We start from the raw sequence: 49,438 nt of genomic DNA, 5'->3' as shown, positions 1-49,438 counted from the left end.
TCGAAGGTGATCCGGCCCTTCCACATCGTGCCCAGCCAGTTGAAGAACTTCATGCCGGTCGGCACGGCGATCAGGAAGGTCATGAAGCTGAAGAACGGCAGCAGCACCGCACCGGTGACGAACATGTGGTGCGCCCACACCGCCAGCGACAGCGCCGCGATCGACAGCGTGGCGAACACCAGGCCGACGTAACCGAACATCGGCTTACGGGAGAACACCGGGAAGATCTCGGAGACGATGCCGAAGAACGGCAGGGCCAGGACGTAGACCTCGGGGTGGCCGAAGAACCAGAACAGGTGCTGCCACAGGATCGCGCCACCGTTGGCCGGGTCGTAGATATGGCCGCCGAGCAGGCGGTCGTAGAGCACACCGAGTGCGGCCGCGGTCAGCAGCGGGAAGATCAGCAGCACCAGCAGGGACATCACCAGGATGTTCCAGGTGAACACCGGCATGCGGAACATCGTCATACCGGGCGCACGCAGGCACAGGATCGTGGTGATCATGTTGACGCCGGCGAGGATGCTGCCGACGCCGCCGACACCGACACCGACGATCCACAACTGCGAGCCCACACCGGGCGAGTGGATGGCGTCCGCCAGCGGCATGTACATCGTCCAGCCGAAGTCCGCCGCGCCACCGGGGGTGAGGAAGCCGGTGAGCATGATGATGCCGCCCCAGGTGGTCAGCCAGAAGCCGAAGGCGTTCAGCCGGGGGAAGGCCACGTCCGGTGCACCGATCTGCAGCGGCATGATGTAGTTGGCGAAGCCCCAGACGATCGGGGTGCCGAACAACAGCAGCATGATGGTGCCGTGCATGGTGAACAGCTGGTTGAACTGTTCGTTGGACAGGAACTGCAGACCCGGGTGGAAGAGCTCCACACGGATCAGCAGGGCCATCAGACCGCCGATTCCGAAGAAGATGAAGGCGGTGATGATGTACATGATGCCGAGCTGTTTGTGGTCGGTCGTGGACAGGAGTGCCCACGCATGGCCACCCTTCTTCGACTTCCCACCTTGAGGAGCAGGCCGATCTGGGGAGACCGGCTGGTCTTCCCTGGGCGCTACTGCGGTCATTCAATCCTCCTGACTACGCGGTGTCGTTCGTCGGGACGACACCCAATGAATGAGCTGCACAGCGGGCACCTAGTGGCGTTGAGACGTCACCCGTCACGGGTCACCCGCACAGACTGGGACCAATACTAATCGGTCAGCGCCGGCATTAATAGCCGGAGGCCCCCGTCGCCCCCTCGTTGACGCGATCGGGGGTGCATCCCCGCCTCCGCTCCCCCGGTGCCCCGTGACGCGGACACCCCGCCCTCCCGGAAGGAGGACGGGGTGGACACCCTGGTGGCGGGGTCAGAAGTCCCAGTCGTCGTCACTGGTGTTCTCCGCCGTGCCGATCACGTAGCTCGACCCCGACCCGGAGAAGAAGTCGTGGTTCTCGTCACCACCGGGGTTCAGTGACGACAGGATCGAGGGTGAGACGTTGGTCTCGTCGACGGGGAAGAGACCTTCGTAGCCGAGGTTGTTGAGCGCCTTGTTCGCGTTGTACCGCAGGAACCTCTTGACGTCCTCGGTCCACCCGAGGTCGTCGTAGATGTCCTCCGTGTACTGGCACTCGTTGTCGTAGAGCTCGAACATCAGCTCGAAGGTGTGCTCCTTGAGCTCCTGCTGGCGCTCGGCGGACTCCTTCTCCAGCCCGCGCTGGTACTTGTAGCCGATGTAGTACCCGTGCACCGCCTCGTCCCGGATGATCAACCGGATCAGGTCGGCGGTGTTGGTGAGCTTGGCGTGGGACGACCAGTACATCGGCAGGTAGAAGCCCGAGTAGAAGAGGAAGGACTCCAGCAGCGTGGAGGCGATCTTCTTCTTCAGCGGGTCGTCGCCCCGGTAGAAGTCGAGGATGATGTCGGCCTTGTCCTGGAGGTTCCTGTTCTCCTCGGACCAGCGAAAGGCGTCGTTGATCTCCGGGGTGGAGGCCAGGGTCATGAAGATCGACGAATAGGACTTCGCGTGCACCGACTCCATGAAGGCGATGTTGGTGTAGACGGCCTCCTCGTGCGGGGTGATCGCGTCCGGGATCAGACTCGTCGCCCCGACCGTGCCCTGGATGGTGTCCAGCATCGTCAGACCGGTGAAGACACGCATCGTCGCCTGCTTCTCGGTCTCGGTCAGGGTCCCCCAGCTCTGGATGTCGTTGGAGAGCGGAACCTTCTCCGGCAGCCAGAAGTTCGCGGTCAGCCGGTCCCACACCTCGAGGTCCTTGTCGTCCGGAATGGTGTTCCAGTTGATGGCGGTGACGGGGCCGCCCTGGGTGTGGTGGACGGGCGAGTGAGGCTGCCGGGACATTGTCATGTACCTCTCCTGAGGAGCGAGTGATGGAGCGTAGAGCATCCGCCGACCCCGGGCCGGATGGCCGATCGACGGACACGGACGCCAGCCATACTAGCCCTGAAAAGACGGTCGCGCGAACATCCGCACCCGCCCCTCCCGACCCCCTGGGAGGCGTCACGGAAGACCGTCGACCACCCCCGAAAAGGGCTATCTGACATGAGCCGACACTAACCCGTTCACGGGCCCGACACGACCCCTCCCCCACCCCGGACGACGCCACCACCGGGCAAACACCGCGACAACCTGCACATATCCCGCCCCCACCGAAGGTAGCACAGGCAACGCACAATTAGGGCAGACACGCCTTTTTACCTGCACATATAACTGGTTGGTTAGCCTGAACTGGCTAGAGAAAGGTTTAGACGATCAGTACCGTTACCACCATGAGCATCAACGAGAAGTTCCAGGAAGCCGTCAACCAGCAGGTCGTCGCCGAACACCAGGCGTCCCTCATCTACACCCAGCTGTCCTACGAGATGGACCGACTCTCCTTCCTCGGCATGCGCGACTGGTTCCGCACACAGGCCGACGAGGAGCGCGAGCACGCCGCGAAGTTCGCCTCCCACCTCCTCGACCGCGACGCCCGCGTCGACCTCACCGACATCGACCTCCCGTCGCTGAAGATCGCCACCCCGCTCGACGCCTTCGAGGCCGCCCTCAACCACGAGCAGAAGGTCTCCGAGATGATCCGCAACCTCGCCCGCACCGCGGACGAGACCGGCGACATCGACTCCCGTCAGCTGATCAACTTCTTCCTCGCCGAGCAGATCGAGGAGGAGTCCACCATCAACGACATCATCGACTGGATCAAGACCGTCGGCAACGACGGCTCCGGCCTGCTGCGCATCGACGCCAAGCTCGCTGCACGCGACGGAGAGTAGTCTCTCTCCCCTCCACCCCCGCGTCCGCTTCCGGCTCACCTGACGCGAACACCCCGGAGTCCACGTCCTGGACTCCGGGGTGTTCGTGTCCCACCCGTCGGGCGGCGTCAGAGCATGCAGCTCACGCAGCCCTCGACCTCGGTGCCGGCCATGGCCGTCTGCCGCAGGCGGATGTAGTACAGGGTCTTGATGCCCTTGCGCCAGGCGTAGATCTGCGCCTTGTTGATGTCACGCGTGGTCACCGAGTCCTTGAAGAACAGGGTCAACGACAGCCCCTGGTCGACGTACTTCGTCGCCACCGCGTAGGTGTCGATGATCTTCTCGTAGCCGATCTCGTAGGCGTCCTCGAAGTACTCGAGGTTGTCGTTGTCCATGTGCGGCGCCGGGTAGTAGACGCGGCCGATCTTGCCTTCCTTGCGGATCTCGATCTTCGACGCGATCGGGTGGATCGACGACGTCGAGTTGTTGATGTAGGAGATCGAGCCGGTCGGCGGCACGGCCTGCAGGTTGCGGTTGTACAGGCCGTCGGCCATCACCGCCGCCTTCAGTTCCGCCCAGTCCTCGGCGGTCGGGACGTGGATCGAGGACGCCTCGATGATCGCGGCGACCTTCTCCGTGCGCGGCTGGAAGGTGGCCGGGTCGTAGGAGTCGAAGAAGGCACCGGAGGCGTAGTCGGAGTTCTCGAAGTTGCGGAACGCCGTCCCCCGCTCCCGGGCGATGGTGTTGGACGCCTTGAGGCACTCGTACATGACCGCGGCGAAGTAGGCGTTGGTGAAGTCCAGGCCTTCCTCCGATCCATAGTGGATGTGCTCGCGGCCGAGGAAACCGTGGAGGTTCATCTGCCCCAGGCCGATCGCGTGGGACCCGTCGTTGCCTTCACGGATCGACGGCACCGAGTCGATGGAGGTCTGGTCGGACACGGCGGTGAGACCACGGATGGCGGTCTCGATGGTCCGGGAGAAGTCGTCGGAGTCCACGGCGGCGGCGATGTTCAACGACCCCAGGTTGCAGGAGATGTCCTCACCGACGTGGGAGTAGGTCAGGTCGTCGTTGAACTCGCTGGGCGTGGAGACCTGGAGGATCTCGGAGCACAGGTTCGAGTGGGTGATGCGCCCCTCGATCGGGTTCGCCTTGTTCACCGTGTCCTCGAACATGATGTACGGGTAGCCGGACTCGAACTGGATCTCGGCGAGGGTCTGGAAGAACTGACGGGCGTTGATCTTCTTCTTCCGGATCCGCGGGTCCTCGACCATCTCCTCGTAGTGCTCGGTCACGGAGATGTCGGCGAACGGACGACCGTAGATGCGCTCCACGTCGTACGGGGAGAAGAGGTACATGTCGTCGTTACGCTTGGCGAGCTCGAAGGTGACGTCCGGGATCACCACGCCCAGCGACAGGGTCTTGATCCGGATCTTCTCGTCGGCGTTCTCCCGCTTGGTGTCGAGGAACTTCATGATGTCCGGGTGGTGTGCGTTGAGGTACACCGCGCCGGCGCCCTGACGCGCGCCGAGCTGGTTGGCGTACGAGAAGGAGTCCTCCAGCAGCTTCATCACCGGGATCACACCGGAGGACTGGTTCTCGATGTGCTTGATCGGGGCCCCGGTCTCACGCAGGTTGCTCAGCAGCAGCGCCACTCCGCCGCCGCGCTTCGACAGCTGCAGTGCGGAGTTGATGGAGCGGCCGATCGACTCCATGTTGTCCTCGATACGCAGCAGGAAGCAGGACACCGGCTCACCGCGCTGCGCCTTGCCGATGTTCAGGAAGGTCGGGGTCGCCGGCTGGAAACGGCCGCCGATGATCTCGTCGACCAGGTTCCCGGCCAGCTCGATGTCGCCGTCGGCCAGTCCCAGGGCGACCATGCACACACGGTCCTCGTAGCGCTCGAGGTACCGCCGGCCGTCGAAGGTCTTGAGCGTGTAGGAGGTGTAGTACTTGAACGCGCCGAGGAAGGTCTTGAAGCGGAACTTGTGGGAGTAGGCACGCTTGAACAGGGCCTTGACGTCGGCGAACTCGTACCGTTCGAGCACCTCCGGGTCGTAGTACTTGTTCTCCACCAGGTAGCCGATCTTCTCCTCCAGGTCGTGGAAGTAGACGGTGTTCTGGTTCACGTGCTGCAGGAAGTACTGGTTGGCGGCCTCGCGGTCCTTGTCGAACTGGATCCGGCCGTCGGCGTCGTACAGGTTGAGTAGTGCGTTGAGCTGGTGGTAGTCCAGCTGGTTGGCCTGCTGGACCGGCTCTGCGACGGTCTTCCCGAGTTCGGTGGTCATGACTCTCCCGTAATGAAAAAGATGGTGTGTATGTGACTGTGTGTTCTGTTGTCGGCCGTCTACGTCATGCCACGGCCTCCCAGCGTCCGTCCTGCCGGAGCGCGTCCTCGAACTCGGACAGCCCCTCGTTGACCCGGTCGACATCGGCCGGTGTGCCCATGAGTTCGAAGCGGTACAGGTAGGGCACGCCGCATTTCGCCGCGATGACGTCGCCCGCCCGGCAGAAGTCCTCACCGAAGTTGAGGTTGCCCGACGAGATGACGCCGCGCAAGAGGGCACGGTTGGACGGGTCGTTGAGGAACCGGATGACCTGTTTGGGCACCGGGCGCGAATCGGCACCCGTGATCGAGGCGCCGCCGCCGTACGTCGGGCAGATCAGGACGAAGGGCTCGTCCACCGTCAACGCCGGGTCCTGGCGGCGCAGCGGGATCCGTGCGGCGGGCCGTCCCAGCTTCCGGACGAAGCGGTCGGTGTTGCGGGTGGTGGAGGAAAAATAGACGATGAGCATGGATGACTGTCCTTTCTATTTCTCACTGCCGTCGGTGAACCGGGCAGGAACGTAGGCCAGGAAGGACGGGACAACCGCGACAGCGACAATGGTACCGACAATCACGAGGACCCCGCCGACGAGCGTCGCGGTCCCTGCACTGAACAGGGATCCGGCCCATCCGTGCAGCATGTCCGCCAGCCGGGGACCACCGGCGACGACTATCAGGAACACGCCCTGCAGGCGCCCGCGCATCCGGTCGTCCGCCGCCTCCTGGAGCATCGCCGACCGCTGGACCGAGGAGAACATGTCGGCGACACCGCCCACGACGAAGGCCACGACGGCCACCCACGCCCACAGACCGACCCGGCCGTCGGCGAGGTTCACCGCCAGGCCCATGACGATGATCGCGGCGCCCCAGCAGAGCACCGAGACCACGATGCCCGCGCCCTGGCGCCGCAACCTCGTCACCGTCCCGGAGAAGACCCCGCCGACGACCGCACCCAACGGCACGGCGGCGAAGAGGAGCGCGTAGAACAGTCCGCCGTCGCCGGTCTCCCCGAAGTCCACGGAGGAGATCTGGGGGATCAGCGCCCGCGGCATGCCGAACACCATGGCGATGAGGTCGATGACGAAGCTCATCAGCAGGATCGGCATCGCCGCGAGGTAGACGAACCCTTCGGCGATACTGCGGAACCCGGGGGTACGCCGGCGCCGGGCCGTCGCGTCCGGCGCGTCCCCCGGCTCCCCGCCGAGATCGGGTGGCAGTGCCGGCAACTTCACCACCGCCCACAGCGTCGCCGCCAGACAGACGGCGTCGAGCAGGTACAACAGGGCGAAACCGGTCACCGGGATCAGCAGACCGCCGAGAATCGGACCGACGATCGCGCCGGCCTGCTGCACGGTCATGTTCAATGACACCGCGGCCGCGACGGAACCCTCCGGCACGATACGGGCGGTGATGGCCGTCCGGGTCGGCTGGTTCACCGCGAAGAACGCCTGCTGCAGGGCGAAGATGCTGAGCAGCAGCCAGACGTTGTCGAGCCCCGAGGCCGCCTGCGCCCAGAAGGCGACCGCGGTGACGATCAGGCCGACGGTGGTGATCATCAGCAGGCGCCGGCGGTCCATCATGTCGGCCAACGCGCCGCCGTACAGGCCGAAGACGATCAGCGGGACAAGCCCGAAGGCGCCGGCCAACCCGACGTAGGCGGAACTGCCGGTGATCGCGTAGATCTGCGCCGGGACGACGATGATGTTGAGCTGGGCCCCCACCACCGTGATGATGTTGGCCGTCCACAGCCGACGGAAGTGCGGCGACTGCAGCGGCGTGGTGTCGGCCAGCATCGACCGGAAAGCCGCTCCGCCGGGACGGCGCTCAGAGCGCGAAGCCATGAATAACACCACTCCAGGGTTCGTTGACGATCAGACATGAAAAGAGGGAAGGACGCTGCACGTCGCAGCGTCCTTCCCGGTGGTGCCCGGCCCCGTGGGGCCCGGATCAGGCGGCTGCTGCGTCCAGTCCCTTGATGCGGTCCGGCCGGAACCCGGACCAGTGTGCGTCCTCCGTGACGACGACCGGGGCCTGGAGGTGGCCGAGCGCCATGACGTAGTCACGGGCCTCGTCGTCGAGGCTGATGTCGACCATCTCGTAGTCCAGCCCGGCCTTGTCGAGAGCCCTCTTGGTGGCGGTGCACTGGACGCAGGCGGGCTTGGTGTAGACGGTGATCATCGAGGCGCTCCCTGGAGAAAAAAACGGCGGACGGTTCTGCGGTGAGTGCCCGGTCCAGCAGTGCCACCGGGAAGTCCTGTGGCCCCGCCCCTGCCGGGCTGATGACGACGACACTACACCGGAATCGGAGCGGGGCACAACCCGTACTCCTACGAGATATTGGGGTAATAACATCCGCGAAATACAACATATAGTAGTTACAAGGCGCGTATTCGCAGGTGGCACAGCGGCGCCGACACTACATGTTGGGCCCCGAAGACCACGGTTGTAATTCCACCGGTGGCCCTCCCCTCCCCCAGACGCGAAGAACCCCTCCCGGCCGTCCCGTGAGGGACTGGCTGGGAGGGGTCCGACGACGCGGATCCGCGGATTCTAGCCCTGGCGAGCCTTGAAACGCGGGTCCTTCTTGTTGATCACGAAGACCTTGCCGTGGCGGCGGACAACCTGGGCGCCCGGCTTGTTCTTCAGCGACCGAAGGGACTTACGGACCTTCATCGGGCGCTCCTTTCTCGTCGTGCGCCCCGGGCTGCTCACACAGAACCTCGGCGCGGTGTTGATCGTGATTGATCGGATTTGATCAGGCTTCCCGGACCGAAGAGACCTGACCGGGGAAGCGACGTGCGAGCCCGGAAAGCCGGGTCGCGACACAGCACGACAGTTTAGCCGGAGACAGGGCCTCAGCCAAACCGGTCGGAAAACCAGCGAAGGAAGGGCTCACCCCACCGCTGTACCGCCGGCGTCTCAGAACACGAACTGCTGCAGGATCAGCGCGGTGAAACCGAGGTACCAGACGACCACCACAGCGGCCGGCATCCCGACAGCGGCCACACCGGAGGACTGCACCCCGCCGCGGTCCAGGCTGCGCGACCGCGCGACACGCACCACGGTGGACACGAACAGCGGAAGCACGACCGCCCACACGACCATGCAGTAGGGACACAGCGCCTCGATCTCGTAGACGGCCTGGTAGGCCAGCCAGTGGACGAAGCCCACCGCGAAGACCAGGCCGGCCAGGAAGCCGTACCAGAACCAGGCGCGGAACCTCGCCCCGGCGAACAGCGCCACCCCGATGGTCAGCACGACGGCGAAACCCACCAGGCCGATGAACGGGTTGGGGAAGCCGAAGGCGGCGGCTTGACTGGAGTTCATGACATCCGTACACGACACGACGTCGTTGAGGGTGCAGGCGGGAGTGAACCCCACGTCCTGCAGGAGCATGATCTTGTCGTGGAGGATCAGGCCGGACATGAAGATCCCGACGACGCCGAACAGGACGAGGCCCGCGGCATACAGCCTCGACGCACCCCACATGCCTGGGGTGCGTGCCTCGGGACGCGTCTCTACTGCTGTACTCACTGGGTCTCCCATCGGATGTGACGTGGGCACGGCGACTGCCGCGGCCCCACCTGCAACACCTGTAATTCTCGCACATCCCGGACGCAGAACCGCAACATCTGTAACCGACCTCTCACCACGTGTCACCTGCGGGTTTGCACGGTTCGCGGGCCCTGGGGTACGTTATATCTCGTCCGCAGCGAGGAAGACATCTTCTTCACTACAGCGTACGGGGCTATGGCGCAGCTGGTAGCGCACCACACTGGCAGTGTGGGGGTCAGGGGTTCGAGTCCCCTTAGCTCCACCAACGAGGTCCGGCCCCGCTCTCCACACGGAGAGCGGGGCCGGACCTTTTTCCGTATGCCCACCGGGGCGCGTACGCCCCTTACCCCACCTCTGTGGCAGCCAGGACAGCAGAACGCCCCCCACCATCGCCGTGGAGAGAATGCCGGCGATATGTGGGGGCGTGGCGGACGACGGCCCAGCAGACGACGCCGGGTCAGGTCCTGCCGGGCCTACTCGGCGTCGGACGACTCCGTCTCGGTGGCGGCGCCGGACTCCTTCGGGGCGTCGGCGTCGGCCTCGTCGCGGCCGATCACGTCCGGCACCCAGTCCTTCAGCTTCGACGGGTCCTCCGGGTCGCGCTGGACGGTGAGGTACTCACCGTCGATGTACAGTGCCGGCGTCCCCGCCTGGTCACCCATCAGCTCACGCAGGCGGTCACCGTTGGCCTGGAGGCTCGGCTTGTACTTCTCCATCACCGACTCGTCACGGATCGACTCGACGACGTCCGACTCCACCCCGAGTTGTTCGGCGGCGTCCGCGAGCTCGTCGAAGCGCCAGTCGCGGGCGACCTCCGCCTGGTCAGTGAAGGCCTTGTCGTGGAAGGCCCAGAACGCACCGGCGTCGCCGGTGTCGGCGATCGCCATCGCGACCGCACCCGTCCGGGACGACGACTCGTTGCCGTTGCTGTCCAGGAAATTGACGCTGTGCAGATTGGCGTTCAACTGACCCGCTTCGACGGCAGCCTGGATAGAGTCCCCGTCGACCTCCGAGAGGTCGGCACAGTGGGTGCAGCTGTAGTCCTCGTAAACGTCCGCCGTCGGAACGTCTCCGCCACCACCGTCGGTCGAACGGAGCTGGATGACACCGTCCTCCACCGCGACCGAGAAGGACACGTCAGCTGCGCTGAGCTCGATATCGGAACTCTTCCGGCCGTTGAAGACCATGAATCCGATGAACACCACACAGATGACGACGAGCGCCACGATCCCCCAGAGGAAGCTCCGGTTCTTGTCGTTCGGCGCCTTGATCTTCTGACTCACAAACCTCAACCTTTCACGGTGTTCTCTCTCCTCGTCCCGGCATTCACGCAGGACGTAACCGCGTCCACCCTAGTCGTCGGCGGCGGCGGAGAGCCACACGGCGATGCCCCCGGTAGCGCCATTCCCAGCAAACTGACATCCCCGGCTCCCCGACTCACAGTGGGTGCACAGCTGCAGGCCCGGCACCCCCGTACGGAAGTACCTCGGGGGTTCCTAACACGACGGAAACGTACGCGGGATATCTTTCTCTCATGGAAACCACCGAACAGTTGACCGCCTCGGGCTTCGAAGACGGGTTGAGCGCCACCGCCTCCTTCGTCTGGGGACCCTGGCTCCTCATCCCCCTCCTCTTCGCCACCGGTTTCGTGCTCACCATCCGGCTGCGCGGCGTCCAGTTCCGAAAACTCTTCCCCGCACTACGCCTCGGGCTCATCGACCGCTCGGACGAGGGCGGGAAGGGCGACATCTCCCAGTACCAGGCGCTGACCACCGCGCTCGCCGCCACGGTCGGCGTCGGCAATATCGTCGGAGTCGCGACCGCCATCTCCATCGGCGGGCCCGGCGCCCTGTTCTGGATGTGGATCACCGGCCTCCTCGGCATGGCGTCGAAGTACTCCGAGGCGTTCCTCGGCGTCCGGTTCCGTGTCACCGACGGTAAAGGCAATATGTCCGGCGGCCCCCAGCGCTACCTGGAGCGAGGCATCAAAGGTCCGGTGGGCAAGTTCCTCGCCTGGTTCTTCGCCATCGCCGCGGTGGTCGCCTCCTTCGGCATCGGCAACATGACCCAGGCGAACGCCGTCTCCGAGAACCTGGAGAAGTCCTTCAACGTCGACCCGACCGTGACCGGGATCGTGATGTTCATCCTCATCGGCGCCGTCCTGCTGGGCGGGATCAAGGCCATCGGCCAGGTGACCGCGGCGTTCGTCCCCCTGATGATCGCCATCTACATCATCGGCGGACTCGCCGTCCTCGCCATCAACGCCGAGGGCATCCCCGAGGCCATCACCCTGATCTTCACCGATGCATTCACCGGCACCTCCGCCGTCGGTGGTTTCGTCGGCTCCGGCATCATGCTGGCCCTGCAGCTGGGTGCGGCCCGCGGCATCTTCTCCAACGAGTCCGGCATGGGCTCGGCCGCAATCGCCGCCGCCGCCGCGAAGACCACCCACCCTGTCCGTCAGGGCCTGGTCTCGATGACCCAGACCTTCATCGACACCATCATCGTCGTGACGTTCACCGGACTGGTCATCATCTCCAGCGGGGTCTGGAGCGAAGGCGAGGACCGTGCAGGCACCATGACCGCCGACGCCTTCACCGCGGCACTGCCCGGCGACTGGGGTGGCCACATCGTGACGATCGCCATCGTGTTCTTCGCGTTCTCCACGGTCCTGGGCTGGTCGTACTACGGAGAGCGCTGTGCACAGCGCATCTTCGGCGACTACGCCACGGTCCCGTACCGCATGCTGTTCACGTGCGTGGTCGTCGTCGGCGCCACGATGGAGCTCAACGTGGCCTGGACCTTCTCCGACCTGGCGAACGGCCTGATGGCACTGCCCAACCTGGTCGGTCTGCTGCTGCTCTCCGGGCTCATCGCCCGCGAGACCAAGGCGTACCTGGACTTCGACCCGAAGCTCACCGCGTCGGCGACCGAGGTGGAGAAGTTCCTCATCGATCAGAAGTCGCCCTGGCGCTGACCTCTGTCAGCACCAGGGCGACCACCCCGGTCAGGCCCGGTCAGGCACAGCTGACCTCGGCCTCGAGGTCGGCGACCCCACCTGCGTTCGGGTCGTCGTCATCGATCTGGACCTGCCCGTTGACGCGGTAGGTGTCACCGTCGACCTCCACGGTGGCCTCGCGCTCCTGGGCGTCCGTGGACTCCCACTCCACGCGGTCGAGGTCCACGCTCAGCCCCTCGACCCGCGGCTCACCGCGGAGATCGAGGTCGATGTCGACGCCGTCGCCGCGGGTGTCACCGCGCAGCTCGATCTCCAGCTCGCCGTCGTCATCCTGCCGGCACTGCACGTTCGGGAACTGTGCGGCACTGTCGTTCCCGTTGAAGACCAGGGTCGACACGCTGCCGCTGCCGCTGCCCTGGGCCGGGGCGGCGCCGGTGGTCTGGGCGGGGTCGTTCTGCGACGTCATCTGGTCAGCGTCCTGGCCCGCGGTCACGGTTTCGGTCACGGTCTCCGGCGCGGCGGTGTCGTCGGAAGCGTCGTTGCTGTCGTCACTGCAGGCGGCGAGCGCGCCGACGACGGCGATGCCCATGGCGACGGCGACGGCACGGCGCCGGGTCTGTGCGATATTCACGACAGGTCCTTTCTCCGGTGAATGCTTTCCCCACGATCGTAGCGGGAACTCCCCTCCCCTGTCGGCACACGCGCTGACCGCAGCAGCCCCATCCTGGAGAGCACCTGCGGCACCACGCGGCCGAGAAGCGCCACGACCAGGGAAATCACGGCCCCGCCGAGAGCCAGGCCGGCGAGGACGTCGTGCACGTAGTGGACCCCGGCCGCGACACGGCTGAACGCCGCGGCGACGGCGAGCGGGACCGTGAACCACCCCAACCGGGGCACAGCGAAGGCACAGGTCACGGCGAACGCCGCCGCGAGCGTGGAATGGTTCGACGGCCACGACCAGCTCCCCGCCTCGGGACACGTCAGCACAGTGAGAACATCACCGGCCGCGCACGGCCGCGGCTCCCGGACGATGCTCTTCGTCACCTCGCTGACCAGGTAGGCGGTGATCACCCCCACCCCACCGGTCACCAGCCGCCCCAGCACCTCGTGGTCACGGAGGAGCGACCACACCGCGACGACGGCGGCCGTCGCGACGAGGACGAGGAGCCCCACCTCGGTGAACACCTCGACCGCACCGTCCAACGGTGACCGCGCGGTCCACTCCGCGACCGCCCGGAACATTCCGTCCCGCGCCGGATAGGTCACGAGGCCAGCCAGCGCCAGGAGCAGGACGACCGGCCCGGCGACCCGCGGGCACGCAATAGATCTCGCCATGGCGGAGAACGCTACCAAGCGCCGCCCTCCGATCCCAGACGGCAGCATTCGGCAGCATTCGGCAGCGTTCAGCGGCGTCACCCATGAAGTTTCGGTTGACAACCCATCGGGCCACATTTACACTTACCGAACGATCGGTCAGTAGCGGACCGAGACAGCAACCGGAGGGAACCATGACCGCCACCACCACACCGGACCAGGGGTTCACGGAGCTCATCGAGAATGACGCCCGCATCGAATCCACGGACTGGATGCCCGAGCAGTACCGCAAGACCCTGACCCGTCAGATCTCCCAGCACGCGCACTCGGAGATCATCGGGATGCAGCCCGAGGCGAACTGGATCTCCCGTGCCCCCAGCCTCCGGCGCAAGGCGATCCTGATGGCCAAGGTCCAGGACGAGGCCGGCCACGGGCTCTACCTCTACTCCGCCGCCGAGAGCCTGGGGACCGACCGCGACACCCTGGTCGCCCAGCTGCTGGACGGCACCGCGAAGTACTCGTCGATCTTCAACTACCCGGCACGCACCTGGGCCGACATCGGCGCGATCGGCTGGCTGGTCGACGGGGCCGCCATCGTCAACCAGGTGCCGCTGTGCCGCTGCTCCTACGGACCGTACGGACGGGCGATGGTGCGGGTGTGCAAGGAGGAGTCCTTCCACCAGCGCCAGGGGTGGGAGATCCTCCACTCGCTGGCCAACGGCACCCCGGCCCAGAAGCAGATGGCGCAGGAGGCGATCAACCGGTTCTACGGCCCCGCCCTGCAGATGTTCGGCCCGCCCGACGCCGACTCCCCCAACTCCGAGCAGTCGATGGCCTGGAAGATCAAGCGGTTCTCCAACGACGAACTCCGTCAGCGTTTCGTCGACACCATCGTCCCGCAGGCCGAGGCGCTCGGGCTCAGCTTCGACGACCCCGACCTCGTGTGGAACGAGGAGCGTGGCCACTACGACTACGGCGAGCTGGACTGGGACGAGTTCATGTCCGTCATCAAGGGCCACGGGCCGTGCAACACCCAGCGCATCGAGCACCGGCGTCGGGCGCACGACGACGGGGCGTGGGTCCGGGAGGCCGCCGCGGCGTACGCCGAGCGTCCCCGCTCCGTCGACACCGCCCTGGTCAGCGCCTGACGATCAGCCCCCAGACCAGCCCCCGAGCACACACCACAGAGAAGAGGAAACACCATGTCCACCAACTGGCCGCAGTGGGAAGTATTCGTCCGGTCGACCCGCGGGCTCTCCCACGTCCACGCGGGTTCCCTGCACGCACCGGACGAGACGATGGCGCTGCGTAACGCCCGTGACCTGTTCACCCGGCGCAACGAGGGCACCTCGGTGTGGGTCGTCCCGTCCGCGGCGATCACCGCGTCCGACCCGGACTCCAAGGGCGGGTACTTCCAGTCGTCGTCGGGAAAGAACTACCGGCACGCCACCTACTACACCGCCTCCGAAGGGGTGAAGCACCTGTGAGCATCGTGAGCACCGATTCCGCCACCCACATGTCCGTCGGCGACGCGATCACCGCCGAGCAGGTCACCGAGATGATCGCGGGCACCGGCCAGACCGCCGCCCCGGAGATCGCCGACTACACCCTCCAGCTCGCCGACGACTCCCTGATCCTCTCCCAGCGGCTGGGGTGGTGGATCTCGCGCGCCCCGGAGATGGAGGAGGACGTCGCGCTGGGGAACATCGCCCTCGACATCCTCGGCCACGCCCGTTTCCTCTACACCTACGCGGGCAGTGCCTGGGGGAAGACCGAGGACGACCTGGCCTACTTCCGTGAGGAGGAGGACTTCCGCTCCAGCCGGCTCGTCGAGCAGCCCAACGGCGACTTCGGGCACACGATCGCCCGGCAGCTGATCTTCAGCCTGTACGCCGGTGAGCTCTACACCCGGCTGTCGTCGTCCACCGACGCGATGCTCGCCGCGATCGCGGACAAGGCCGTCAAGGAGGTCAGCTACCACATCGACCACGCCGTCCAGTGGATGCTGCGCCTCGGCCTAGGCACCGGGGAGTCCCACCGTCGGGTACAGGCGGGCCTGGAGTCCATGTGGCCGTACAAGGACGAACTGTTCGTCGACACCGCGGCCGTCGACCGCGCGGAGGCGGCCTCGCCGGGCGCCGTCGTCCGGCCGTCGGAGCTCAGGGAGGCCGTGGACGCCCACCTGTCGACGGTGATCGAGAAGGCGGGGCTCTCGGTGCCCACGGTCCCGGCGGCCGCCGACCTGGGGTACGCCCGCACGGGACGGTTCAGTGAGCACCGTGGCTATCTCGTCACCGAGATGCAGTCGCTGGCCCGGCAGCACCCGGGGGCGACATGGTGACCGCGGACCCCGTCACCCGGACGGTGTGGGACGCCGCCGCGACGGTCACGGACCCGGAGATCCCCGTGCTCACCATCGCCGACCTGGGGATCCTGAGGAAGGTGACGGTCGAGGGGGACTCGGTGACGGTGACGGTCACACCGACCTACTCCGGCTGCCCCGCCATGTCCACGATCACCGCCGACATCACCGACGCCGTCGCGCGCACCGGTTACGACCCCTCCCGGATCCACGTCGAGACGGTGCTCAGCCCCGCGTGGACCACGGACTGGATGACCGAGGACGGCAAACGCAAGCTCCGGGAGTACGGCATCGCGCCGCCGACGCACCGGTCGGTCCCGGCCGGGCCGGTGACCCTCCAGCTCGGGCTCGGCCGTCCGGACGTCCCCTGCCCCAGGTGCGGGTCCCACGCCACCCGGGAGCTCACCCGCTTCGCCTCCACCTCCTGCAAGGCGCTGTACGTGTGCGGCGACTGCCACGAACCCTTCGACTACTTCAAGGTGCACTGATGACGACTACGAACCCCCGCACCCGTGCCCGGTTCAACCCGCTGACTGTCTCCGAGGTCCGGCCGTTGACGGAGAACGCCGTGGAGGTCTGCTTCGCGGTGCCGGACGACCTGGTCGCCGACTACAACTACGTCCCGGGCCAGTACGTGGCGCTCCGTGCGACCATCGACGGCACCGAGGTGCGCCGGTCCTACTCGATCTGCGCGGCACCGGTGCCCGGCGAGATCCGGGTGGCGATCAAGAAGACCCTCGGCGGTGTCTTCTCCACCTGGGCGAACGATACCCTGGCCCCCGGCGACGTCATCGAGGTGATGAACCCGCAGGGCGCCTTCACCCAGAAGGTGCGGACCACCGCGATGAACGACGCCGCCGGGCTGGTCTCCGAGCAGCTGGACCACAACCCGCGGGCGCGGCTCGTCGCGTTCGCCGCCGGCTCGGGGATCACCCCTGTCATGGCGATCGCCACGGCGACGCTGGCCGGGTCGCCGGACGCCACCTTCGAGCTGATCTACGCCAACCGGTCCACCGTGGACGTGATGTTCGCCGAGGAGATCGGTGACCTGAAGGACCGGTACCCCGACCGGTTCACCGTCCACCACATCCTGTCGCGCGAGAACCGGACCAGCCCGCTGCACACCGGGCGGGTCGACGACGAGAAGCTGTCGGTGATGCTGGACCGGATGCTGCGTGCCGGCGACGTGGAGGAGTGGTTCCTCTGCGGGCCGTTCGACATGGTGCAGCGGGCGCGCGACGAGCTGAAGGACCGCGGTGTGCCCGAGGAGCTCGTCCGGTTCGAACTGTTCACCACCGGGAAGCCGTCGAACCCGGACGGACAGCACGGACGCGTCGTGGAGGTCAAGGACAACGAACCCACCTACGAGATCGGGTTCACCCTGGACGGCTCGTCCTCCACGGTGGCCTCCCCCCGGTCCGCCCGCGAAACCGTCCTCAACGCCGCCCTACGTAAACGCCCGGACGTCCCGTTCGCCTGCGCCGGCGGGGTCTGCGGCACCTGCCGGGCGAAACTGGTGTCGGGAACCTGCGACATGGACGAGAACTTCGCGCTGGAGCCGGACGAGGTCGACGCCGGCTACATCCTCACCTGCCAGTCCCGTCCGACCAGCGACGAGGTGACGGTGAACTTCGATGCCTGACACACACGACCCACACGACACCACCGGACCCTCTGGACCCTCCGCCACCGTCTCCCTGTCTGTGGACGGTGCCGTCGCCGAGATCGTCCTCGACGCCCCGGAGAAACTCAACGCACTCACCGCCGCCGACCTCGACACGCTGCGTTCACTGCTGGACGAGGCCACCGCGCGGGCGCACCGCGGCGAGATCCGTGCCCTCCTCCTGCGGGGCGAGGGCCGCGGGTTCTGCGCGGGCCGCGACGTGACCGGTACCGACCCCGACAACGACGACGCCGCCGGGTACCTGGCCACCCTCGAACCGACGCTTCACGCCCTGTCGGACTTCCCCGCACCGACCTTCGCCGCGGTCCAGGGTGCCTGCCTCGGGGTGGGACTGGGGCTGGCCATCGCCTGCGACGTGGTCCACCTGTCGGAGACCGCGAAGATCGGCTCCCCGTTCGCCGCACTCGGGGCGACGCTGGATTCCGGGGGCCACGCCTACCTCCTCTCCCGCCTCGGACGGCACCGCACCCTCGACCTGATCTACAGCGGCGACCTCATCAGCGGGGAGCAGGCGGTCCGGGAGGGGCTGTTCTCCCGGGCCGTGCCGAAGGACGAACTCCTGGAGTTCACCCGTTCAGCGGCGCGGACGGCAGCGGCCGGGCCCACGGTGGCCTTCCGGGAATCCGCGCGGCTGCTGGCGGCCATCGACGCCGGTTCCCTCAGTGCCCGCGACGCCCTCGTCCTCGAGAACGCCGCCCAGGTGCGGCTGTCCCGCACCCCCGACTACGCCGAAGGTTTCCGTGCCTTCCAGGAGAAACGGACCCCTGTCTTCACCGGAAAGGCCCACCGATGACCCACCTTGACCCCCGCTCCGCCTACATCGTCGAGGCACGCCGCACCCCCGTCGGACGCTACGGCGGCGCCCTGGCGTCGGTGCGTCCCGACGACCTCGCCGCCGCCGTCGTCTCCGACGTCCTGGACCGCTCCGGCGCCGACCCGTCCGCCGTGGACGAGGTGGTCCTCGGCAACGCCAACGGTGCCGGCGAGGAGAACCGCAACGTCGCACGCATGGCGTGGCTGCTCGCCGGCGGGCCCGAGAGCGTGCCCGGCATGACGGTGAACCGTCTCTGCGCCTCCGGCATGAGCGCCGTCGCCGACGCCTGGCACAAGATCGCCGCCGGTGTCGCCGACATCGTCGTCGCCGGCGGGGTGGAGTCGATGACCCGCGCCCCGTGGGTCCAGGAGAAACCCGCCAGGGCCTGGGCATCGCCGGGGCCGGCCTTCGACACCTCCATCGGCTGGCGGTTCACCAACCCGCGGCACCTCGAGGTCGACAAGCGGACCCTGTCGATGCCGGAGACCGCCGAAGAGGTCGCCGAGGTCAGGAACGTCTCCCGCGCCGACGCGGACGCCTTCGCGCTGCGCTCGCACACCCGCGCGCTCGCCGCCGTCGAGGCCGGCCACTTCACCGCCGAGACCACCCCGGTCACCGTGCACGGGCGCAAGGGTGCCGTGACCGTGGTCGACACCGACGAAGGCCCCCGGGCCGACACCTCCCTGGACCGGCTGGCGGCACTGCGGCCGGTGGTGCGTCCCGACGGTGTCGTCACCGCGGGGAACTCGTCGTCCCTGAACGACGGCGCCTCCGCCCTGCTCATCGCCTCCGGTGAGGCCTGCCGGCGCCACGGTCTCACCCCGCGCGCCCGTATCGTCACCGACGCCACCGTCGGCCTGGCCCCCGAGATCATGGGCATGGGCCCGGTCCCGGCGACACGCAAGGCCCTCGACCGGGCAGGCTGGGACATCCACGGTCTCGACGCGGTGGAGCTCAACGAGGCGTTCGCCAGCCAGTCCCTGGCGTGCATGCGCGAGCTGGGCCTGGACAGGCACGACGACATCGTCAACGCCTCCGGTGGCGCCATCGCCCTCGGCCACCCGCTGGGCTCGTCGGGGTCCCGGCTGGTCGTCACGCTGCTGAACCGGCTGGAACGGGAGGACGGGCACCGCGGCCTGGCCACGATGTGCGTCGGCGTCGGCCAGGGGACGGCCCTGCTCATCGAGCGGGTGGACGCATGACCTACTCCACGCTCACCTTCACCGACGAGACCCACGGCGACGCGACCTACGCCCTGGTCCGGCTGAACCGGCCCGGGGTACGCAACGCCATCGACCAGGAGATGGTCGACGACCTCCACGCCGTGTGCGCCGACCTCGAGGAACGGCCCCGCACACTGGTCGTCACCGGCTGCCGGGTCGACGGCAGGGACGGGCCGAAGGGGATCTTCGCCTCCGGCGCCGACATCACCCAGCTGCGGGAACGCCGGCGCGACGACGCCCTGCGGGGCATCAACTCGCGGATCTTCGACCGTGTCGCGGCCCTGCCGATGCCGGTGATCGCCGCGATCGACGGTGCCGCGCTGGGCGGGGGCGCGGAGCTCGCCCTCGCCGCCGACTTCCGTCTCGGCACCCCCGGCACCCGCTTCGGCCAACCGGAGACCGGACTCGGCATCATCGCCGCCGCCGGTGGACTGTGGCGGCTCAAGGAGGTCACCGGCGAACAGCTGGCCAAGGAGATCCTCCTGGCCGGACGGATCCTGTCCGGCGAGGAATGCCGGGACAACGGGATCCTGCTCTCCCTGCACTCCCCCGACGACCTCCTGGACGCCGCGGCTGCACTCGCCGGGCGCATCACCGCACAGGACCCGCTCGCCGTGCGTGTCTCCAAACGGGTCTTCGCCATGCCCCGCGACGCCCACCCGCACGTCGACGACCTCGCCCAGGCGATCCTGTTCGAGTCCCAGGGGAAGTTCGACCGCATGCAGGCCTTCATCGACAGAAAGAGGAAGTAACGTGACCGAACCCGACCACCACACCACCCTGCCCGACGCCGTGGGCGTCATCGGCGGCGGACGGATGGGCGCCGGCATCGCCCACGCATTCCTCGTCGCCGGCTGCACCGTGACCGTGCTGGAGGCCACCCCGGACGCCGTCGCCGCCGCCCGCGGGCGGATCGCCGACCAGGTCCAGGCGTCGGCCGACCGTGGCAAACTCCCCGGTTCACCGGAGGAGACGACCGGCCGCCTCACCGTCACCGAGACCACCGGGGACCTCGCCGGATGCGGCCTGGTCGTCGAGGCGGTCCCGGAGGACATGGCGGTCAAGACCGAGGCGCTCACCCGTGCCGCCGCCGTCGTCGGGGACTCCACCTGGATCGCGACGAACACGTCGTCGTTGTCCGTCGACGACCTCGCCGCCGCGGTCGGGGACGTCACCGGGCAGCCGGAACGGGTGTGCGGACTGCACTTCTTCAACCCGGTGCCGGCCTCGAAGCTGATCGAGGTCGTGCTCGCCGACGCGACCTCCGCGGAGCTCGCAGCACTGGCCCCGGCGTGGGTCACCGCCCTGGGGAAGACACCGGTGGTGGTGAAGAACCGTCCCGGTTTCGCGTCGTCCCGCCTCGGGGTGGCGATCGCGTTGGAGGCGATGCGGATGGTCGAGGAGGGGGTCGCCTCCGCCGAGGACATCGACAACGCCATGACCCTGGGGTACAGGCACCCGGTCGGCCCGCTGGCCCTGACCGACATCGTCGGGCTCGACGTCCGCCTCGGCATCGCCGAGTACCTGGAGTCCACCCTCGGCGAGCGGTTCGCGCCTCCCCGGATCCTGCGGGACAAGGTCGCTGCCGGGGAGCTGGGGCGTAAGACCGGGAAAGGTTTCTACGAGTACCCGGCCTGAACAGGCCGGAGCTGGCCTGAGCTTCCGGCTCAGTCCACCGTGCGGTCCCGCCCGGCGAGGACGCCCGAGACGAGTAGCAGCGACTCCGTGACCAGCAGCACGACCATCGCCGGGGTCCAGGACCCGGTGGCGTCGTGCAACGCGCCGACGGCGACCGGGCCGGCGGCCGCCAGAAGGTACCCGACGGACTGCGCCATCCCCGACAGCGACGCCGCACTGTGGTGGTCGGCGGCACGCAGCCCGAACAGGGACAGTGCCAGCACGATCCCGGCACCTCCGCCGACCCCCGCCACGACCGCCCAGAGGGCCGTCCACCCCGGTGCCAGGAAGATTCCGAGCGTCGCGACCATCAGCATCACCGAGACGTTGGCGGCGAGGAGACGCTGGTCCGGGAGCCGGGTGATGACCGCCGAGCAGATGATGCTCCCGAGGATCCCGAAGGCGTTGAGCAGGAACTGGTGGGTCCCCGCTGCCGTCCCGCTGACCCCGGCGTCGGTCTCGATCGTGGCCAGCCAGGTGACGAGGATGTAGAAGTTCGTCGACTGCAGACCCATGAACGCGGTGACCTGCCAGGCCAGCGCATTTCTCCACAGGGGACGACGGTTCCGTGCACCGTCGGGCCGCTCCTCCGGTGCCGGCGCACCAGCACCCCCACGTGTCTGGCCACGCAACTGCGGGAGGAGGACACCGAGGGCGATGAGTGCCAGGCCCGCCCACATGCCCAGTGCCAGCCGCCAGTCGAGACCGGTGGCGCCGGCGACCGGGACCGAGATCCCGGCGGCGACGGCGGCGAACCCGGACTGCACCGCCGAGTAGGCACCGGTGACCTGGCCGATCTTCCACGGGAAGTCGCGTTTGACCCACGCCGGCAGCACCACGTTGAGCACGGCGATGGACACGCCCACCAGGACGGTACCGACCCACAGCAGCGCCTGGGGCGGTACCGACCGCAGCACCAGCCCCACGGCGAGCACCACCAGTCCGACCGCGGTGAGCCCCTCGATCCCGACGCGACGCGCCAGTCGCGGCACCAGCGGCGAGACCAGGGCGAACGTGAGCAGCGGAAGACTGACCAGGAAGGACGCCGCGGATGCCGTGATACCGAGATCGTCCTCGATGCCGGCGAGGACCGGGCCGACACTGGTGATCGCGGCACGCAGGTTGCCGGCCACGAGCAGGATGCCCGCGACGACGACGGCGACGTGCACCGGTCGGGACGTCGCGGCGGCGTGGACGGTGCGGGCTGCCTGAGTCGCCGGAGTCGCCGGAGTCGCCGGAGTCGCCGGACTCATTCGACCTCCTCCCCACGGAGCTGTGCCGCGTAACGCCGGACGAGGGCGACCGTCCGGTCCGCGGCCTCCGCCGCGCCCTGCGGGTCGTGGGCGGCGACCGCGGCCACGACGGCGCGGTGGCCGTCGTCGATCTCCACCAGCCGGCTGTCGCGGTCGGCGACGTCGACGGCCGGGTCGACGAAGTCGAGGAGCGCCTGCTCGTTCCCCCGGATACCGCGGTAGAGCTCGGCGAGCAGGCTGTTCCCCGAGGCCTCCATGAGCAGCCGGTGGAACTCGATGTCCGCACGGGCGTACTCGCTGAGCGACGTCGCCTCCTGGCGCGGGGCGAGGGCCGCCTGCAGCTGCGCCACCTGCTCGCCCGTCGCCCTGTCGGCGGCGAGCCTGGCGCCTTCCCGCTCGAGGATGGCGCGGACCTCGGCGACGTCCTCCGGCGTCTCCGGGCTGTGCTCGCCGACGTGCCGGGCGAGGGTCGGGGCGACGTCACTGGTGGAGACGACGAAGGTCCCGTAGCCGGCGCGGGCCCCGAGCAGTCCGGAGTGGACCAGGGCGCGCAGTGCCTCGCGGACGCAGTTGCGGCTCACCCCCATGTCCTCGGCGAGGGCGTTCTCCGAGGGGAGCAGTGAACCGACCGGGAACTCGCCCTCCGAGATGCGGGTCCGGAGCTGCCCGGCGACGCGCTCGGACAGTGTCTGCCGTGATTCGATTCTGACCATGTAAGGGGAGCCTACCGTCATCATGTCAAATGTCCAACATTTGACATGATGACGGGAAGACGCCCCGGGTCACCCCGCGTCCACGACGAGGTTCGTGATCCGCGCCGTACACAGACGCCGGCCGTCGTCGTCGGTGACGACCACCTCGTGGGAGCAGACCCGGCGTCCGAGCCGGATCGCGACCGCCGTCGCGGTGACCGTCCCCGACCGGGCGGACGCGTGGTGCGTTGCGTTGACGTCCACCCCGACCACCGCCCTACCCTCACGCGAGGCGTGCTTCAGCGCCGCCCACGACCCGACCGCCTCGGCCAGTGCCACCATGGCACCGCCGTGCAGCAGTCCGAGCGACTGCCGGTTCCCCGCCACCGGCATCGTCGCCACGACCTCCTCCGGACTCTCCCGGAGGATACGCACCCCCATCTTCTCGTCGAGCTCACCGAGCCTGATCCGCCACATCCCGTCGTCCATCCGTTCTCCTCCCGATCTCCTCCGTCGCGCCAACTGTGTGTTGGCTCACTTCTTTCCTGTGCGATACCATACCCATACCGACCGATCGTTCGGTAACCATGTACCGCAGAAAGGACACCCGTGACCGCTTCCGCACCTGCACAGGCCGACGTCACCACCCTGCCCAGCTACATCGCCGACCGGTGGATCACCCCCGACCCGTCCGCACCCGGCGCGCGGGTCACACCCGTCACCGACGCCTCGACCGGGGCGACGACCGCACAGGCCGTCGCCGACGGCTCCGTGGACATCGCCGCCGCCGTCGACCACGCCCGGACCGTCGGACAACGCCACCTGGGCGAACTCACCACCCACGAGCGGGCGCTGATCCTCAAGAACCTCGCGCTCCACCTCAACGACCGACGGGACAGCCTCTACCGGCTGTCCTTCGCCACCGGGACGACCAGCCGCGACAACCTCATCGACATCGACGGCGGCATCGGCACGCTCTTCGCCTTCTCGTCGAAGGGGCGGCGGGAACTCCCCAACACCAACGTCATCCCCGACGGCCCCGTCGAGGTCCTGAGCAGGGACGGCAGCTTCGTCGCCCGTCACATCCACACCGCGATCCCGGGCGTGGCTGCACAGGTCAACGCCTTCAACTTCCCGGTCTGGGGGATGCTCGAGAAGTTCGCCCCCGCCTTCGTCGCCGGTGTCCCGTCGATCGTCAAACCCGCCACCCAGACCGCACCTGTCGCGGTGGAGTGCGTCCGACTCATGACCGAGTCCGGCCTCCTGCCCGACGGGTCGCTCCAGCTCATCACCGGCGGCGGCCGGGACCTGGTCGACCACCTCGACGAGCGCGACCACCTCGCCTTCACCGGCTCCGCCGACACCGCCCGGCTCCTCCGCGGCTCCGAGGCGGTCCAGAGCCAGGGCCTGCGCTTCTCCGCCGAGGCCGACTCCCTCAACGCCGCGATCCTCGCCCCCGACGCCACCCCGGGCACCCCGGAGTTCGACGCCTACATCCGGATCCTGTTCACCGAGATGACGGCGAAGGCCGGCCAGAAATGCACCGCCGTCCGCCGCGCCGTCGTGCCGTCGGCACTCGTCGACGACGTCGTCGACGCCCTCGCCGCGAAGCTCGACGAGAAGGTCGTCCTCGGCGACCCCCGCGACGACGCCACGACGATGGGCCCGCTGGTCTCCACCGACCAGCAGGCCGACGTCGCCGGCGCCGTCCGGTCCCTCGTCGACGCCGGCGCCACCGTCCGCTACGGCGGCGGGGTCCCCGAGGGGACGCGCGGCGGCGCCTTCTTCTCCCCCACGATCCTGTCCGTGGACGACCCGCGGACACCCGCCGTCCACGACACCGAGGCCTTCGGCCCCGTGGTCACCGTCCTCGGCTACGACGACAAGGGCACCGGGGACGTGACCGAGGCGGTCGAACTGACGAACCTCGGCCGCGGCTCCCTGGTGGCCTCCCTCGTCACCGACGACATGGACACCGCGGCCACCGTGTCCCGCGGCATCGCCGCCCTGCACGGGCGCCTCCACCTGGTGAACCGCCAGGACGCGAAGAGCTCCACCGGCCACGGCTCCCCCCTGCCCGTCCTGGTCCACGGCGGCCCCGGACGCGCCGGCGGCGGCGAGGAACTCGGCGGCGTCCGCGGCATCACCCACTTCATGCAGCGCACCGCCGTCCAGGGCTCCCCCGACCACCTCACCGCCGTCACCGGGGAATGGGTACGCGGCGCCGCCACGAACACCGTCACCCGGCAGGACATCGACGCCGGCACCGGCGTGCACCCCTTCCGGAAGTCTCTGACGGAGCTGCGCATCGGCGACCAGCTGGTCTCCGAACCGCGCACGGTCACCCTGGACGACATCCGGTACTTCGCCGACACCACCGGCGACACCTTCTACGCCCACACCGACGAGGCCGCCGCCACCGCGAACCCCTTCTTCCCCCGCCGCGTCGCCCACGGTTACCTGCTGGTCAGCTGGGCCGCAGGACTGTTCGTCGAACCCGCCCCCGGACCCGTCCTCGCCAACTACGGACTCGAGAACCTGCGGTTCATCACCCCCGTCAGCTACGACGACACCATCCGGGTCACGCTGACGGCGAAGCGCATCACCCCACGCGTCACCGACGACTACGGGGAGGTCTGCTGGGACGCCCTGATCACCAACCAGGACGGCGAGACCGTGGCCACCTACGACGTGCTCACCCTCGTGGAGAAGGAAGACACCACCTACGCGACCTGGGGGCAGTGATGACGACACCCGAGACGATCCTCGCCCCCGGCGTCGCCGACGACCCCGCCTTCGACTGGGTGCGGACCATGTTCCGCGACGACCGGGCCTCCCAGCTGCTCGGCGTCACCATCACCGCACTGGAGGACGGGGTGTGCGAAGGCGAGTTCGTTCTGCGCCCCGAGATGTGCAACGGGCACGGCAACGCCCACGGCGGCTTCCTCTACGCCTTCGCCGACTCCCTCTTCGCCGGCGCCTGCAACTCCGGCGGCCGACCCGCCGTCGCCGCGTTCAACACCATGCACTACATCGCACCGGGCAAGGAGGGCCAACGCATCCACGGCCGCGCCGTGCAGTCCGACACCTGGGGACGCAACGGCATCACCGACGTCGAACTCACCTGCGACGGCCGGGTCATCGCGCAGTTCCGCGGCACCTCACGCGTCGTCGCCACGGGGTAGCCCCCGGCTGTACCTGTCTGTACCTGTCTGTACCTGTCATAGCTGTTCACACCTGCTCTCCACCGAATCCCCCTGGAGTCCCCCGTGACTACACTCACCCCGGGCGCAACGCCCGCGCCCGAACCCACCGACACCGGACGTCCCGCCGACGGCCCCACCGACCTCCGCTCACCCGAGCGCCGTCGCGAGGAACGCCGGGTCCTCGCCGGCACGATGGTCGGCACCACCATCGAGTGGTACGACTTCTTCATCTACGCCCAGGCCGCGGCCTTCGTCTTCGCACCCCTGTTCTTCGAACCCGTCGGGTCCCAGAGCACCCTCGCCCAGATCTTCTCCTGGGCGTCACTGGGCATCAGTTTCCTGTTCCGCCCCCTCGGCGCCGTGATCGCCGGCCACCTGGGCGACCGCTACGGGCGCAAACTCCTGCTCGTCCTCACCCTCGTCGGGATGGGACTCGCCACCGCCCTGATCGGCCTCCTCCCCACCTACGCCTCCATCGGTGTCGGCGCGCCGATCCTGCTCGTGCTGCTCCGCATCCTCCAGGGACTGTCCGCCGGCGGCGAATGGGGCGGCGCCGCCCTGATGGCCGTCGAACACGCGCCACGGGAGAAGCGTGGCTGGTTCGGCGCCTACCCGCAGATCGGCGTGCCGCTCGGCCTCATCCTCGCGACCACCTTCATGATGGTGCTGACCAGCTCCATGTCCGACGAGGCCTTCCTCTCCTGGGGATGGCGCATCCCGTTCCTCTCCTCGATCATCCTGATCCTCACCGGGTACGTGATCCGCCGGGCCGTCGACGAGTCCCCCGTGTTCGTGGAGATGCAGGCCCGCAAGAAGGAGGCGTCCGCGCCCCTGAGCTCACTGTTCCGGTACCACTGGCGCGGTGTCGTCCTGGCCGCCCTGATCTTCGCCGGCACCAACGCAGTGGGCTACATGATCATCGCCTTCTTCTCGTCCTACGGGACCGCCGAACTGGGGATGACGAAGACCGCCACACTGGTCGTCGCCCTGTGCGGCGGCGCCGTGTGGCTGGTCTTCACCTTCCTCGGCGGCTGGATGTCCGACCGGATCGGACGGCGCGTGACCTTCATGGTCGGCTACGCGCTGCTGATCGCCTGGCTGATTCCGATGTGGTCGCTGATCGACACCGGCGACACCGGCATGTTCATCCTCGCCGTGGTGATCCTGGGTATGGCGCTGGGACCGTGCTACGCACCCCAGCCGGCCCTGTACGCCGAGATGTTCCCCGCCGGCGTCCGCTACTCCGGCACCTCCATCGGCTACGCGATCGGCTCGGTCATCGGCGGGGCGTTCGCACCGTTGATCGCCCAGCTGCTGCTCGACTCGACCGGCCGGTCGTGGACGATCGGCCTGTACCTGGCGGTCGTGTGCGTCATCTCCTTCGTGGCAGCCTGGGCCGTCCCGAAGTCCGTCGAGAAGGGCGACCTGCGGGTGTGACCGCCCACCGGTCCACACCGGGCCACACCGGCCCCAGACAGGCTCTGGCCAAAGACCGTCCCACAGGACTACGCTCATAGCGGTGGAATTCAGTCGTCCCCGTCGACACGTTCGTGACCTGCGGATACCGCAGGTCAGACTCTCTCCGGCCCAGGCAGTCGCCGTCGGATTCCTCGCGCTCATCGCCGTCGGCACGGTGGTGCTGAGCCTGCCCGTGGCGTCCTCGTCCGGCGACGGGACGGACCTGGTGTCGTCGTTGTTCACCGTCACCTCCGCCGTCACGATGACCGGACTGGTCGTGGTCGACACCGGTTCGCACTGGAGCGGTCTCGGGCAGGTCGTCATCCTGTCCCTCATCCAGATCGGCGGCTTCGGCATCATGAGCGTGACGTCCCTGGCCGGCATGCTGCTCACCGGTCGCATCGGACTACGCTCCCGGCTCTTCACCCGCGCCGAGAACCGCTCGCTGAACACCGGCGACATCGGCCGCACAGTGCTGGCGACCCTGCTGATCACCGTCGTGTGCGAGGCGACGGTCACGGTGATCACGGCGGCCAGGTTCGCCTCGGCCTACGGCATGCCGCTGCCCCGGGCATGCTGGGAAGGCCTGTTCCACGCGGTGTCCGCCTTCAACAACGCCGGGTTCGGACTGCGCAGCGACAGCCTGGTCCCCTACGTCGGCGACGCCTGGATCATCCTGCCGTTGGCCGCCGCCCTGATGCTCGGCGGTCTCGGCTTCCCGGTGATCGCCGAACTGTGGGGACGCCTCCGTGCGACGGTCCGACGGACCCCGTACCGCCTGCGGAGACTGTCGGTCACGACGCGGGTCACGGTGACCGGGACGGCGGTCCTCGTCGTCGCCGGCGTGGGCATGGTCGCCGCCCTGGAGTGGAACAACACCCTGGCGGGTCTGCCGACAGGCACCAGGCTCCTCGCCGCGTTCTTCCAGGGGGTGACCCCACGCACCGCCGGATTCAACTCCCTGGACTACGGCGAGTTCCACCCCGTGACCCTGATGGGGACGGACCTGCTGATGTTCATCGGCGGCGGTTCCGCCGGTACCGCCGGCGGCGTCAAGATCACCACCGTCGCGGTGCTCGTCGCCGCGATCGTCGCCGAAGTCAGGGGCCAACGTGTCGCCACCATCGGCCACCGGAGCATCAGCCAACCCGTCGTCCGCCAGGCGCTGACGGTCGCCGCGGTGAGCGTGGCACTCGTCGTCGCCGCCGTCGGGACGGTGCGTCTGCTCGAGCCGCAGTTCACCGGCGACCAGGTGACCTTCGAGGTCGTCTCCGCGTTCGCGACCGTCGGACTGTCCACCGGCATCACCGCAGACCTGGGCACCGCCTCGCAGCTGGTGCTGTGCGCGTTGATGTACCTGGGCAGGATAGGCCCGGTCACCCTCGTCGTCGCACTCGCCGCGAGAAACAGCGCACGTCGTTTCACCTACCCGGAAGAGAGGCCCTTCATTGGTTAAGTCACTACGCCGCGTCCGCGGACGCATCGACCTCCCACCTGTCGTCGTCCTCGGCCTGGGGCGGTTCGGCGCCTCGCTCGCCGAGGAACTGACCTGCCACGGGGTCGAGGTCCTCGGCATGGACTCCGACGCCCGGCCGGTGCAGGAGTGCTCCGGCTTCCTCACCGACGCCGCGGTGGGCGACACCACCGACCGCGAGACCCTGGTGCAGTTCGGCGTCCACGAGGTCGAACGGGTGGTTGTCGGCATCGGCTCGGACCTGGAGTCCTCGGTGCTCACCGCATCGAACCTGGTCGAACTGGAGGTGCCGAGCATCTGGGCGAAGGCCGACTCGGACGCCCACGCCAGGATCCTGACACAGGTCGGGGTCCACCACGTCGTACGGCCCGAGCGTGACACCGGACGCCGCGTGGCCCACCTGCTCGGAGGCCGGTTCAAGGACTTCGCCCAGTTCGACGAGGACTACGGGATGATCAAGCTGACCCCGCCAGACCTCCTCGTCGGGACGTCGGTGGACATCGACCGCCTGTGGGAGAGGTACGGCGTGCGGGTGGTGTCGGTACGCCGGTCCGACGGGGCATGGGTGCCCTTCCACTCCGACCGGGTGCTGTGCCGCACCGACCAGATCATCGTGGCCGGCAACCCCGAGAACCTGGAGCGGTTCGCCAACAGGTGACGGCGGGGTCCGGCTGCAGCAGGCGGCGTCCTACGCCTTCGGCCGGTTGTCGACCAACCGCGTGGCCTTGCCCTCCCCGGTGTCCAGCGTCGCGAGGACCTCGACGGCCGTCGAGACACCGATACGGTTCTTGATCTCACGGTTCAGCCACGCCGCGGCGTCGTCGCGGTGATGTTCGCTGAGTCCGTCGGCGGCCTCCACCTTGATGGTCAGCGTGTCCATCCGCCCCTTCCTGTCGAGGACGCACTGGTAGCGGGGCCGCAGGTCGGTGTGCTCGGTGATGATCTCCTCGAACTGCGAGGGGAAGCAGTTGACGCCGCGCAGGATGATCATGTCGTCGTTGCGGGCGAGGATCTTGTCGATACGACGCATCGAGCGGGCCGTCCCGGGCAGCAGCCTGGTGAGGTCGTGGGTGCGGTAGCGGATGACGGGGAACGCCTCCTTGGTCAACGAGGTGATCACCAGCTCCCCCACCTCGCCGTCCGGCAACTGCTCGCCGGTCTCCGGGTCGACGATCTCCGGGTAGAAGTGGTCCTCCCAGAAGGTCAGGCCGTCGCGGGTCTCGACGCACTCCTGGGCGACCCCAGGCCCCATCACCTCCGACAGCCCGTAGATGTCGGTGGCGGTGATGCCCATGACGTTCTCCAGTTCGTCACGCATGCCCGCGGTCCACGGTTCAGCACCGAAGATCCCGGCCCGGATGGACGTCTCCGCGGGGTCGATCCCCTCCTTCACCATCCGGTCGACGATGTTGAGCATGTAGGACGGCGTACACATGATGCCGTCGGGCTGGAAGTCCTGGATGATCTGGACCTGACGCTCCGTCATGCCTCCGGACGTGGGGATCGCCGTCGCGCCGAGCTTCTCGACTCCGTAGTGCACGCCGAGGCCGCCGGTGAACAGTCCGTAGCCGAACGCGACCTGGATCTTGTCGCCGGGACGCATTCCGCCGGCACGGAGTGACCGGGCCACCAGCTCCGACCACGTTTCGATGTCTCGGTGGGTGTAGCCGACCACGGTGGGACGTCCCGTCGTCCCGGACGAGGCGTGGACACGGGCGATCTGCTCCTGCGGCACGGCGAACATGCCGAACGGGTAGTTCTGCCTGAGATCCTCCTTCTCGGTCATGGGGTAGTTCGCCAAGTCCGCCATCTCCCGGAAGTCGTCCGGGTGCACACCGAGGTCGGTGAAGGCCTTCCGGTAATGGGGCACGTTGTAGTACACGTGCCGTAACGTGGCCTTCGTCCGGTCGATCTGCAATGCCGTGATCTCGTCACGGGAAGCGTATTCAATGTCCAGCTCCGGGCCGCCGCCGGCGGCACGGTTCGTGATCAGCGCAGTCATGCTCACCATCTCTTCTCGCAGTGGGTCGCCCTGTACCTGCCGACCGTTCGGTCGGTAGATGGGATGGTCGCTATCCTACACAAAACATGAGCCATGTCACTAACGGGGCCGAAACTATCTGGCGGGCGTGCGACGGCTACGGCGCGGCTACGTGACGGCTCCCCGGCGCCTACGCGGCGATACCGCGGAAAACCAGCTGCACAACGTTGTCCTGCAGCTCCCCCACGCCCGTCGCCCCGCCCGACACGAACCACTCCACCACGGAGTTCACCATGCCGAGCTGGAGTCGCGCCTGGAGGCGGGCGTCCACGTCGTCGCGGATCTCCCCCGCCTCCTGGGCACGGACCATCAGGTCCTCCAGGAACCGGGTCAGCTCCCGTCGTCGTTCGAGGGCGGCGAGTTCGACCGGCGAATTCCCCCGGAGTCGGAGCAACAGGGCGACGTAGGGACGGTCGTCGATCGCCAGGCGGACCGACTCCCGCAGCAGGTACGCCAGCTTCTCGCTCCAGGTACCCTCCAGCGACTCGCAGCGGTGCCGTGCTGCCTCCAGGCCAGCCAGGGCCCGATCGGACGCCACCTCGAGGATCTCCTCCTTGGAGGTCACGTGGTGGTAGATCCCCGCCTTCGAGATTCCCAGCTCCTTGGCCAGCATCCCCATGCTGGTGGCCTCGTACCCGCGGCGGTTGAAGACTTCGACGCATGTACGAAGGACGGTCTCACGGTCGTAGGCGCTACGCCCTCGGGCCTCGGCCACCATAATCGCTCTCCTCACCATCGTCGTTCCTCAGACTGTACCGGCGCAGCGCGCCGACACACCGCTCCAACCCCCGGAAGCGGGCAGACGAGGTACGGACGCGGAGGGAACGCGACTCAGAAGTTACTTCGCAGGAACCCGTACGCAGGATTCACCCCGCCATGTCCAGCGTAGCTCGCGACATGCGCATACTGGCCCGGGACGAGACCGAAGGGAACCTCGGTGACCATGCTCCTGCTCTCGGCCCCGCGGACATCGGAACTGCCCGTCGCCGCCTGGTCGACGGCGGTCATCTCAGTGAGCTCGTCGGCGTGGCTCCGCGTGTTCCGCGTGCGCTCATCGGAGTTGCAGATGTAGTCGTTGCGGTCACAGATGTCCATGACCCGCCCGGCGAGCTCACCGTAGCCACCGGGGAGCGCCCCGAAGACCCCCTCTCCACCACGGGCCGACCCACCTTCCACGGAATCCGCCCCACGGTTGGGACTGGAGATCACCGCGGCGGACCCGAACCTGTCCGCGCTGATCGGCCCGCGACCATGGCCGATGTCGGCGGCGACGCGCGAGGCCACGTCCGCCCCGAGGGAGTAACCGGTGAGGCTGATCGTCGACGACGGGCACTGGGCTGCCGTACGGGCGATGAGCTGACGGGTCTTGGCGATGCCGTCCGCCTGGCTGTCGGTGTACGCCATGGAGACGAACGGCACCGTGTTGTAGCCGACCGTCCTCGTCGTGGAGGTCCCGAACTTCTCGAGCCGCGCGCCCAAGTCCGAGGTGTAGGCACCGACAGGCAGGTTGTCCGGGAGCCCCGGCATCGACTGGCCGCCACCGGGGACGATGACCACGATGTCCGGCTCGCACCGCGGGATCGCGGGCGTGGCCACGACGCCGGTGGAGAAACCGACGGCGGCAGCGGCCGGCGCACCGACGACAGCCAGCGCGAGCGCTGCCGCTGCAACACTGACGAGGGGACGGAGACCGGAACGGCGGGTGGAACAGTGACGGCGTGTGAGGCGCACGAATACTCCTGGGGATGTTTACTGACCCGACATGAAACAACAGGAGAGATTATAGGCGGTCCCGTCCCTCGCGGGACTCTTGAACCCTGAACAACCGGCCACGCTGCTCCACCCCGACGCTCGACCAACTCCACGGCACTGTTGGAACGGCGTCGGGTACCGACCGAAATGCCCCTCTGCCCCAAAGGGCGCTATATAAAGCAATGCCCTGCCCCCAGGGCGCGTCATGTCATGACAACGAAAGCCTCACCGCGGCAACGACGTGGCAGCACAGGGTACTGACGGCGTCCATTTGCCGCTGCCTGGTCCAGCACAGAACACCCCTGTCACCTGCGCAGACAGACAAAACCCCCGGTCGGCGTGACCGGGGGAAGTGCCTGTAGTGGAGCCGCCGGGAATTGAACCCGGGTCCTTCGCGACCTCGCCAGGGCTTCTCCGTGCGCAGTCCGCGGTCATCTCTGCTCGACTCTCCGGGTCATGCGGACGTGCCCGGATGATGAGCCCAGTCGCTCTGAAATGTCCGCTACTCGCCCGAACGACAGGACGGCAGCGTCAAGTCCCTTAGCTGATGCCAGTGACCGGGTCAGGGACCTACCCGGGCTGACAGACACGCGGTCGCTGATTAGGCAGCGAGGGCGTAGTCGCGCTGAGTGTTCTTCTCGGCGCCTATGAGTTGCCGCGACGCTTACGGTGGTCTCCAGCCTGCACCGGCACGCTTCCCCTGGCTCAATGCACGAAGTCGAAACCTGATCGACCCCGGTGACTTTCGTCAGTCCTGCATCCCTGTCACCGGAAAGCTCGGCGGTGGCAGGATCACTCATCCTACTGCGGTTGAGCTACCCTGGTCAACCCGCCGGCTCAGCCCTGTATTCCCTTGATCCGCCGGCCGACCTCACGGGTGGCCTCGCGCTCCTCGGTGCGGCGTTTGATGTCCTGACGCTTGTCGTAGTCCTGCTTACCGGTGGCCAGTGCCAGCTCCACCTTCAGACGCCCGGAGACGAAGTAGAGCTGCAGCGGGACCAGGGTGTTGTTGCCGTCGCGGACCTTCCCCATCAACGAGTCGATCTCGCCACGGTGGAGCAGGAGTTTCCGCACCCGGCGGGGCGCGTGGTTCGTCCACGTCCCCTGCGCGTACTCGGGGATGTGGAGGTTACGCAGCCACACTTCACCGTCGTCGATGGTGGCGAAGGCGTCGACCAGGGACGCCTTGCCCTGCCGCAGCGCCTTGACTTCGGTACCGACGAGGGCGACACCGGCCTCGACGGTGTCGAGGATGCGGTAGTTGTGGCGGGCCTTACGGTTGGTGGCGACAACCAGCGGGCCGCCGTTCTTCGTGCCGGCTTTGCCCGACTTGGCGGCCTTCTCGCCCTTTTTCCGTCCGGAATCCACCGGTGTGCTCTTCTTCGCCATAGCCCGACGAAGTCTACCCGCTTACTTCTTCACGTACCAGCGCAGTGTGACCTGCGCAGTCACCCCGGCGACGAGCGCCCCCGCCAGGACGACGAACGGCGACACCAGCCAGATGTCCGCCCCGGTGATCCTGGCTATGAGGTTCGCGTCGTACAGGGAACCGAGCGCCTGGTCCAGCAGGAAGGTCTTGCCCAGCAGCAGCGCGCCGACCGACAGCAGCGAACCGATGAGCGAGGCGAACACGGCCTCGAGGATGAACGGCGCCTGGGTGTACCACCGGGTCGCACCCACCATGCGCATGATGCTGGTCTCCTGCCGTCGGGAGTACGCCGCGAGCTGCACCATGTTCATGATCAGGAAGACGGCGGCGACGGCCTGGACGGCGGCGAGCACGAAGCTGGCGTTACGTACCGCGTCGAGGTTCTGCGTCGCCCCGCGCAGGTCGTCCTGCTGGTCGACGATCGTCGACACGCCCGGCTTCTCGGCGATCTCGTCGATGGGGCTGGTGTCCAACGGGTCGGCGAGGCGCACGTGCAGCGCCGCGGGGAAGGCGTCCCGCGAGGTCTGCTCCACCAGGACGGGGTCGGACTCGCCGAAGAGCTCCACGAAACGCTGGTAGCTCTGGTCCTTGTTGCGGTAGGTCACCGACTCGACGTCGTCGTCGGCGTCGAGGGTGTCGCGGATGTCCCGGCACGCCTCGCTGGAGCAGTCGAGGTCATCGGCGGAGATCTCGTCGTCGAGCTGGACCATGACCTCGATGCGGTCGAGGTAGAGCTCCTTGGTGTCGGCGGTCATGTTGGTGATGAGCACGCCGGTGGCCAGCAGCGCCAGGGAGATGGCGGTGGTGATGACCATCGCGACGGTCATGGTCACGTGGCGGGCCAGCCCGCCGAGTGCTTCCTTGAGGACGAAACGGATCTGCATGGTCGTGTTCCTTCCTATCGCCCGACGGCGTAGATGCCGTGGGCGTCGTCGCGGACGAGCTTCCCGTTGGACAGTTCCAGGACGCGACGGCGCATGGAGTCGACGGCGACGTCGTCGTGCGTGCTCATCACGACGGTGGTCCCCCCGCGGTTGATGCGGTTGAGCAGCGCCATGATCTCCGCGGACGTGTCCGGGTCCAGGTTGCCGGTCGGCTCGTCGGCGAGCAGGACGAGAGGACGGTTCACCGTGGCCCGCGCGATGGCGACGCGCTGCTGCTCACCGCCGGACAGTTCGTCGGGCATGCGCTGGCTCTTGCCCGCCAGCCCGACCATGTCCAGGACCTCGGGGACGGACTTCTCGATGGCGTCGCGGCGTCGGCCGGTGACCTCCAGGGCGAAGGCGACGTTGTCGTAGACATTCTTGTTCGGCAGCAACCGGAAGTCCTGGAAGACGTACCCGATCTTCTGGCGCAGCTGGGGGGTCTTCCGCCTGGGGAGGGTGTTGACGTGGAAGTCGGCGACGTGCAGGTTGCCGGCGTCGACCTCCTCCTTCCGGATCATCAGCTGCAGGAAGGTCGACTTGCCCGACCCACTGGGGCCGATGAGGAAAACGAACTCCCCTTTTCCGATCTCGACCGAGATGTCCTGCAATGCCGGCCGGGTGGATGTCCGGTATGTCTTGCTGACCTTGTCGAATGTGATCACGTCGCTACCGTACCCGACCATCTGTGACAAAAGAAACGCATGTGGCTGGTGTGACAATTCTATCTCTGTGCATATCCTGCGCGTCCCCTGCCAGGTTGGTAGTCTGCTGCCCCATGACGCCACAGGAGACCCCGACCCCGTCGGGCACAGTCGAGACGTCGCACACACCAGAGGCCTCTGGAAGGAAGGCCAGACCACACGGATTCCTCGGATGGATCGAATGGCTGGGCAACAAACTGCCCAACCCGTTCTGGCTCTTCGCCATCCTCGGCGGACTCGTCCTCGTGATCAGTTGGCTGGGATCACTGGCCGGATGGTCCGCCTCCGACCCCCAGTCCGGGGACCCCGTCGAGGTGACCAACCTCCTGACCACCGACGGCCTGCACCAGATCGTGACAGGCGTGGTCACCAACTACACCGACTTCCCGCCGCTGGGCGTGATCATCACCGTGATGCTCGGCGTCGCCGTCGCCGAGTACGCGGGGCTCATCAGCGCCCTGGTGCGGGCGATGGTGGCGAAGACCGGCCCGAAGACCCTGACCTTCGCCGTCGCCCTCGCCGGGGTCACCGGATCGGTGGCGTCCGACGCGGTCTACGTCATCGTCATCCCCCTCGGCGCCATGGCCTTCCACGCCATCGGGCGCTCCCCCATCGTCGGCGCTATGGTGGCCTTCGTAGCGTCCTCCGGCGGATTCAACTCCTCCCTCGTCCTCAACATCACCGACGTCCTGCTGTCAGGGCTGTCCACCTCCGCCGCGCAGATCGTCGACCCCGACTACGTGGTGAACCCCCTCGCCAACTACTTCTTCGTGATGGCCTCCGCCGTCGTGCTGGCCGTGATCATCACGCTGCTCACCGAACTCTTCATGAACAGGCGCATCCACCAGCTGGTGGACCACGACCACGTCAACTACGACGAGGTCGCCTTCACCGACGAGGACGGCAACGAGACCACCGACCTGACCCTCAAGGAGGCGGAGGTCCGGGGCCTGAGGATCACCGGCCTCGTCAGCCTCGTGGGACTGGCGGTCTACTTCGCCCTGCTCTTCGTCTCCGGGTCCCCGCTGCAGGGCGAGGGCGGCTCGGTGATGGACAGTCCCCTGATCACCGACATCGCCGTGCCCATCGCCCTCGGGTTCTTCCTGCTCGGCACCGTCTACGGCGTGGCCGTCGGCTCCGTGACCTCGGCCTCCGACATCCCGGAGTTCATGGTGCGGGGGCTGAAGACCCTGCTGCCGATGATGGTCCTGTTCTTCGCTGTGTCACAGTTCCTGGCGTGGTTCCAGTGGTCCAACCTGGGCCAGTTCCTGTCCATCAAGGGCAGTGAGCTGCTGCAGACCTGGGACCTGCCGCCGGTGGTGCTGTTCACCGGGTTCCTCGTGATGGTGTGCCTGCTCAACATGATGATCACCTCCGGCTCAGCCCAGTGGGCACTGATGGCGCCGGTGGTCGTGCCCATGATGATGTACGTCGGCATCTCCCCCGAGGTCACCCAGATGCTCTTCCGCATCGGCGACTCCACCACGAACATCATCACCCCGATGAGCCCCTACTTCGCCCTCGCCTTCTCCTTCCTCAGCCGGTACTACCGGAAGGCCGGCCTCGGGACACTGCTGTCAATGTCGATCCCGTACTCGATGGCGATGCTGGTCGGCTGGTTCCTGTTCTTCCTGGCCTGGTGGGCGCTGGGTATCCCCCTCGGCCCCGGTGCCCCGATGGAATACCCGGCGAACTAAGGCCGACGACCCCATGACCGACCCGATACCCGACCCCACGTCCGACCCGGTGGCATCCGCCTACGGTGCCCGGGCCGACGAGTACGTCGACGCCGTCGGCCGCATCAGCCATGCAGAGGAGGCGGACCTCCGTCTCGTCGGCACCTGGGCGCACCGGATGGACGGTCCGCTCGTCGACGTGGGGTGCGGTCCCGGACAGTGGACCCACTGGTTGCACAGCCGCGGCGTCGATGTCGAAGGGGTGGACCCGGTGCCGGAGTTCATCGACCTGGCCCGGCAGACCTATCCGGAGGTCCCCTACCGTCTCGGGCAGGCCCGGGACCTCGGTGTCGCTCCCGGTTCCCTCGGCGGGATCCTCGCCTGGTATTCGCTGATCCACCTCCCGCCGGCCGGCATCGACGCAGCACTGGCCGAGTTCGCCCGGTGCCTGCGAACCGGCGGTGGTCTGCTGCTCGGCTTCTTCACCGCCGGGACCCGGACCGTGTTCGACCATGCCGTGGCCCCCGCCTACTACTGGCCCGTCCCCGCCCTGGTGTCGCTCGTCGAGGACGCCGGGTTCACCGTCACCCACGCGGCGGAGAGGCCCGGGCGTCCGGGCCGTGCCCACGGTGAGATCACCGCGGTCAAGGCAGGACCACCTCGTCAGCTACACTCGGCCCCATGACCGGCCGTCTTCCCTTAGCAGGTAAAACCGCGCTCGTCACCGGTGTCTCCCGACGGCGCGGCATCGGATTCGGTGTCGCCCGGACACTCGCTGCTCTAGGCGCGAATGTGGTCATTCACCACCACAGGGACCATGACCTTCGTCTCCCGTGGGGCGGGGATGATCTGGACGCGGTCCGGGACGGAGTCCGCTCCTCCCTCTCCGGCGACGCACTCTTCTCCGACGTTCCCGCAGATTTATCCGATGCGGCGAACATCGACGCCGTACTCGACGCCGCATTCGCCCTCACCGGACAGCTGGACATTCTGGTCTGCAACCACGCCCGCAGCGGTGATGACGGCAGCATCCTTGACATGACCGCGGACCGTCTCGACGCATTCTGGAACACCAACACCCGCTCTTCACTGCTACTCACCGCGGAATTCGCCCGCCGGAAGTCAGGTGCCAGGACAGAACACCCGGCGCGTCCCGGCGAACCGGTACCGTCCAGAGGGCCTTTCGACGAGCCGGTCGGCCGTGTTTTCTGGATGACCTCCGGCCAGCTCGATGGGCCGATGCCCGGTGAGGTCGCCTACGCCACCAGCAAAGCGGCACTCGCCGGAGTGACGAAGACTGTCGCCGCGGAACTGATGCGCCTCGGCATCGTGCTGAACACCGTCAATCCCGGCCCCGTGAACACCGGCTATCTTGATGCCGACACCAGCGACCGGGACCTGGATGCGCTCGACGAACGATTCACTTCACTGCCCTTCGGGCGGGTCGGCGTCCCTGACGACCCTGCGCATCTGATCGGCTGGTTGTCGACTCAGGACGGTGCCTGGATCGTCGGCCAGGTGCTGACCAGCGACGGCGGCTTCAGCCTCACCTGAGGCCACGTCCCCCCTCGTCCCCACCTCCCCGGCCCCGGTGGCGGCCCCTACGTCCCCTTGACGTTCATCACCTGGCGCAGCTTGTGCAGCACCGTCACCAGGGGCTCGGCGTCGGCCATGACCACGTCGATGTCCTTGTAGGCGTCGGGGATCTCGTCGACGAACGCGTCGCCGGGACGGTAGACGATGCCGTCCATCCGGGCGTCCAGGTCGTCCGCGCTGAAGCGCTTCCGCGCCTGGTTCCGGGAGAATCGCCGTCCCGCACCGTGGGGAGCGGAGCGCAGCCCGGGTGCGAATCCACGCCCCTCGACCACATAGGACGCCGTCCCCATCGAGCCGGGGATCAGTGCCTTGACACCCTCGTCGGCGCGGACCGCACCCTTCCGGGTCAGCCACACCGTGCGGCCGTAGTGCCGTTCCTTGACCGTGTAGTTGTGGTGGCAGTTGATCCTCTCGGTCTCCTCCACGGGCTGTCCGACCCATTCACCGAGCAGCCGGGAGAACCTGTCCATCATCTCCTCACGGTTCAACCAGGCGAACCGCTGGGCCCACGCGAGATCGCGCAGGTAGGCGTCGAACTCCGGGGTCCCCTCCGGGAGGTAGGCCAGGTCGTCGTCGGGCAGCTGCACCCAGAATGTGCGCATCAACCGCTGGGCGGCCTTGATGTGCTTCTGGGCGATCTTGTTGCCGACCCCGCGCGACCCGGAGTGCAGGAACATCCACACCCGCTCCTCCTCGTCGAGGCAGAGCTCGATGAAGTGGTTGCCGCCGCCGAGCGAACCCAGCTGCTGACGCCACTTCGGCGAGTGCCCCAGGTCCACCCCGGTCTTCTCGGCGTGCTGCGCGAGCTCCCGGGTCCGGGCCTCCGCCGAGCTGCCCAGGTCCCAGCCGTTGTACCGCCCCGGGGGACAGCGGGATGGTGCGCTCGATGGCGTCGCGCAACTCGGTGAGGTCGTGTCCGTCGAGGTCAGCGGCGGTGAAGGAGGTCCTCACGCCGATCATCCCGCAGCCGATGTCCACGCCGACGGCGGCGGGGATCACCGCGCGGTGCGTCCCGAAGACGGTGCCGACGGAGGAGCCCTTGCCGAAGTGCGCGTCGGGCATCAGGGCGACGTGGGGGAAGACGAAGGGCATGCCGGCGAGCTGGCGCGCCTGGTCGAGGGTGTTGTCGTCGACCTCGGAGGCGAAGCTGAGGAGCTTGTTCTCCTTCAGCGTGACCCCCGGTACGTCGACGGAGTCAGTGGTCATGATGGTCGTCCTTTCTGGTGAAAGGGCGGCGGAGTCAGGTGCGCGTCCGGGGCGTTCGGTCGCCCCTGCCGTCGGCGGCAGGGTCGCGGAGTGAGGTTCCAGGGAAACCAGGGGAAACCCAGGGAAAACCGGGGCATACCCGGGGCGTACTCACGTGACGGTCATCCGGACGGGGCACTGACGCCCCGCCCGGGGAAAACGGGTGGGAGTCAGCGGCAGCGCTGGAGGCTGCGGTGGCTGCTCGATAGCGGCCACTGCGAAAAGGAGGCGTGCAGCGTCGACAGCACCGGTAGATGCTTCGCTTTCATGCCGCTCTCCTCAAGCTGCTTGTCCGGGATCCGACCCGTCGGTGGTCTCTGGGCCCGGGGCATCGTCGCTCCGGGCCCGTCGATCATGGCACAGTCCCGCCGGTTCGACAAGGGGCGGCCCCGGTCCCCTCCCCCGCACACGCGACCCCCCGGGGTGCAGAGACCCTAGGCGTCGTCGCCCTGCTGCTCGGCCATCCGCCAACGAATCCCGGCTTCGAGCAGCCCGTCGATCCCGCCGTCGAGCACCTTGGAGGGGTCGTTGACCTCGAAGTTCGTCCGCAGGTCCTTGACCATCTGGTACGGGTGCAGCACGTAGGACCGCATCTGGTTGCCCCAGGAGTTCGACCCGTCGCCGCGCAGGGCGTCCATCTCCGCGGCCTCCTCCTGGCGCTTACGCTCCAGCAGTTTCGCGGCGAGCACCCGCATGGCGGACGCCTTGTTCTGGATCTGCGACTTCTCGTTCTGGCAGGTCACGACGATGCCGGTGGGGATGTGCGTCAGCCGTACCGCGGAGTCGGTGGTGTTCACCGACTGCCCGCCGGGGCCGGACGAGCGGTAGACGTCCACGCGCACGTCGTTGTCGTCGATGTCGACGTGGTCGGATGTCTCGACCACGGGCAGCACCTCCACCTCGGCGAAGGAGGTCTGGCGGCGTCCCTGGTTGTCGAAGGGGCTGATGCGCACCAGGCGGTGGGTCCCCTGCTCCACCGACAGGGTGCCGTACATGTAGTCGCCGTGGACGACGAAGGTCGCGGACTTGATGCCCGCCTCCTCCGCGTAGGAGATGTCGTAGACCTCGACCTTGTGCCCGCTCTTCTCCGCCCAGCGGGTGTACATGCGCATGAGCATCTCCGCCCAGTCCGCGGCGTCGACGCCACCGGCGGCGGAGCGGATGTTCACCACGGCCTCGCGGGCGTCGTACTCGCCGGAGAGCATGGTGGTGACCTCGAGGGAGTCGATCTCCTCCCGCAGGTCGGAGAGTTCGGCGTCGGCGAGTTCGGTGGCCTCGGCGGCTTCGTCGCCTTCGGACTCCTCGGCCATCTCGTACATCACGGGCAGGTCGTTGAGCCGGTCGCGCAGTCCGCGCACCTTCTTCAGGCGCGCCTGGACGTGGCTGAGCTGGCTGGTGACCTGCTGCGCGTGGTCGGGGTCGTCCCACAGTGACGGGTCGGCGGCCTGGTCCTCGAGTTCGCGTGCGCGTGACTCCAGCTCGTCCAGGTCGAGCACCTTCTCGATGGTGGTGAGGGTGGAGTCGAGGTCGTCGATCGCGGAGATCACATCGGGCTGCATGGTCGTCCAGTCTACTCACCCCGGGCTCGGCACCGGGGGCGGACCCCGTGCACAATGGGACGCATGAACTCCCCCATCCCGGCAGACGCACTGCAGGCCATCACGAAGACGTTCATCATCTCCCATGACCGTGACGACGACGGCACCCTCGCCCAGGCCCTCGTCTACAACGCCGGGCGCCTGGCGTGGCGGATGCGCGAGGCCGGTGTCACCACGGAGTTCAAGACCTCGGTGTCCGACGTGGTGACCGCCGCCGACCGCGCGGCCGAGGACTTCGTCGCCGAGGTGCTGCGCACGCTGCGCCCGCAGGACGGTCTGCTCGGCGAGGAGGGCGCGTCCGCCGAGTCGGCGTCGGGACGTACCTGGGTGATCGACCCGGTGGACGGCACCTACAACTTCACCACCGGCTCCGACTACTGGTGCTCGGCGTTGGCCCTGGTCGACGGTGACCCGGAGGACCCGGAGAAGCTGCATTTCGGCGCGGTGCACCGTCCCGCGATGGGCTACACCTGGTTCGGCGGCCCCGACGTCCCCACCACGCTGGACGGCGCGCCGGTCGGTACGCTGCCGGACCTCCCCCCGGAGAAGTCCTGCCTCAGCGGCTACCTGCACCCCACCGACATCGCGGCCCCGGAGCTGAACCGGGTGTTCACCGGCACGGTCCAGGATTTCGCGACGGTCCGGTTCAACGGTTCTGCGTCGGTGGACATGGCCGGCGTGGCGGCGGGGAACGGGGCCTGCTGGTTCCAGCACAGCGTGCTGCCGTGGGACCTGCTGCCCGGCCGCGCGTTGATCGAGGGCGCCGGCGGGCGGTGTGAGCGGGTCAGCGCAGGCGGGAAGCTGTGGTCGGTGGCCGGCTCCCCCTCCAGTGTCGGACATGTCGTGGAGACCCTATCCTTGGAGCCATGAGCGCACCGAGCCCTGAAGCGAACCCTGACTCGACCGGCACCCCCGACTACTCCGACGACCTGACGCTGGCGTTGTCCCTCGCCGACGTCGCCGACAAGGTCACCCTGGACCGCTTCGGCGCCGGGGACCTGGAGATCACCACCAAACCCGACCTGACCCCGGTGTCCGACGCCGACACCGAGGTGGAGCGGCAGCTGCGCGAGGTGCTGTCGACCCGCCGTCCCGACGACGCCGTGCTGGGCGAGGAGTTCGGCGGGGACACCGGGGACTCGGCGAAGACGGGCCGCCAGTGGGTGATCGACCCGATCGACGGGACGAAGAACTTCGTGCGGGGCGTGCCGGTGTGGGCGACGCTGATCTCCCTGGTCGTGGACGGCACCCCCGTCGTCGGGGTGGTCTCCGCACCGGGCCTGGCCCGGCGGTGGTGGGCCGCCGAGGGCATGGGCGCCTGGGCCGTGTTCAACACCGGTGAGGCCCGTCGCATCGCGGTCTCGAAGGTCGCGGACCTGGCGGACTGCTCGGTGTCCCTGTCCTCGTTGGGGGGATGGCAGGAGCTGGGTCTGCGTGACCGGCTCATCGCCCTGACGGACGAGTCGTGGCGGCTGCGGGGATTCGGCGACTTCTGGTCCTACTGCATGGTGGCCGAGGGGGCGGTGGACGTCGCCGCGGAGCCGGAGGTCAACCTCTGGGACCTGGCCGCCCTGGACATCCTCGTCCGGGAGGCCGGCGGCCGGTTCACCGCCCTCGACGGGACCCCCGGCCCGTACGGCGGCTCGGCCGTGGCGAGCAACGGGCTGCTGCAGGAGCGCGTCCTCTCCGCCCTGACGCCGGAACCGGGCACTCCGCGGCACCCCGCCCCCTGATTTTCCGCTACCGTGGACAGCGAGAACGACTACCGACACCGGATCCTCGAAAGGGCGTCAGCTGTGACTTTCACCGTCCCGAACCCCACCCCTGTGACGAAGACGCCGGAGTGGCAGGCACTGGTCGCCCACGCGACGCGGTTCAAGGGGACCACCCTGAAGGACCTCTTCCGTGAGGACCCGGGCCGGGCCGGCGACATGACGTTCGACGTCGGACCGCTGCACGTCGACCTCTCGAAGAACCTCGTCGACGAGAACACCGTGCGCCTGCTGCTCAACGTGGCCCGGGCGAAGGGGATCGAGCAGTACCGGCAGGCACTGTTCAACGGTGAGCACGTGAACACCACCGAAGACCGCGCGGCGCTGCACACCGGGTTGCGCGTGCCCATCGACCAGGACCTCAGTGTCGACGGGCAGGACGTCGCCGCCGACGTCCACCACACCCTCGACCGGATGCGGGAGCTGGCCAAGGCCCTGCGCAGCGGTGAGTGGCGGGGTGCCACGAACCACACGATCAAGAACGTGGTGAACATCGGCATCGGCGGCTCCGACCTCGGCCCGTCGATGGCGGCGCAGGCACTGCGCGAGTACTGCACCGCGGGCATCACCCCGTACTTCGTCTCCAACGTCGACCCGGCGGACATCACCGCCACGCTGGACGGCCTCGATCCGGAGTCGACCCTGTTCGTCGTCTCCTCGAAGACATTCACCACCTCGGAGACCCTGGCCAACGCCCACAGCGCGAAGCGGTGGCTGCTCACCGAGTTGAAGCGGACGGGCCTCGACACCGACGACGAGGCCGTGGTGACCGATGCCGTGGCCAGGCACTTCGTCGCGGTGTCGACGAATGCGGACGAGGTCGCGAAGTTCGGCATCGACACCCGCAACATGTTCGGCTTCTGGGACTGGGTCGGCGGACGGTTCTCCGTGGACTCGGCGATCGGCCTGTCGCTGATGGCCGCGATCGGGCCGCGGGACTTCATGGAGTTCGTCGCCGGTTTCCACGACGTGGACAACCACTTCTACTCCGAGCCCCTGGAGATGAACGCGCCGGTCCTGATGGGACTGCTCGGGGTCTGGTACACCTCGGTGCTGAACTCCCAGTCCCACGTGGTGCTGCCGTACTCGCAGGACCTCAGCCGGTTCCCTGCCTACCTCCAGCAGCTGATGATGGAGTCCAACGGCAAGTCCGTCCGCATCGACGGGGAACTCACCACCGTGGAGACCGGCGAGGTCTACTGGGGTGAGGCAGGCACCAACGGTCAGCACGCGTTCATGCAGCTCATCCACCAGGGGACCCACCTGATCCCCGCGGACTTCATCGGGTTCGTCAACCCGCACACCGACCACCGCAGTTCCGACGGGGAGACCAGCATGCACGACATGCTGCTGTCGAACCTGCTGGCCCAGTCGCGGGTGATGGCCTTCGGCAAGACCGCCGAGGAACTGCGTGAGGAGGGCGTGGACGAGGCGCTCATCCCGCACAAGGTCATGCCGGGCAACCGTCCGTCGACCACGATCATCGCCGACAAGCTGACGCCGCGCACGCTGGGCTCGCTGATCGCCCTCTACGAGCACATCTGCTTCGTGCAGGGTGTGGTCTGGGGCATCAACAGCTTCGACCAGTGGGGTGTGGAGCTCGGCAAGAAGCAGGCCAACGAACTGCTTCCCCTGCTGGGCAACAACACCGACTCCTCCGACGTCGACACCGGGGACCCGTCGACCGATTCGCTGCTGCGCCACATCCTGCGCAACCGGAAGCGGTAGAGCACCGGGAGGACGGCCCGTGAAGCGCGCCTCGGGACGCCCACCGACGGATCAACCGGATCCCCGCATCGTCGATGCAATCCTCCCGCTGCTCAGGATGCTTCGCGATGAGTCCCCCGTCCCGGCCTCCGTCCTGGCCGGGTGGACACAGACGACGAAGCAGGCGGCGCTGGTACTGCACGCCCTCGACTACCTGCAGATGGACCCGGACACCGGCATCACGATGACCCGCCTCGGGTCCACCGCAGCGCATCTCTTCGCCTCTGCTGACAGCGTGTGCGTCGAACGGTTGCTGGCCTTCACCGAGCACAACGGGGGCCGGGTATCGGTGGCCCAGGCTCCGCGGACGGGAGGATTCCTCGACCATTCCGACCACCGGGAGGTCGCCACCCTGCTGGAACAGACCAGCTCCCGTCTGACCCGGCACCGGACCGAGCTGTTGCGCCAGCTGACCACCATGTCCGACGCCGCTTTCGTCGACACACTCAAACGCCTGGTGACGCGGTATGTCCCCGGCAACGTAGACAGGGACGCCGTAACTGTCGTGGGCGTCGACGGGAATACCGTGGACATCGTCGTGGAACGGACCGACCCCGCCACCCGGCGCCACTTTTTCCGCACCGTTTGTCCCTCCGGCAGGCCTCTGATCCGGACCCGCGATACGCAGATCTGCGCGCGACATGCCCGTGACCTCGGGTGCGACGACGCGTACATCCTCACCACGGGAGGTTTCACGCCGGGCGCAGGGGCCGACAACTCCGGCGGCATGGGGCCTGCGCACCTCATCGACGGCCGGCGACTCACGTCGATGCTGACCTTCTACGACATCTCCCCCGTCCACGATCCATCAGGCTCGGGCTGAGCACCCCGCGCCCCGTCACCTCCACCGCCTCCTGAGAGCCCGGGGCGTTGGTGGTTTCTCACCCAGAAAACCACCAACGCCCCGGGCTCTCAGGCTGACTGGGCCGGGGGACGTTCCCAACCCCCGGCCGATACCGCAGACACCGCCGACACCGCCGCCACCGCGCGTGCCACGGCGTTTCTCACCAGCTCACGGAGCTTCCCGGGGCTCCGCAGATGCTCCTTGGTGAACCGCAGAACCTCCCACCCCATGTCACGCAGCGCGAGAAACTGGTCGAAATCGACATCGGTCTGCCCTGCAGCCTGGTGGTGTGCGCCGTCGTAGTAGAGGGCGATCCTCAGGTCACGACACCCGAGGTCCGGCAGAGTGTGTCGTGGCCAGTCGCCGGGTGCGCCGGGTTCGAGGTCGACCCGGGTCTGCGAAGTCCAGGTGTACGGTTCCGGCAGCAGGTCCCGCACCATCAGCCTCATCACCGTCTCCATCGGTGACTGCGCACCGTCGTCGGCGAGGTCGAGCACCCGGCCGAGGGCCTTCCGGTCGACCATGCCCGCCGCTGCCCCACGAATCTGTTCGCGGGTGACCCAGGTGCACTGGGCGAAAGCGTCGGTGAACTGCACCGCCCGGACCTCACGTCGTGTCAGGTCCGGGACGTCGTGGACCCACCAGCTGTGGCGTCCGGTGAGGATTGTCCACAGGCACTGTGCGGCGGCGACCGCCGGGGCAACGACCCGCAGCCGTGGGTAGCCGGCGACCGGGCAGGTGGTGTCGAGGTTCTCGGGCAGGGGCCGGATCACCGGGTGCATCGGTGAGGCCACGGCGTGTGCCGTCACGGTGGACCTGCGGTTCTTGGTCCCGCTGTGCAGCAGGACCGGGGCGTGGTCCGCCCAGTCCGGGCGTAGACCGTACACCGCCGCCGCTCCCCATCCCCCGAGCACCGCGTCCGGGCGGGTGAGGTGGTGTCCTACCGCGCGGGTGACGATGTCGCTGCCGAACCCGCCGAACGCCCAGGGGTCATGGCCGGCCTCCGGTATCGGCACGACGGCGTTGTACGCCACCTGGATGTACCGGTGCCGCAGTTTCCAGTCGCTGACGGTCCCGGATGCCCGTAGTTCGGACCGGATCACCGGCATGACCTCCGGCAGCCGGCGCCAGGTGTGCTCCGGCCCTCGCCCCGGTCGGGTGGTGTCCCCCATGTGTTCCCCTCTTCCCCTCCACGATCCGGCGGTTCCGCCGGAGACCCCGAGTAGACGGCATCCCGGGTGTCGCCGTCCAGTATCTGTCCCCCGTAGCGGGATTCCTGTGGACAACTTCCGCGCGAAGACCGCAGCGGTATCCACAGGGGCCCGTGGCATTGTTGGTTTCTCCCCGGGACAACCGACAACAGCCCGGGCTGGTGGAACGCGGGTCAGCCCGGCTGGCACACCGGGCACCACCAGATGACCCGTTCCAGTTCCCCGTCGTCCCCACCGGCGTCCACCCCTCCCAGGAACCCCTTCATTATCGGGGTACCGCACCGGCGGCACGGTTTCGCGGCCCGCCCGAACACGTAGTTCCCCATCCCGGGTCGACGGTCTCCGGTGAAGACGCGCCTGGGCTCGCGTCGGTTGTCCCACATCACCCTGCGGGACAGGTCCAGCAGGTGCGCGGCCGTCGCCTCGGCGTCCGGGCCGGTACCCACCGGGCGGCGGGGGTCCACACCGCCGAGGAAACAGACCTCGGCCCGGTACTCGTTGCCGATGCCGGCGACGTTGCGCTGGTCCAGCAACGCCGCCCCGATGCTGCGCTCCGGCCGGTCGAGGACACGACGCAGGGCCTCGTCGCGTCCGGGGACGGTGTCCGCCCAGTCCGGCGCCAGGATGTCCGGGCCGAGGTTTCCGGTGACCTGCGCGTAGTCGTCCCGGTCGAAGAGCCGGACGAAGCCCAGGCTGTGGCCCACCGTCTCGATCTGCGGCCCACCGTCGTGTTGCGGGGTCAGTCGCAGGACGACCCGGGCGGTGTGACCGGGGCGGCGCCACCGGGCCCCGGCCGCGTGGATGGACCACACCCCCTCCATCTTCAGGTGGGTGTGCAGGATGCGCCCGTCGAAGTCCATGAAGAGGTGCTTGCCGTAGGGCCATACCCGGGTGACCTGCCGGCCGGTGAGGTCCTCGGTGGCGAACCGGGGCACACGGATGTCGGAGCGGGTCACGGTCCGGCCGGTCATCCACTGCATCCGGTCGGAGAGTTGGAGTACGGAATCACCTTCGGGCACGGGCGCACCCCCTCCTGTTCCTGTTGTCACCGGTCACCGTGTCACGTGTCACCGGTCACCGTGTCACGCCCAGGGTACGCCCTGGCTGCAGTGCCGATCGCACCGTCACCGCACGACCAGCCCCTTCGGGGTCAGGCGTGCCCCGGCCTCGGTCCACGCCGCGGTCGCCGCCGACATCACGTCCACACCGTTGATGCGCTCCACGGTCACAGGGGACAGCCGTCGGGCCTGCACCGCCTCGGACAGGACGGTGACCACCGCGGCGACGTCCCCGGGGTCGGGTACGGCCGGGCTGTCGGACAGTGCGGGACGGGTGAACACGGTGACGGTGCGGCCTCCACGGGTCAGGTGCGCCAGGAGCCGACCGGCCCGCAGGACGACCAGTGCGCCGGCACCACGGGTGGGCCGGGGGACGTCGTCGCCGGGGAGTTCCGGCCACGGCACCGCCGCCCCGTACGGGTTGGCCGGGTCCGACGCCGCCAGCAGCACCGGGCCGGCCGCCGTATCGACGACCGAGGTATCGTCCTCGGCGCGGCGCAGCTGGTCGATGACCTCCCGGGAGGCGAACTGCGCCCCACCCAGACCGTCGACGATGTAGCCGCGCAGTACCG

Annotated in this window: 47 protein-coding genes, 1 tRNA gene, 1 other RNA gene and 1 pseudogene (1 of these 50 running past the window's edge); 24 read left to right on the top strand and 26 right to left on the bottom strand. The window is 68.0% G+C overall.

Annotation, left to right across the window (positions count from 1 at the left end):
* A partial coding sequence (locus MUN33_RS01620) for a cbb3-type cytochrome c oxidase subunit I (RefSeq protein ID WP_244803164.1) occupies positions 1 to 1,073 on the bottom strand: 1,073 nt, incomplete at its 3' end.
* Between the two features lie 282 nt (positions 1,074 to 1,355).
* A complete protein-coding gene (gene nrdF / locus MUN33_RS01615) occupies positions 1,356 to 2,354 on the bottom strand; it encodes a class 1b ribonucleoside-diphosphate reductase subunit beta (RefSeq protein WP_244803163.1) in 999 nt (332 codons plus the stop codon).
* A 422-nt stretch (positions 2,355 to 2,776) separates the two neighbouring features.
* Between nrdF and MUN33_RS01610 the strand changes: the two genes are divergently transcribed.
* Complete coding sequence (locus MUN33_RS01610; protein WP_244803162.1) at positions 2,777 to 3,274, top strand: ferritin; 498 nt, start codon at positions 2,777 to 2,779, stop codon at positions 3,272 to 3,274.
* A gap of 107 nt (positions 3,275 to 3,381) precedes the next feature.
* Here MUN33_RS01610 and nrdE read toward each other — a convergent pair whose 3' ends face one another.
* From nrdE to MUN33_RS01580, 6 genes are all read right to left on the bottom strand, one after another.
* Complete coding sequence (nrdE, locus tag MUN33_RS01605) at positions 3,382 to 5,541, bottom strand: class 1b ribonucleoside-diphosphate reductase subunit alpha (RefSeq protein WP_244803161.1); 2,160 nt, start codon at positions 5,539 to 5,541, stop codon at positions 3,382 to 3,384.
* Between the two features lie 64 nt (positions 5,542 to 5,605).
* Positions 5,606 to 6,049, bottom strand: a complete 444-nt coding sequence (gene nrdI, locus MUN33_RS01600; protein WP_244803160.1) for a class Ib ribonucleoside-diphosphate reductase assembly flavoprotein NrdI — start codon at positions 6,047 to 6,049, stop codon at positions 5,606 to 5,608.
* Positions 6,050 to 6,064: 15 nt separating this feature from the next.
* Positions 6,065 to 7,420 (bottom strand): MFS transporter, encoded by a 1,356-nt coding sequence (locus MUN33_RS01595; RefSeq protein ID WP_244803159.1) that lies wholly within the window; start codon positions 7,418 to 7,420, stop codon positions 6,065 to 6,067.
* 106 nt (positions 7,421 to 7,526) lie between these two features.
* Complete coding sequence (gene nrdH / locus MUN33_RS01590; protein WP_244803158.1) at positions 7,527 to 7,757, bottom strand: glutaredoxin-like protein NrdH; 231 nt, start codon at positions 7,755 to 7,757, stop codon at positions 7,527 to 7,529.
* A 372-nt stretch (positions 7,758 to 8,129) separates the two neighbouring features.
* The gene (gene ykgO, locus MUN33_RS01585; RefSeq protein WP_012732041.1) at positions 8,130 to 8,252 is read right to left on the bottom strand and encodes a type B 50S ribosomal protein L36; all 123 of its coding nucleotides are present in this window, start codon (positions 8,250 to 8,252) and stop codon (positions 8,130 to 8,132) included.
* A 246-nt stretch (positions 8,253 to 8,498) separates the two neighbouring features.
* Positions 8,499 to 9,113, bottom strand: a complete 615-nt coding sequence (locus tag MUN33_RS01580) for a vitamin K epoxide reductase family protein (protein ID WP_244803157.1) — start codon at positions 9,111 to 9,113, stop codon at positions 8,499 to 8,501.
* A 210-nt stretch (positions 9,114 to 9,323) separates the two neighbouring features.
* Here MUN33_RS01580 and MUN33_RS01575 point away from each other — a divergent pair.
* Positions 9,324 to 9,399 (top strand) — tRNA-Ala (locus MUN33_RS01575).
* A gap of 208 nt (positions 9,400 to 9,607) precedes the next feature.
* Here MUN33_RS01575 and MUN33_RS01570 read toward each other — a convergent pair.
* Positions 9,608 to 10,417 carry a DsbA family protein gene (locus MUN33_RS01570; RefSeq protein ID WP_244803156.1) on the bottom strand — a complete coding sequence of 270 codons (810 nt, stop codon included), beginning with the start codon at positions 10,415 to 10,417 and terminating at the stop codon, positions 9,608 to 9,610.
* Positions 10,418 to 10,668: 251 nt separating this feature from the next.
* On the opposite strand from MUN33_RS01570, the gene MUN33_RS01565 reads away from it, so the two are divergent.
* Positions 10,669 to 12,111 carry an alanine/glycine:cation symporter family protein gene (locus MUN33_RS01565; protein ID WP_244803155.1) on the top strand — a complete coding sequence of 481 codons (1,443 nt, stop codon included), beginning with the start codon at positions 10,669 to 10,671 and terminating at the stop codon, positions 12,109 to 12,111.
* 40 nt (positions 12,112 to 12,151) lie between these two features.
* Here the strand turns inward: MUN33_RS01565 and MUN33_RS01560 are convergent, their stop codons facing one another.
* The gene (locus tag MUN33_RS01560; protein ID WP_244803154.1) at positions 12,152 to 12,724 is read right to left on the bottom strand and encodes a lipoprotein LpqH; all 573 of its coding nucleotides are present in this window, start codon (positions 12,722 to 12,724) and stop codon (positions 12,152 to 12,154) included.
* Positions 12,721 to 13,428, bottom strand: a complete 708-nt coding sequence (locus tag MUN33_RS01555) for a phosphatase PAP2 family protein (RefSeq protein ID WP_244803153.1) — start codon at positions 13,426 to 13,428, stop codon at positions 12,721 to 12,723. Before MUN33_RS01555 ends, MUN33_RS01560 begins: the two co-directional genes overlap by 4 nt.
* Positions 13,429 to 13,601: 173 nt before the next feature.
* On the opposite strand from MUN33_RS01555, the gene paaA reads away from it, so the two are divergent.
* The 9 genes from paaA (at position 13,602) to MUN33_RS01510 (ending at position 21,128) form a co-directional block, all read left to right on the top strand.
* The gene (gene paaA, locus MUN33_RS01550) at positions 13,602 to 14,555 is read left to right on the top strand and encodes a 1,2-phenylacetyl-CoA epoxidase subunit PaaA (RefSeq protein ID WP_244803152.1); all 954 of its coding nucleotides are present in this window, start codon (positions 13,602 to 13,604) and stop codon (positions 14,553 to 14,555) included.
* A gap of 54 nt (positions 14,556 to 14,609) precedes the next feature.
* On the top strand, positions 14,610 to 14,894 hold the full coding sequence (gene paaB, locus MUN33_RS01545; protein ID WP_038549899.1) for a 1,2-phenylacetyl-CoA epoxidase subunit PaaB: 285 nt from the start codon (positions 14,610 to 14,612) through the stop codon (positions 14,892 to 14,894).
* Positions 14,891 to 15,748, top strand: coding sequence for a 1,2-phenylacetyl-CoA epoxidase subunit PaaC (paaC, locus tag MUN33_RS01540; RefSeq protein ID WP_244803151.1), 858 nt, complete (start codon positions 14,891 to 14,893; stop codon positions 15,746 to 15,748). The genes paaB and paaC overlap by 4 nt, the downstream gene beginning before the upstream one ends.
* Positions 15,742 to 16,257, top strand: coding sequence for a 1,2-phenylacetyl-CoA epoxidase subunit PaaD (gene paaD / locus MUN33_RS01535; RefSeq protein WP_244803150.1), 516 nt, complete (start codon positions 15,742 to 15,744; stop codon positions 16,255 to 16,257). Before paaC ends, paaD begins: the two co-directional genes overlap by 7 nt.
* Entirely contained in the window at positions 16,257 to 17,411 is a 1,155-nt protein-coding gene (paaE, locus tag MUN33_RS01530) for a 1,2-phenylacetyl-CoA epoxidase subunit PaaE (protein ID WP_244803149.1), read from the top strand. The genes paaD and paaE overlap by 1 nt, the downstream gene beginning before the upstream one ends.
* Complete coding sequence (locus MUN33_RS01525; RefSeq protein ID WP_244803148.1) at positions 17,404 to 18,246, top strand: enoyl-CoA hydratase/isomerase family protein; 843 nt, start codon at positions 17,404 to 17,406, stop codon at positions 18,244 to 18,246. The genes paaE and MUN33_RS01525 overlap by 8 nt, the downstream gene beginning before the upstream one ends.
* Entirely contained in the window at positions 18,243 to 19,469 is a 1,227-nt protein-coding gene (locus MUN33_RS01520) for a thiolase family protein (protein WP_244803147.1), read from the top strand. Before MUN33_RS01525 ends, MUN33_RS01520 begins: the two co-directional genes overlap by 4 nt.
* Complete coding sequence (locus tag MUN33_RS01515; RefSeq protein WP_244803146.1) at positions 19,466 to 20,242, top strand: enoyl-CoA hydratase/isomerase family protein; 777 nt, start codon at positions 19,466 to 19,468, stop codon at positions 20,240 to 20,242. Before MUN33_RS01520 ends, MUN33_RS01515 begins: the two co-directional genes overlap by 4 nt.
* 64 nt (positions 20,243 to 20,306) lie before the next feature.
* A complete protein-coding gene (locus tag MUN33_RS01510) occupies positions 20,307 to 21,128 on the top strand; it encodes a 3-hydroxyacyl-CoA dehydrogenase family protein (RefSeq protein WP_244803167.1) in 822 nt (273 codons plus the stop codon).
* 29 nt (positions 21,129 to 21,157) lie between these two features.
* On the opposite strand, the gene MUN33_RS01505 is transcribed toward MUN33_RS01510, so the two are convergent.
* From MUN33_RS01505 to MUN33_RS01495, 3 genes are all read right to left on the bottom strand, one after another.
* The gene (locus MUN33_RS01505) at positions 21,158 to 22,420 is read right to left on the bottom strand and encodes a CynX/NimT family MFS transporter (protein WP_244803145.1); all 1,263 of its coding nucleotides are present in this window, start codon (positions 22,418 to 22,420) and stop codon (positions 21,158 to 21,160) included.
* On the bottom strand, positions 22,417 to 23,133 hold the full coding sequence (locus tag MUN33_RS01500; RefSeq protein ID WP_244803144.1) for a FadR/GntR family transcriptional regulator: 717 nt from the start codon (positions 23,131 to 23,133) through the stop codon (positions 22,417 to 22,419). Before MUN33_RS01500 ends, MUN33_RS01505 begins: the two co-directional genes overlap by 4 nt.
* Positions 23,134 to 23,202: 69 nt before the next feature.
* Positions 23,203 to 23,601 (bottom strand): PaaI family thioesterase, encoded by a 399-nt coding sequence (locus MUN33_RS01495; RefSeq protein ID WP_244803143.1) that lies wholly within the window; start codon positions 23,599 to 23,601, stop codon positions 23,203 to 23,205.
* A gap of 120 nt (positions 23,602 to 23,721) precedes the next feature.
* On the opposite strand from MUN33_RS01495, the gene paaZ reads away from it, so the two are divergent.
* The 5 genes from paaZ (at position 23,722) to MUN33_RS01470 (ending at position 29,908) form a co-directional block, all read left to right on the top strand.
* Positions 23,722 to 25,857, top strand: coding sequence for a phenylacetic acid degradation bifunctional protein PaaZ (gene paaZ / locus MUN33_RS01490; RefSeq protein WP_244803142.1), 2,136 nt, complete (start codon positions 23,722 to 23,724; stop codon positions 25,855 to 25,857).
* The gene (gene paaI / locus MUN33_RS01485) at positions 25,857 to 26,297 is read left to right on the top strand and encodes a hydroxyphenylacetyl-CoA thioesterase PaaI (protein WP_244803141.1); all 441 of its coding nucleotides are present in this window, start codon (positions 25,857 to 25,859) and stop codon (positions 26,295 to 26,297) included. Before paaZ ends, paaI begins: the two co-directional genes overlap by 1 nt.
* 213 nt (positions 26,298 to 26,510) lie before the next feature.
* Complete coding sequence (locus MUN33_RS01480) at positions 26,511 to 27,755, top strand: MFS transporter (RefSeq protein WP_244803166.1); 1,245 nt, start codon at positions 26,511 to 26,513, stop codon at positions 27,753 to 27,755.
* Positions 27,756 to 27,837: 82 nt separating this feature from the next.
* Entirely contained in the window at positions 27,838 to 29,232 is a 1,395-nt protein-coding gene (locus MUN33_RS01475) for a TrkH family potassium uptake protein (protein WP_439647814.1), read from the top strand.
* Positions 29,225 to 29,908, top strand: a complete 684-nt coding sequence (locus MUN33_RS01470) for a potassium channel family protein (protein ID WP_244803140.1) — start codon at positions 29,225 to 29,227, stop codon at positions 29,906 to 29,908. Before MUN33_RS01475 ends, MUN33_RS01470 begins: the two co-directional genes overlap by 8 nt.
* 30 nt (positions 29,909 to 29,938) lie before the next feature.
* Here MUN33_RS01470 and paaK read toward each other — a convergent pair whose 3' ends face one another.
* The 7 genes from paaK to ftsE all read right to left on the bottom strand — a co-directional run bounded on the left by paaK (position 29,939) and on the right by ftsE (position 36,060).
* Entirely contained in the window at positions 29,939 to 31,252 is a 1,314-nt protein-coding gene (gene paaK, locus MUN33_RS01465) for a phenylacetate--CoA ligase PaaK (protein WP_244803139.1), read from the bottom strand.
* Between the two features lie 169 nt (positions 31,253 to 31,421).
* The gene (locus tag MUN33_RS01460) at positions 31,422 to 32,009 is read right to left on the bottom strand and encodes a TetR/AcrR family transcriptional regulator (protein WP_244803138.1); all 588 of its coding nucleotides are present in this window, start codon (positions 32,007 to 32,009) and stop codon (positions 31,422 to 31,424) included.
* 113 nt (positions 32,010 to 32,122) lie between these two features.
* Positions 32,123 to 33,022 carry a cutinase family protein gene (locus MUN33_RS01455; protein WP_244803137.1) on the bottom strand — a complete coding sequence of 300 codons (900 nt, stop codon included), beginning with the start codon at positions 33,020 to 33,022 and terminating at the stop codon, positions 32,123 to 32,125.
* Between the two features lie 380 nt (positions 33,023 to 33,402).
* Positions 33,403 to 33,780: a transfer-messenger RNA gene (ssrA, locus tag MUN33_RS01450) on the bottom strand.
* 100 nt (positions 33,781 to 33,880) lie between these two features.
* Positions 33,881 to 34,432: an SsrA-binding protein SmpB gene (gene smpB, locus MUN33_RS01445; protein ID WP_244803136.1), complete on the bottom strand. Its 552-nt coding sequence runs from the start codon at positions 34,430 to 34,432 to the stop codon at positions 33,881 to 33,883.
* A gap of 21 nt (positions 34,433 to 34,453) precedes the next feature.
* Positions 34,454 to 35,356: a permease-like cell division protein FtsX gene (gene ftsX, locus MUN33_RS01440; RefSeq protein ID WP_244803135.1), complete on the bottom strand. Its 903-nt coding sequence runs from the start codon at positions 35,354 to 35,356 to the stop codon at positions 34,454 to 34,456.
* 14 nt (positions 35,357 to 35,370) lie between these two features.
* Positions 35,371 to 36,060: a cell division ATP-binding protein FtsE gene (ftsE, locus tag MUN33_RS01435; protein ID WP_244803134.1), complete on the bottom strand. Its 690-nt coding sequence runs from the start codon at positions 36,058 to 36,060 to the stop codon at positions 35,371 to 35,373.
* A 113-nt stretch (positions 36,061 to 36,173) separates the two neighbouring features.
* Between ftsE and MUN33_RS01430 the strand changes: the two genes are divergently transcribed.
* From MUN33_RS01430 to MUN33_RS01420, 3 genes are read left to right on the top strand one after another with little or no spacing between them, the layout of a single operon-like run.
* On the top strand, positions 36,174 to 37,796 hold the full coding sequence (locus MUN33_RS01430) for an AbgT family transporter (protein ID WP_244803133.1): 1,623 nt from the start codon (positions 36,174 to 36,176) through the stop codon (positions 37,794 to 37,796).
* 13 nt (positions 37,797 to 37,809) lie between these two features.
* Positions 37,810 to 38,460 (top strand): class I SAM-dependent methyltransferase, encoded by a 651-nt coding sequence (locus tag MUN33_RS01425; protein WP_244803132.1) that lies wholly within the window; start codon positions 37,810 to 37,812, stop codon positions 38,458 to 38,460.
* The gene (locus tag MUN33_RS01420) at positions 38,457 to 39,329 is read left to right on the top strand and encodes an SDR family oxidoreductase (protein WP_244803131.1); all 873 of its coding nucleotides are present in this window, start codon (positions 38,457 to 38,459) and stop codon (positions 39,327 to 39,329) included. The genes MUN33_RS01425 and MUN33_RS01420 overlap by 4 nt, the downstream gene beginning before the upstream one ends.
* A 47-nt stretch (positions 39,330 to 39,376) precedes the next feature.
* Here the strand turns inward: MUN33_RS01420 and MUN33_RS01415 are convergent.
* Together MUN33_RS01415 and prfB are read right to left on the bottom strand one after the other, a co-directional pair.
* Positions 39,377 to 40,577: pseudogene (locus MUN33_RS01415) on the bottom strand (RtcB family protein).
* Between the two features lie 473 nt (positions 40,578 to 41,050).
* Positions 41,051 to 42,175 (bottom strand): peptide chain release factor 2, encoded by a 1,125-nt coding sequence (gene prfB, locus MUN33_RS01410; protein ID WP_244803130.1) that lies wholly within the window; start codon positions 42,173 to 42,175, stop codon positions 41,051 to 41,053.
* 54 nt (positions 42,176 to 42,229) lie between these two features.
* On the opposite strand from prfB, the gene MUN33_RS01405 reads away from it, so the two are divergent.
* From MUN33_RS01405 to MUN33_RS01390, 4 genes are all read left to right on the top strand, one after another.
* A complete protein-coding gene (locus MUN33_RS01405; protein WP_244803129.1) occupies positions 42,230 to 43,084 on the top strand; it encodes an inositol monophosphatase family protein in 855 nt (284 codons plus the stop codon).
* On the top strand, positions 43,081 to 43,947 hold the full coding sequence (locus MUN33_RS01400) for an inositol monophosphatase family protein (RefSeq protein WP_244803128.1): 867 nt from the start codon (positions 43,081 to 43,083) through the stop codon (positions 43,945 to 43,947). Before MUN33_RS01405 ends, MUN33_RS01400 begins: the two co-directional genes overlap by 4 nt.
* A gap of 63 nt (positions 43,948 to 44,010) precedes the next feature.
* Entirely contained in the window at positions 44,011 to 45,714 is a 1,704-nt protein-coding gene (gene pgi / locus MUN33_RS01395; protein WP_244803127.1) for a glucose-6-phosphate isomerase, read from the top strand.
* Between the two features lie 19 nt (positions 45,715 to 45,733).
* Positions 45,734 to 46,576, top strand: a complete 843-nt coding sequence (locus tag MUN33_RS01390; protein WP_244803126.1) for a hypothetical protein — start codon at positions 45,734 to 45,736, stop codon at positions 46,574 to 46,576.
* An 89-nt stretch (positions 46,577 to 46,665) separates the two neighbouring features.
* On the opposite strand, the gene MUN33_RS01385 is transcribed toward MUN33_RS01390, so the two are convergent.
* The 3 genes from MUN33_RS01385 to MUN33_RS01375 all read right to left on the bottom strand — a co-directional run.
* Positions 46,666 to 47,769, bottom strand: coding sequence for a DUF559 domain-containing protein (locus MUN33_RS01385; RefSeq protein ID WP_244803125.1), 1,104 nt, complete (start codon positions 47,767 to 47,769; stop codon positions 46,666 to 46,668).
* A gap of 212 nt (positions 47,770 to 47,981) precedes the next feature.
* Positions 47,982 to 48,827, bottom strand: a complete 846-nt coding sequence (locus MUN33_RS01380) for a DNA-formamidopyrimidine glycosylase family protein (protein ID WP_244803124.1) — start codon at positions 48,825 to 48,827, stop codon at positions 47,982 to 47,984.
* 105 nt (positions 48,828 to 48,932) lie between these two features.
* On the bottom strand, positions 48,933 to 49,438 hold the final stretch of the coding sequence (locus MUN33_RS01375; RefSeq protein ID WP_244803123.1) for a DEAD/DEAH box helicase. It continues 4,402 nt past the right edge of the window; the window shows 506 of its 4,908 coding nt (coding positions 4,403-4,908); the start codon falls outside the window, past its right edge; its stop codon occupies positions 48,933 to 48,935.

It is taken from the genome of Corynebacterium kalidii (assembly GCF_022869005.1).
Lineage (GTDB): Bacteria > Actinomycetota > Actinomycetes > Mycobacteriales > Mycobacteriaceae > Corynebacterium > Corynebacterium kalidii.
This window is presented reverse-complemented; position numbering and strand designations above follow the sequence as displayed.

Bases quoted from the DNA above. Each gene is read 5' to 3' on its own strand.
- nrdE (WP_244803161.1), bottom strand. From the start codon at position 5,541: ATGACCACCGAACTCGGGAAGACCGTCGCAGAGCCGGTCCAGCAGGCC.
- MUN33_RS01510 (WP_244803167.1), top strand. From the start codon at position 20,307: ATGGGCGCCGGCATCGCCCACGCATTCCTCGTCGCCGGCTGCACCGTG.
- nrdI (WP_244803160.1), bottom strand. From the start codon at position 6,049: ATGCTCATCGTCTATTTTTCCTCCACCACCCGCAACACCGACCGCTTC.
- MUN33_RS01425 (WP_244803132.1), top strand. From the start codon at position 37,810: ATGACCGACCCGATACCCGACCCCACGTCCGACCCGGTGGCATCCGCC.
- MUN33_RS01460 (WP_244803138.1), bottom strand. From the start codon at position 32,009: ATGGTGGCCGAGGCCCGAGGGCGTAGCGCCTACGACCGTGAGACCGTC.
- MUN33_RS01405 (WP_244803129.1), top strand. From the start codon at position 42,230: ATGGGACGCATGAACTCCCCCATCCCGGCAGACGCACTGCAGGCCATC.
- MUN33_RS01520 (WP_244803147.1), top strand. From the start codon at position 18,243: ATGACCCACCTTGACCCCCGCTCCGCCTACATCGTCGAGGCACGCCGC.
- MUN33_RS01505 (WP_244803145.1), bottom strand. From the start codon at position 22,420: ATGAGTCCGGCGACTCCGGCGACTCCGGCGACTCCGGCGACTCAGGCA.
- MUN33_RS01500 (WP_244803144.1), bottom strand. From the start codon at position 23,133: ATGGTCAGAATCGAATCACGGCAGACACTGTCCGAGCGCGTCGCCGGG.
- MUN33_RS01595 (WP_244803159.1), bottom strand. From the start codon at position 7,420: ATGGCTTCGCGCTCTGAGCGCCGTCCCGGCGGAGCGGCTTTCCGGTCG.
- paaB (WP_038549899.1), top strand. From the start codon at position 14,610: ATGTCCACCAACTGGCCGCAGTGGGAAGTATTCGTCCGGTCGACCCGC.
- paaI (WP_244803141.1), top strand. From the start codon at position 25,857: ATGACGACACCCGAGACGATCCTCGCCCCCGGCGTCGCCGACGACCCC.
- MUN33_RS01525 (WP_244803148.1), top strand. From the start codon at position 17,404: ATGCCTGACACACACGACCCACACGACACCACCGGACCCTCTGGACCC.
- paaD (WP_244803150.1), top strand. From the start codon at position 15,742: ATGGTGACCGCGGACCCCGTCACCCGGACGGTGTGGGACGCCGCCGCG.
- nrdH (WP_244803158.1), bottom strand. From the start codon at position 7,757: ATGATCACCGTCTACACCAAGCCCGCCTGCGTCCAGTGCACCGCCACC.
- nrdF (WP_244803163.1), bottom strand. From the start codon at position 2,354: ATGACAATGTCCCGGCAGCCTCACTCGCCCGTCCACCACACCCAGGGC.
- ftsX (WP_244803135.1), bottom strand. From the start codon at position 35,356: ATGCAGATCCGTTTCGTCCTCAAGGAAGCACTCGGCGGGCTGGCCCGC.
- MUN33_RS01515 (WP_244803146.1), top strand. From the start codon at position 19,466: ATGACCTACTCCACGCTCACCTTCACCGACGAGACCCACGGCGACGCG.
- smpB (WP_244803136.1), bottom strand. From the start codon at position 34,432: ATGGCGAAGAAGAGCACACCGGTGGATTCCGGACGGAAAAAGGGCGAG.
- MUN33_RS01480 (WP_244803166.1), top strand. From the start codon at position 26,511: ATGGTCGGCACCACCATCGAGTGGTACGACTTCTTCATCTACGCCCAG.
- paaK (WP_244803139.1), bottom strand. From the start codon at position 31,252: ATGACTGCGCTGATCACGAACCGTGCCGCCGGCGGCGGCCCGGAGCTG.
- prfB (WP_244803130.1), bottom strand. From the start codon at position 42,175: ATGCAGCCCGATGTGATCTCCGCGATCGACGACCTCGACTCCACCCTC.
- paaA (WP_244803152.1), top strand. From the start codon at position 13,602: ATGACCGCCACCACCACACCGGACCAGGGGTTCACGGAGCTCATCGAG.
- MUN33_RS01565 (WP_244803155.1), top strand. From the start codon at position 10,669: ATGGAAACCACCGAACAGTTGACCGCCTCGGGCTTCGAAGACGGGTTG.
- MUN33_RS01400 (WP_244803128.1), top strand. From the start codon at position 43,081: ATGAGCGCACCGAGCCCTGAAGCGAACCCTGACTCGACCGGCACCCCC.
- MUN33_RS01420 (WP_244803131.1), top strand. From the start codon at position 38,457: ATGACCGGCCGTCTTCCCTTAGCAGGTAAAACCGCGCTCGTCACCGGT.
- MUN33_RS01610 (WP_244803162.1), top strand. From the start codon at position 2,777: ATGAGCATCAACGAGAAGTTCCAGGAAGCCGTCAACCAGCAGGTCGTC.
- ykgO (WP_012732041.1), bottom strand. From the start codon at position 8,252: ATGAAGGTCCGTAAGTCCCTTCGGTCGCTGAAGAACAAGCCGGGCGCC.
- MUN33_RS01555 (WP_244803153.1), bottom strand. From the start codon at position 13,428: ATGGCGAGATCTATTGCGTGCCCGCGGGTCGCCGGGCCGGTCGTCCTG.
- MUN33_RS01385 (WP_244803125.1), bottom strand. From the start codon at position 47,769: ATGGGGGACACCACCCGACCGGGGCGAGGGCCGGAGCACACCTGGCGC.
- MUN33_RS01430 (WP_244803133.1), top strand. From the start codon at position 36,174: ATGACGCCACAGGAGACCCCGACCCCGTCGGGCACAGTCGAGACGTCG.
- MUN33_RS01495 (WP_244803143.1), bottom strand. From the start codon at position 23,601: ATGGACGACGGGATGTGGCGGATCAGGCTCGGTGAGCTCGACGAGAAG.
- paaE (WP_244803149.1), top strand. From the start codon at position 16,257: ATGACGACTACGAACCCCCGCACCCGTGCCCGGTTCAACCCGCTGACT.